Annotated in this window: 51 protein-coding genes (2 of these 51 only partly in view); 35 read left to right on the plus strand and 16 right to left on the minus strand. The window is 44.5% G+C overall.

Annotation, left to right across the window (positions count from 1 at the left end; genetic code table 11):
- Positions 1-809, minus strand: the 5' end (the start) of a protein-coding gene (priA, locus tag ACRQQK_RS15080) for a primosomal protein N' (RefSeq protein WP_457512725.1). 1,393 nt of this gene lie to the left of the window's left edge; 809 of the gene's 2,202 nt are visible here — the first part of the coding sequence; it begins with the start codon at positions 807-809; its stop codon lies off the left edge, out of view.
- A 246-nt stretch (positions 810-1,055) separates the two neighbouring features.
- Between priA and rpmE the strand changes: the two genes are divergently transcribed.
- Together rpmE and ACRQQK_RS15090 are read left to right on the plus strand one after the other, a co-directional pair.
- Positions 1,056-1,274, plus strand: a complete 219-nt coding sequence (rpmE, locus tag ACRQQK_RS15085) for a 50S ribosomal protein L31 (protein ID WP_457512727.1) — start codon at positions 1,056-1,058, stop codon at positions 1,272-1,274.
- A gap of 191 nt (positions 1,275-1,465) precedes the next feature.
- On the plus strand, positions 1,466-2,743 hold the full coding sequence (locus tag ACRQQK_RS15090; protein ID WP_457512729.1) for a malic enzyme-like NAD(P)-binding protein: 1,278 nt from the start codon (positions 1,466-1,468) through the stop codon (positions 2,741-2,743).
- Positions 2,744-2,876: 133 nt separating this feature from the next.
- On the opposite strand, the gene metJ is transcribed toward ACRQQK_RS15090, so the two are convergent.
- Positions 2,877-3,194: a met regulon transcriptional regulator MetJ gene (gene metJ, locus ACRQQK_RS15095; RefSeq protein ID WP_042484962.1), complete on the minus strand. Its 318-nt coding sequence runs from the start codon at positions 3,192-3,194 to the stop codon at positions 2,877-2,879.
- A 216-nt stretch (positions 3,195-3,410) separates the two neighbouring features.
- On the opposite strand from metJ, the gene ACRQQK_RS15100 reads away from it, so the two are divergent.
- From ACRQQK_RS15100 to metF, 3 genes are all read left to right on the plus strand, one after another.
- The gene (locus ACRQQK_RS15100; RefSeq protein ID WP_457512731.1) at positions 3,411-4,577 is read left to right on the plus strand and encodes an O-succinylhomoserine (thiol)-lyase; all 1,167 of its coding nucleotides are present in this window, start codon (positions 3,411-3,413) and stop codon (positions 4,575-4,577) included.
- Positions 4,577-6,988 carry a bifunctional aspartate kinase/homoserine dehydrogenase II gene (locus tag ACRQQK_RS15105; RefSeq protein WP_457512733.1) on the plus strand — a complete coding sequence of 804 codons (2,412 nt, stop codon included), beginning with the start codon at positions 4,577-4,579 and terminating at the stop codon, positions 6,986-6,988. Before ACRQQK_RS15100 ends, ACRQQK_RS15105 begins: the two co-directional genes overlap by 1 nt.
- 277 nt (positions 6,989-7,265) lie before the next feature.
- On the plus strand, positions 7,266-8,153 hold the full coding sequence (metF, locus tag ACRQQK_RS15110) for a methylenetetrahydrofolate reductase (RefSeq protein ID WP_457512735.1): 888 nt from the start codon (positions 7,266-7,268) through the stop codon (positions 8,151-8,153).
- 88 nt (positions 8,154-8,241) lie between these two features.
- On the opposite strand, the gene zapB is transcribed toward metF, so the two are convergent.
- Positions 8,242-8,484 carry a cell division protein ZapB gene (zapB, locus tag ACRQQK_RS15115; RefSeq protein ID WP_042484949.1) on the minus strand — a complete coding sequence of 81 codons (243 nt, stop codon included), beginning with the start codon at positions 8,482-8,484 and terminating at the stop codon, positions 8,242-8,244.
- Between the two features lie 321 nt (positions 8,485-8,805).
- Here zapB and glpX point away from each other — a divergent pair, with 321 nt between their 5' ends.
- Entirely contained in the window at positions 8,806-9,813 is a 1,008-nt protein-coding gene (glpX, locus tag ACRQQK_RS15120) for a class II fructose-bisphosphatase (RefSeq protein WP_042484947.1), read from the plus strand.
- A 68-nt stretch (positions 9,814-9,881) separates the two neighbouring features.
- Here glpX and pfkA read toward each other — a convergent pair whose 3' ends face one another.
- From pfkA to ACRQQK_RS15135, 3 genes are all read right to left on the minus strand, one after another.
- The gene (pfkA, locus tag ACRQQK_RS15125; RefSeq protein ID WP_042484945.1) at positions 9,882-10,844 is read right to left on the minus strand and encodes a 6-phosphofructokinase; all 963 of its coding nucleotides are present in this window, start codon (positions 10,842-10,844) and stop codon (positions 9,882-9,884) included.
- Between the two features lie 248 nt (positions 10,845-11,092).
- A complete protein-coding gene (fieF, locus tag ACRQQK_RS15130; protein ID WP_042484942.1) occupies positions 11,093-12,001 on the minus strand; it encodes a CDF family cation-efflux transporter FieF in 909 nt (302 codons plus the stop codon).
- Positions 12,002-12,148: 147 nt separating this feature from the next.
- Positions 12,149-12,733 (minus strand): CpxP family protein, encoded by a 585-nt coding sequence (locus tag ACRQQK_RS15135; protein WP_457512736.1) that lies wholly within the window; start codon positions 12,731-12,733, stop codon positions 12,149-12,151.
- A 245-nt stretch (positions 12,734-12,978) separates the two neighbouring features.
- Here ACRQQK_RS15135 and ACRQQK_RS15140 point away from each other — a divergent pair, with 245 nt between their 5' ends.
- From ACRQQK_RS15140 to ACRQQK_RS15150, 3 genes are all read left to right on the plus strand, one after another.
- Entirely contained in the window at positions 12,979-13,662 is a 684-nt protein-coding gene (locus ACRQQK_RS15140; protein WP_457512738.1) for a response regulator, read from the plus strand.
- Positions 13,662-15,062, plus strand: a complete 1,401-nt coding sequence (gene cpxA / locus ACRQQK_RS15145; RefSeq protein ID WP_457512740.1) for an envelope stress sensor histidine kinase CpxA — start codon at positions 13,662-13,664, stop codon at positions 15,060-15,062. Before ACRQQK_RS15140 ends, cpxA begins: the two co-directional genes overlap by 1 nt.
- Before the next feature lie 123 nt (positions 15,063-15,185).
- Positions 15,186-15,659, plus strand: coding sequence for a tRNA (cytidine(34)-2'-O)-methyltransferase (locus ACRQQK_RS15150; protein ID WP_457512742.1), 474 nt, complete (start codon positions 15,186-15,188; stop codon positions 15,657-15,659).
- 94 nt (positions 15,660-15,753) lie between these two features.
- On the opposite strand, the gene ACRQQK_RS15155 is transcribed toward ACRQQK_RS15150, so the two are convergent.
- Complete coding sequence (locus ACRQQK_RS15155) at positions 15,754-16,254, minus strand: FxsA family protein (RefSeq protein WP_102941239.1); 501 nt, start codon at positions 16,252-16,254, stop codon at positions 15,754-15,756.
- Between the two features lie 109 nt (positions 16,255-16,363).
- Here ACRQQK_RS15155 and ACRQQK_RS15160 point away from each other — a divergent pair, with 109 nt between their 5' ends.
- The 12 genes from ACRQQK_RS15160 (at position 16,364) to ACRQQK_RS15215 (ending at position 33,048) form a co-directional block, all read left to right on the plus strand.
- Complete coding sequence (locus ACRQQK_RS15160; RefSeq protein WP_457512744.1) at positions 16,364-18,274, plus strand: sensor domain-containing diguanylate cyclase; 1,911 nt, start codon at positions 16,364-16,366, stop codon at positions 18,272-18,274.
- Positions 18,275-18,452: 178 nt separating this feature from the next.
- The gene (gene aspA, locus ACRQQK_RS15165) at positions 18,453-19,904 is read left to right on the plus strand and encodes an aspartate ammonia-lyase (protein WP_457512746.1); all 1,452 of its coding nucleotides are present in this window, start codon (positions 18,453-18,455) and stop codon (positions 19,902-19,904) included.
- A 504-nt stretch (positions 19,905-20,408) separates the two neighbouring features.
- A complete protein-coding gene (locus ACRQQK_RS15170; protein WP_457512748.1) occupies positions 20,409-21,854 on the plus strand; it encodes a YfcC family protein in 1,446 nt (481 codons plus the stop codon).
- Between the two features lie 866 nt (positions 21,855-22,720).
- Complete coding sequence (gene arcA, locus ACRQQK_RS15175; RefSeq protein WP_042484918.1) at positions 22,721-23,941, plus strand: arginine deiminase; 1,221 nt, start codon at positions 22,721-22,723, stop codon at positions 23,939-23,941.
- Positions 23,942-24,004: 63 nt separating this feature from the next.
- Positions 24,005-24,916, plus strand: a complete 912-nt coding sequence (gene arcC, locus ACRQQK_RS15180; protein ID WP_042484915.1) for a carbamate kinase — start codon at positions 24,005-24,007, stop codon at positions 24,914-24,916.
- Between the two features lie 80 nt (positions 24,917-24,996).
- Complete coding sequence (locus ACRQQK_RS15185) at positions 24,997-26,007, plus strand: ornithine carbamoyltransferase (RefSeq protein WP_102987288.1); 1,011 nt, start codon at positions 24,997-24,999, stop codon at positions 26,005-26,007.
- Positions 26,008-26,416: 409 nt separating this feature from the next.
- A complete protein-coding gene (gene pyrB / locus ACRQQK_RS15190) occupies positions 26,417-27,346 on the plus strand; it encodes an aspartate carbamoyltransferase (RefSeq protein WP_457512751.1) in 930 nt (309 codons plus the stop codon).
- 16 nt (positions 27,347-27,362) lie between these two features.
- Positions 27,363-27,827 carry an aspartate carbamoyltransferase regulatory subunit gene (gene pyrI, locus ACRQQK_RS15195; protein WP_457512753.1) on the plus strand — a complete coding sequence of 155 codons (465 nt, stop codon included), beginning with the start codon at positions 27,363-27,365 and terminating at the stop codon, positions 27,825-27,827.
- Positions 27,828-28,176: 349 nt separating this feature from the next.
- On the plus strand, positions 28,177-28,671 hold the full coding sequence (locus ACRQQK_RS15200) for an arginine repressor (RefSeq protein WP_457512755.1): 495 nt from the start codon (positions 28,177-28,179) through the stop codon (positions 28,669-28,671).
- Between the two features lie 283 nt (positions 28,672-28,954).
- The gene (locus tag ACRQQK_RS15205) at positions 28,955-30,262 is read left to right on the plus strand and encodes an anaerobic C4-dicarboxylate transporter (RefSeq protein WP_457512757.1); all 1,308 of its coding nucleotides are present in this window, start codon (positions 28,955-28,957) and stop codon (positions 30,260-30,262) included.
- A 189-nt stretch (positions 30,263-30,451) separates the two neighbouring features.
- Complete coding sequence (locus ACRQQK_RS15210; RefSeq protein ID WP_457512841.1) at positions 30,452-32,242, plus strand: protein-disulfide reductase DsbD; 1,791 nt, start codon at positions 30,452-30,454, stop codon at positions 32,240-32,242.
- A 176-nt stretch (positions 32,243-32,418) separates the two neighbouring features.
- Complete coding sequence (locus ACRQQK_RS15215) at positions 32,419-33,048, plus strand: response regulator (protein ID WP_457512759.1); 630 nt, start codon at positions 32,419-32,421, stop codon at positions 33,046-33,048.
- 14 nt (positions 33,049-33,062) lie between these two features.
- On the opposite strand, the gene ACRQQK_RS15220 is transcribed toward ACRQQK_RS15215, so the two are convergent.
- Positions 33,063-34,808: a potassium/proton antiporter gene (locus ACRQQK_RS15220; protein ID WP_457512760.1), complete on the minus strand. Its 1,746-nt coding sequence runs from the start codon at positions 34,806-34,808 to the stop codon at positions 33,063-33,065.
- 387 nt (positions 34,809-35,195) lie between these two features.
- Between ACRQQK_RS15220 and ACRQQK_RS15225 the strand changes: the two genes are divergently transcribed.
- Together ACRQQK_RS15225 and ACRQQK_RS15230 are read left to right on the plus strand one after the other, a co-directional pair.
- On the plus strand, positions 35,196-35,462 hold the full coding sequence (locus tag ACRQQK_RS15225) for a DUF4212 domain-containing protein (protein ID WP_020329362.1): 267 nt from the start codon (positions 35,196-35,198) through the stop codon (positions 35,460-35,462).
- A gap of 12 nt (positions 35,463-35,474) precedes the next feature.
- Complete coding sequence (locus tag ACRQQK_RS15230) at positions 35,475-37,178, plus strand: sodium:solute symporter family protein (protein ID WP_457512763.1); 1,704 nt, start codon at positions 35,475-35,477, stop codon at positions 37,176-37,178.
- Between the two features lie 95 nt (positions 37,179-37,273).
- Here ACRQQK_RS15230 and ACRQQK_RS15235 read toward each other — a convergent pair whose 3' ends face one another.
- A complete protein-coding gene (locus tag ACRQQK_RS15235) occupies positions 37,274-37,945 on the minus strand; it encodes a 7-cyano-7-deazaguanine/7-aminomethyl-7-deazaguanine transporter (RefSeq protein WP_457512764.1) in 672 nt (223 codons plus the stop codon).
- Between the two features lie 397 nt (positions 37,946-38,342).
- Between ACRQQK_RS15235 and gmk the strand changes: the two genes are divergently transcribed.
- The 6 genes from gmk to ACRQQK_RS15265 all read left to right on the plus strand — a co-directional run bounded on the left by gmk (position 38,343) and on the right by ACRQQK_RS15265 (position 46,095).
- Positions 38,343-38,966, plus strand: coding sequence for a guanylate kinase (gene gmk / locus ACRQQK_RS15240; protein ID WP_457512765.1), 624 nt, complete (start codon positions 38,343-38,345; stop codon positions 38,964-38,966).
- A 97-nt stretch (positions 38,967-39,063) separates the two neighbouring features.
- Positions 39,064-39,336: a DNA-directed RNA polymerase subunit omega gene (gene rpoZ, locus ACRQQK_RS15245; protein ID WP_004728487.1), complete on the plus strand. Its 273-nt coding sequence runs from the start codon at positions 39,064-39,066 to the stop codon at positions 39,334-39,336.
- A 40-nt stretch (positions 39,337-39,376) separates the two neighbouring features.
- Positions 39,377-41,497, plus strand: coding sequence for a bifunctional GTP diphosphokinase/guanosine-3',5'-bis pyrophosphate 3'-pyrophosphohydrolase (gene spoT / locus ACRQQK_RS15250; RefSeq protein WP_042484881.1), 2,121 nt, complete (start codon positions 39,377-39,379; stop codon positions 41,495-41,497).
- Between the two features lie 140 nt (positions 41,498-41,637).
- The gene (gene trmH, locus ACRQQK_RS15255; RefSeq protein WP_102941250.1) at positions 41,638-42,324 is read left to right on the plus strand and encodes a tRNA (guanosine(18)-2'-O)-methyltransferase TrmH; all 687 of its coding nucleotides are present in this window, start codon (positions 41,638-41,640) and stop codon (positions 42,322-42,324) included.
- A gap of 67 nt (positions 42,325-42,391) precedes the next feature.
- On the plus strand, positions 42,392-44,470 hold the full coding sequence (gene recG / locus ACRQQK_RS15260; protein WP_457512768.1) for an ATP-dependent DNA helicase RecG: 2,079 nt from the start codon (positions 42,392-42,394) through the stop codon (positions 44,468-44,470).
- Between the two features lie 221 nt (positions 44,471-44,691).
- Positions 44,692-46,095 carry a uracil-xanthine permease family protein gene (locus ACRQQK_RS15265; RefSeq protein ID WP_457512769.1) on the plus strand — a complete coding sequence of 468 codons (1,404 nt, stop codon included), beginning with the start codon at positions 44,692-44,694 and terminating at the stop codon, positions 46,093-46,095.
- A 73-nt stretch (positions 46,096-46,168) separates the two neighbouring features.
- Here the strand turns inward: ACRQQK_RS15265 and envZ are convergent, their stop codons facing one another.
- Together envZ and ompR are read right to left on the minus strand one after the other, a co-directional pair.
- Positions 46,169-47,473, minus strand: coding sequence for a two-component system sensor histidine kinase EnvZ (gene envZ / locus ACRQQK_RS15270; RefSeq protein ID WP_457512771.1), 1,305 nt, complete (start codon positions 47,471-47,473; stop codon positions 46,169-46,171).
- Between the two features lie 211 nt (positions 47,474-47,684).
- On the minus strand, positions 47,685-48,404 hold the full coding sequence (gene ompR / locus ACRQQK_RS15275; RefSeq protein WP_042484867.1) for an osmolarity response regulator transcription factor OmpR: 720 nt from the start codon (positions 48,402-48,404) through the stop codon (positions 47,685-47,687).
- Positions 48,405-48,555: 151 nt separating this feature from the next.
- On the opposite strand from ompR, the gene greB reads away from it, so the two are divergent.
- Both greB and ACRQQK_RS15285 read left to right on the plus strand, forming a co-directional pair.
- Positions 48,556-49,032: a transcription elongation factor GreB gene (gene greB / locus ACRQQK_RS15280; RefSeq protein ID WP_457512774.1), complete on the plus strand. Its 477-nt coding sequence runs from the start codon at positions 48,556-48,558 to the stop codon at positions 49,030-49,032.
- Positions 49,033-49,132: 100 nt separating this feature from the next.
- Entirely contained in the window at positions 49,133-51,493 is a 2,361-nt protein-coding gene (locus tag ACRQQK_RS15285) for a Tex family protein (RefSeq protein ID WP_457512776.1), read from the plus strand.
- Between the two features lie 116 nt (positions 51,494-51,609).
- Here the strand turns inward: ACRQQK_RS15285 and ACRQQK_RS15290 are convergent, their stop codons facing one another.
- Positions 51,610-52,080 carry an ATP-dependent Lon protease gene (locus tag ACRQQK_RS15290; RefSeq protein WP_457512778.1) on the minus strand — a complete coding sequence of 157 codons (471 nt, stop codon included), beginning with the start codon at positions 52,078-52,080 and terminating at the stop codon, positions 51,610-51,612.
- Positions 52,081-52,228: 148 nt separating this feature from the next.
- Positions 52,229-52,996 (minus strand): pimeloyl-ACP methyl ester esterase BioH, encoded by a 768-nt coding sequence (gene bioH, locus ACRQQK_RS15295; protein WP_457512843.1) that lies wholly within the window; start codon positions 52,994-52,996, stop codon positions 52,229-52,231.
- Between the two features lie 85 nt (positions 52,997-53,081).
- Here bioH and ACRQQK_RS15300 point away from each other — a divergent pair, with 85 nt between their 5' ends.
- The 4 genes from ACRQQK_RS15300 to cysQ all read left to right on the plus strand — a co-directional run bounded on the left by ACRQQK_RS15300 (position 53,082) and on the right by cysQ (position 56,021).
- A complete protein-coding gene (locus tag ACRQQK_RS15300) occupies positions 53,082-53,813 on the plus strand; it encodes a ComF family protein (RefSeq protein WP_457512780.1) in 732 nt (243 codons plus the stop codon).
- A 101-nt stretch (positions 53,814-53,914) separates the two neighbouring features.
- The gene (nfuA, locus tag ACRQQK_RS15305; protein ID WP_457512845.1) at positions 53,915-54,499 is read left to right on the plus strand and encodes a Fe-S biogenesis protein NfuA; all 585 of its coding nucleotides are present in this window, start codon (positions 53,915-53,917) and stop codon (positions 54,497-54,499) included.
- Positions 54,500-54,630: 131 nt separating this feature from the next.
- Positions 54,631-55,173, plus strand: a complete 543-nt coding sequence (gene nudE, locus ACRQQK_RS15310) for an ADP compounds hydrolase NudE (protein WP_457512782.1) — start codon at positions 54,631-54,633, stop codon at positions 55,171-55,173.
- A gap of 26 nt (positions 55,174-55,199) precedes the next feature.
- The gene (gene cysQ / locus ACRQQK_RS15315; protein WP_457512784.1) at positions 55,200-56,021 is read left to right on the plus strand and encodes a 3'(2'),5'-bisphosphate nucleotidase CysQ; all 822 of its coding nucleotides are present in this window, start codon (positions 55,200-55,202) and stop codon (positions 56,019-56,021) included.
- 78 nt (positions 56,022-56,099) lie between these two features.
- On the opposite strand, the gene ACRQQK_RS15320 is transcribed toward cysQ, so the two are convergent.
- The 3 genes in view from ACRQQK_RS15320 to gspL are tightly spaced (at most 9 nt apart) and all read right to left on the minus strand, a layout consistent with a single transcriptional unit that may run on beyond the window.
- Positions 56,100-56,858 carry a type II secretion system protein N gene (locus tag ACRQQK_RS15320; protein ID WP_457512786.1) on the minus strand — a complete coding sequence of 253 codons (759 nt, stop codon included), beginning with the start codon at positions 56,856-56,858 and terminating at the stop codon, positions 56,100-56,102.
- Between the two features lies 1 nt (position 56,859).
- A complete protein-coding gene (locus ACRQQK_RS15325) occupies positions 56,860-57,369 on the minus strand; it encodes a type II secretion system protein M (RefSeq protein ID WP_457512788.1) in 510 nt (169 codons plus the stop codon).
- Positions 57,370-57,378: 9 nt separating this feature from the next.
- On the minus strand, positions 57,379-57,671 hold the 3' portion of the coding sequence (gspL, locus tag ACRQQK_RS15330) for a type II secretion system protein GspL (RefSeq protein ID WP_457512789.1). 919 nt of this gene lie beyond the right edge of the window; the window shows 293 of its 1,212 coding nt (coding positions 920-1,212); its start codon lies off the right edge, out of view; the stop codon is at positions 57,379-57,381.

A 57,671-nucleotide genomic window follows, 5' to 3' on the forward strand; every position in this document is an offset into this window, starting at 1 on the left:
TTAAAACGTTTTCTAAAACGATTGATAGTTTGTGGCGTTAAACCGATCTCCGGCACAAGTACTAGAGCCTGCTTCCCTTGTGCCAGTGCGGGCTTGATCAGATTGAGGTAAACCTCTGTTTTACCAGAGCCAGTAACCCCTTCCAAAAGATAACAACCGAAACCTTTGTTGCTGTTGACCGATGCAATCGCGATAGCTTGTTCTTGATTTAATTTAGGTTTTTCAACATCCGCTTCAATCTGATTAGGCCATGCTTTGAATTGTGGCTTTTTCTCACTAACCTCTATCCAACCTTTTTCTTGCAATGTTTTTAGCGTGGCTGCACTGACCTCTTCTTCCAACAGTGAAGAGTGAGACACAGGACCAGACGCTAGAAGGTTAATCACCTGAGCCTGTTTGAAGGCTCGACCAAAGCCTTGCATCATCTTGTCTCGGCCACTTGAGGTTATCTGCCACTCTTTACAACTGGCAAAATCTGCAGGCTTCCCTTTTCGCAACGCACTTGGCATTGCATTAGTAAGAGTATCGCCCAAGGGGAATTGATAGAACTGACTACACCACTTCAAAAGTGAATAGAGTTTGTCTGACCAAAGTGGTTGAGAATCTAAAACTTCTTTGATCGATTTTAGCTGTTCTACTGAAAACTGTGACTCCTGAGCAAATTCAGTCACAACCCCTACCAGCGTCTGACGACCGAAAGGCACAGATACCCGCCCGCCAATAATTGGAAACAGATGACTTGGAATGAGGTAGTCAAACTGTTTGTCTAGCGGTACAGGTAGTGCAACACGAGCTATCGTTGGGCGCATAATTACTTTAGAGGGCAAAAATCAGAGAAAATACAGTCTACTGGATGATGCCATTAAATTCGAGCAACTAAAGTGGCGAAAATAACAGCGAAAGCAGTTGATCAGTCACTCAGGATTCATTAATATATCGCGCCTTGATGAGACGCTTGTAAGAACGCTCTTCAAGTGTCAGCAATTATCTATTAATTTACGTGTGGTGTCCGGCATAGATTCGGATAGCGACACGGCCTAATTTGAGGTTATCCCATGAAAACTGGTATCCACCCAGAATACAAAGAAATTAACGCAACTTGCTCTTGTGGCAACTCTTTCGTTTTCAACTCTACTCTAGCTAAAGATTCTCTTCACCTAGACGTATGTGACAAGTGCCACCCATTCTACACTGGTAAGCAACGTAACGTTGATACTGGTGGTCGTATCGATCGCTTCAACAAGCGTTTCGGCACTCTATCAAGCAAGAAGTAATTTTACTTTACGCGAAGATTCGAAAAGGACGCTACGGCGTCCTTTTTAGTTTTTGCTTTCTCAAACCAGACACATGTCGAACTCAATAATCTGGTCTTAGGAGCTATATTTCTCACTTATCACAACTATGAAGATCCATTGACATACTCTAGAATGAGTGGCCTTAACAAAAACAATAAGGCTCCACCCCAATGTCCAATAATGATCGCCATGAACTCAACGAGGAAGAAGCTTTTCGTCAACAAGCTCTCGACTACCACGCTCTACCGACTCCTGGCAAAATTGCCATCGCCATCACAAAACCCGCAGATTCCGCAAAAGACTTAGCACTGGCATACAGCCCTGGTGTTGCAGAACCTGTTCGCGAAATCGCACAGAACGTTGATAATGTTTATAAATATACGGCTAAAGGCAATACTGTTGCGGTTATTTCTAACGGTACCGCCATTCTTGGTTTAGGTAACCTTGGACCTATGGCTTCAAAGCCGGTTATGGAAGGTAAAGCTTTACTGTTTAAGCGTTTTGCAAACCTAGATTCTATCGACATCCAAGTAAAACACCGCACTATCGATGAGTTTGTTGACACTGTAGCCAACATCGCCGATACCTTTGGCGGCATCAACCTAGAAGATATTAAGGCACCCGATTGTTTTGAAATTGAACGTCGTCTGATTGAACGTTGCGATGTGCCTGTTTTCCACGATGATCAACACGGTACTGCGATTGTGACCGCTGCAGGCATGCTTAACGCAATTGAACTGCAAGGCAAAGAGCTCAGTGAATGTACTATCGTATGTTTAGGTGCTGGCGCTGCTGCTGTCGCGTGTATGGAGCTACTGATTAAATGCGGTGCAATGCGTGAGAAAATCTACATGCTTGACCGCAAAGGTGTGATCCACACTCGTCGCGATGACATCAATGAATACAAACAGTTATTTGCGAACAATACAGACAAACGCACGCTTGAAGATGTGATTAAAGGCGCTGATCTGTTCTTAGGCGTTTCAGGTCCTAACCTGCTAACAGCCGACGAATTGAAACTAATGGCAGACAAGCCTGTAGTGTTTGCTTGTTCAAACCCAGATCCAGAAATCAAACCAGCGCTAGCTCATGCTGTGCGTGATGATTTAATCATGGGTACAGGCCGCAGCGACTATCCAAACCAAGTCAACAACGTGCTTTGTTTCCCATTTATTTTCCGTGGTGCATTAGACGTGCGCGCGAAAGTGATTAACGATGAAATGAAGTTGGCGGCGGTTGCGGCAATTCGTGAGTTAGCGAAAGAGCCAGTACCAGCAGAAGTATTGAAGGCTGCGGGCGTAGACTCACTCGCCTTCGGCAAAGAATACATCATCCCGAAACCGATGGATCCTCGTTTGCTGCCACGCGTTGCCAAAGCAGTCGCTCAGGCGGCTATTGATTCTGGTGTTGCACGTATTGAGATGCCAGAAAACTACATGGCGAATTAATATTAAGCCTAATGGTTCAATTATTCGCGAATGCAACTTGCTAACGCATAGCATCAAAAAAGCCCTGAATCGTTTCAGGGCTTTTTTATATTTATCTGCACAATTGGGCGTCAAAACAGATTATCGGCAACAATTAGTCGTCGTAAGCCTCGAATTCGATGCCCATTTCCGTCATTAACGCTTTCACTTCAGCTGGAATATCATCCGGACGGTCTTTACGTAGGTCTTCATCTGTTGGCAGCGGCTGACCAGTATACGCATGCAAAAACGCCTCACATAAAAGCTCACTGTTGGTCGCATGACGCAGGTTATTGATCTGGCGGCGAGTACGCTCATCTGTGAGAATTTTCAATACCTTAAGAGGGATTGATACGGTGATTTTTTTCACCTGCTCACTTTTTTTCCCATGCTCTGCATAGGGGCTTATATATTCACCGTTCCAGTCTGCCATTGCGCACCTTCATTGTTCGAATTCGAGTAATAATTCCAAAGGCTAGATTTTAGCGGGATTTACCGCCATAAGCAAAGACATATAGACGTCTAGAAGTGTTGACGTCTCAAGTTTAGATAAGTAAAGTATGATGCAATTCCCCCAATATAGACGAACACATGTATTCTTACTGTGAATTTGGATGTCTATTTAAGAGTCTCAGGAAAGGAAACACTCATGACCAAACGCAAACCAGCAACAATCGCAGTTCGTACCGGAATTGAATCAGATACTCAATTCCATGCCGTCGTCCCACCCATTTATTTATCGACTAACTACGGCTTTCCTGCGTTTGGTGAAGTTCCACAATACGACTATACCCGCTCTGGTAACCCTAACAGAGGTCTACTGGAAAAAGCACTCTACGAATTAGAGGGTGGTGAAGGAGCAGTAGTAACCAACTGCGGCACTTCAGCTTTAAACCTGCTTGCGTCTACGTTTCTTGGCCCAAACGACTTAATTATTGCTCCTCATGATTGCTACGGCGGAACTTACCGTTTATTCAACACCCGTTCCAATAAAGGCGATTTCAAAGTTCAGTTTGTCGATCAATCGGATCAACAAGCACTTGCTAAAGCTCTGGCTAAGAAACCAAAACTGGTGTTGTTAGAAACACCTTCTAATCCACTAGTGCGAGTGGTTGATATCGAAAAAATCTGCCAGCAAACAAAAGCGGTTGGTGCTTTAGTGGCGGTCGACAATACTTTCTTAACCCCTATATACCAACAACCTCTAACACTGGGTGCTGATTTTGTCATTCACTCAACAACTAAATTTATCAATGGTCACTCAGATGTGATTGGTGGCGTGGTGATCACCAAAACCAAAGTTCATGCTGAAGAACTCGCTTGGTGGGGGAATTGTATTGGCGCAACGGGCACGCCATTTGACAGCTATATGACGCTACGTGGTATTCGCACCCTAGGTGCACGCATGCGTGTGCATGAGGAAAGTTCTCTGCAAATTTTGGACTATTTGAAATCTCAATCATTGATCAAAACCATATATCACCCTAGCCTACCAGAGCACCCAGGGCATGAAATTGCTAAGAAGCAGCAGCTTGGTTTTGGTTCAATGCTCAGTTTTGAATTTGCGGGTAGCTACGATCAACTAAAATTCTTTGTGGGCGAATTAAAACTCTTCTCACTCGCTGAATCTCTTGGTGGTGTGGAAAGTTTAATTTGTCACCCAGCGAGTATGACTCATCGTGCTATGGGCGAGACTGCTCTTGCTGAAGCAGGTATTTCTCATCTGTTATTACGTTTATCGGTTGGCTTAGAAGATACGTCCGATCTCATCGCAGACTTGGATCAGGCCTTTACCAAAGCTAAGGAGAAATTTTAATGACGGTTTTACGCCAACTACATAAATTTGGTGGTAGTAGCTTAGCAGATCCTGAATGTTATTTACGTGTAGCGAACATTCTTAAAGAGTACTCACAGCCTGAAGATTTAGTGGTTGTCTCAGCAGCAGGCAAAACAACCAACCGCTTGATTGCATTTTTAGAAGCATTGAACAAAGACGGCCGTGTTGCCCATGAAACTTTGCAGTCACTACGTCAGTTCCAATGCAAACTGGTTGAAGACTTACTACAAGGTGAAGTCGCAGATAACTTATTGACGCAAGTGAATGGTGAATTCATTCGCTTGGGTGAATTGACCGCTCCATTGACGAAAGCGGAGCAAGCTGCTGTTCTCGGCCACGGTGAAGTATGGTCTGCTCGTCTGTTAGCAGCGTTACTCAACCAAAACAGCTTACCTGCGGTTTCTCAAGATGCACGTGAATTTCTTCGCGCAGAAACAGGTACGCAACCAGAAGTGGATCGCTCACACTCTTATCCTCTTCTTAAGAAAGTACTGGCGCAGCATGCACATCACCGTATCGTGATTACCGGTTTTATGGCACAGAATGACAATGGCGATACTGTACTGCTTGGACGTAATGGCTCTGACTACTCAGCAACCGTTATTGGTGCTTTAGCCGATGTTTCTCGTGTCACAATTTGGAGTGACGTTGCTGGTGTTTATAGCGCAGACCCTCGCATCGTCGCTAATGCTTGTCTGCTACCTCTGCTGCGTTTAGATGAAGCGAATGAACTGGCTCGCCTTGCCGCTCCAGTGCTGCATAGCCGCACACTACAACCTGTGGCTCAAAGTGCAATGGAACTTCAACTGCGCTGCAGCCACAAACCAGAATCTGGTTCAACTAAGATTGAACGTGTATTGGCTTCTGGCAGAGGTGCCAAAATCATCACCTCTTTGGATGAAGTGCTACTGATTGAACTGGAGTTTGGTCACGGACATGATTTCGCCCGCATTTACGATGAGACACTTGAGAAACTAAAACGTGAGCAACTTGAACCTCTCGCTTTTGAAGCTCAAGCAGACCAGCACAAGCTGCGCTTGGCTTACACTGCAGAGATCGCGTCGGGTGCTTTGTCATACCTGCAAGACATTGCGACTGCTGCAGACATAAAACTGAGAGAAGGCTACACCTTAGTCGGAGCTGTCGGGGCTGGCGTCACCAAAAATCCAAACCACAGTTACGGTTTCTATCAACAGTTGAAGAATGCCCCCGTTGAATTTATCTGTGAAGCCGAGTCAGAACTGAGCTTAGTTGCGGTACTTCGCCAAGCGCCTGTAGAGAAACTGGTGGTGGGTGTACATAATCAGATTTTCCAAGCTCAGAAGCGAGTAGCACTTGTTCTATGTGGTAAAGGCAACATCGGTTCTAGCTGGCTAAAGCTTTTTGCAGAACAAAAAGAAGAGCTTGAAAAGCGTCGCGGAATGAACTTCGAACTGGTCGCTGTTGTAGACAGTCAAACTTATTGGTTTGACCCACAAGGCATAGACCCAGAGACAGTACTGAATCGTTACCACGATGAGGCACTCCCGAATGAGGAAAATAGCTGGCTATACAAAGTTGGTAAACTGCAAGGCTATGACGATGCTATTGTGCTGGATGTGACTGCAAGTAAAGTACTAGCTAATCAGTACCTGGACATCGCAGAACAAGGTATGCATCTTATCTCTGCCAATAAAGTAGCGGGTTCCGCATCGACTGAATACTACAACCAAGTGAAAGATGCCTTTGCCAAAATTAGCCGTCATTGGCTGTACAACGCAACGGTAGGCGCTGGTTTACCTATCAACCACACTGTTCGTGATTTACGTGAGAGTGGTGATGACATTACAGCTCTGTCAGGTATTTTCTCTGGCACTCTGTCTTGGCTGTTTCAACAGTATGATGGCTCAATTCCGTTTAGTGAACTGGTTGATCTTGCTTGGCAGCAAGGACTGACTGAACCAGACCCTCGTAGCGACTTAGACGGCTCAGACGTCATGCGTAAGCTAGTTATCCTCGCCCGTGAGTCCGGTCTAGAAGTAGAACCTCAAAGCATTCGTGTTGAGTCTTTGGTTCCAGAAGAACTGCGCGATATCTCGTTGGATGACTTCCTCGACAACAGTCAGTTACTCAATGAACGATTGGCTGAACGTCTGGCTAAAGCGCAAAAACAGGACAAAGTGCTTCGCTATGTTGCTCGTCTAGAAAAAAACGGGAAAGCAAGCGTCGGCGTTGAAGCTCTGGAAAAAGATCACCCACTGGCGAACTTATTACCGTGTGACAACATCTTCGCTATCGAAAGCCGTTGGTACAAAGACAATCCACTGGTCATTCGAGGACCGGGGGCTGGTCGAGAGGTGACCGCAGGTGCAATCCAGTCTGACCTCAACCTACTTTCCAGCTTCTTATAACTTTATAAAACTCGCCGTAACTGGCGAGTTTTATCGTTTTATAGCTAGCAAATCCTCTCAATGCAGAATATCACTCGAAGTTGTCGACTTTTGATATGAAAAATCACCTTTTGGCGTTTAACTTAGTTGAAATAGCTTCACGATCAACATGAGAAAAATTCATAATAGTTAAGTTGACATTAAAACGTATTCAATACATTCTGTAGCCATATAGACGTCTAAACGTCAATTTAACCGAATATCAGCGTTTGTAGTGCGAGCTACAAGGAGAAGAAAGATGGGATACACACACGCAGGCCATATTGACGCTTTGAATCAGAATATTTCTGAACTTTCTAACATTAATGTGTCTTTTGAGTTTTTTCCGCCAAGTTCAGAAAAAATGGAAGAAACCTTGTGGAACTCTGTACACCGTCTAAAAACTCTTCAGCCTAAGTTTGTTTCTGTAACCTATGGTGCAAACTCTGGCGAACGTGACCGAACCCATTCGATCATCAAAGCAATCAAAGACCAAACTGGCCTTGTTTCTGCGCCGCACCTGACTTGTATTGATGCTTCTCGTGAAGAGCTGATCAACATCGCTGATGATTACTGGGCAAACGGCATTCAAAACATTGTGGCCCTGCGAGGTGACATTCCCCCTGGCGGTGGCAAACCTGAAATGTACGCATCCGATCTGGTTGAGTTACTGAAATCTCGCCACGATTTTGATATCTCAGTAGCGGCTTTTCCAGAGGTACACCCTGAAGCAAAAAGTGCTCAAGCGGATTTACTGAACCTGAAACGCAAAGTCGATGCTGGTGCGAACCGCGCCATCACTCAGTTCTTCTTCGATGTAGAAAGCTACCTGCGTTTTCGTGACCGCTGTGTTGCAGCAGGCATTGATGTGGAAATCGTACCGGGTATTCTGCCAGTGTCTAACTTTGCTCAAGCATCACGCTTTGCTGCGCAAAACAATGTGAAAGTACCAAGCTGGATGGCAAAACAATTCGAAGGTTTGGAAGAGGATCCTGTGACACGCCAGCTAGTAGGTGCAAGTCAGGCAATCGACATGGTTCGCGTTCTTTCACGCGAAGGCGTAAAAGACTTCCATTTCTATACGCTAAACCGTGCAGAAATGACTTACGCGCTTTGCCATACTTTAGGTGTTCGCCCTACTCGCTAACATCAAACAAAGCTGTTCTAACTCGATATTCGAAACATAAAAAACGCCGATAATCTTCGGCGTTTTTTTGTTTGTGAAAAGCGCAGGCTTATTCCACATCATCCATTTTGCCAAGCAGATTACGGATGCGTTCTTGCCATTGGTCGTGCTCTTGTTGAATTTGTTGTGCTTTTTGAATAGAAGCTTCGTGGTTTGCTTTTAACTCATTCGCTTCTTCAACTAGCTTTTGCTTCTCTTCTTTAAGCTCTTCAACTTCCATTTGCAGTAGAGCGATTGTGTCAACCGCAGTTTGAATTTTTGCTTCTAGTTGTTCTAGTACTTCAAAAGACATGGTACTTACCCTTTATTGATTCGGTTGCAATGGACAAAACGTCACTGATTGCCCCATTCTACTCAGCCCAGCCCAGAGAAACACTCACTATATTCGATCTTTTTCGCTATTCGCTTAAAAAAACAGCGCAATTTTACCTTACGCTAACTTTCATCTAAGAAAGTGACTACAGCTCGCTCGGAATACACCCAGTAACGTGCTAAATCTCACTATCTTTTGATCCAATACAACTCTCTGCTAGGCTAATTAGCAAACGTTTTCCTACTATTATGTTAGAATGCCGCCCAAAATTATCCCCTATCGTTCTGAGTTGGAGTGAAAATGAAACGTGATTTAGCAATGGCTTTTTCCCGAGTCACAGAAGGTGCTGCACTAGCAGGTTATAAATGGCTTGGTCGCGGCGATAAAAACGCTGCTGATGGCGCTGCCGTAGAAGTCATGCGTACACTACTGAATCAAACAGAAATCCAAGGCGAAATTGTTATTGGTGAAGGGGAAATCGACGATGCTCCTATGCTGTTCATTGGCGAGAAGGTTGGCTTAGGTGGTGATGAAGTCGATATCGCCGTTGACCCAATCGAAGGCACTCGTATGACGGCGATGGGTCAATCGAATGCACTAGCGGTACTTGCGGCTGGCGAAAAAGGCAGTTTCTTGAAAGCGCCAGATATGTACATGGAAAAACTGGTTGTTGGTCCGGGTGCGAAAGGCTGCATTGATCTGAATAAACCGCTGAAAGAAAACTTAGAAAACATTGCTCAAGCTTTAGGTAAATCACTTGATACGCTTGTTGTTACAACACTTGCAAAACCTCGTCACGACGCAGTAATAGCGGAAATGCAGCAGATGGGTGTTCGCGTATTTGCGGTGCCAGACGGCGATGTAGCAGCTTCTATTTTGACATGTATGCCAGATAGCGAAGTGGATGCAATGTACTGCATCGGCGGTGCACCTGAAGGTGTGGTTTCGGCTGCTGTTATTCGTGCTCTTGACGGCGATATGCATGGACGTCTGCTTCCTCGTCATCAAGTGAAAGGAGACACAGAAGACAACCGTATTTGGGGCGCAAGCGAACTTGAACGCTGCAAACAAATGGGTGTTGAAGCAAACGTAGTTCTGAAGATGGAAGATATGGCTCGCAGTGACAATATTATCTTCTCAGCGACAGGTATCACTAAAGGCGATTTGCTGGAAGGTATTTCGCGCAAAGGTCATATTGCAACAACCGAAACTCTGTTGGTTCGTGGTCGTTGCCGTACTATTCGTCGTATTAAATCGATTCACTACCTAGAGCGTAAAGACGCAGAAATTCGTGACATTATTCTCTAAGAATTAAGCATAAAAAAAGACCGCATTAGCGGTCTTTTTTGTGTTCAATCTTTATCTTCAAACGTTGCTTAGAATAACTCTTCAGCCACTTTGTAAAGATCTGTACGAACTGGACGACGCATGTTTTCAATCGCATCGATGATGTCATGGTGAACCAATTCTTCTTTTTGAATACCAACACAACGACCACCGTGGCCTTCCATTAATAGGTGAACTGCGTAGTTACCCATACGAGAAGCCAATACGCGGTCAAACGCTGTTGGTTTACCACCACGCTGGATGTGACCAAGAATTGTTGCGCGAGTTTCACGCTTCGTTGCTTTCTCGATCTCTTTAGCCAGTACATTTGCATCGACCATCAATTCAGTAAGAGCGATAATTGCATGCTTCTTACCTTTCTTGATGCCGTCTTGAATGTTTGAAATCAGGCTATCCATATCTAAGCCTGTTTCAGGAGTAATGATGTACTCACAGCCACCCGCAATTGCAGATGTCAGAGTTAAATCACCACAATGACGGCCCATGATTTCTACGATAGAAATACGTTGGTGAGATGAAGAAGTGTCACGTAGACGGTCAATAGATTCGATAACAGTGTTAAGCGCTGTTAAGTAACCGATAGTGTAATCAGTACCAGCGATATCGTTATCAATTGTGCCCGGAAGACCGATACATGGGTAACCCATTTCAGTCAGTTTCTTAGCACCCATATACGAACCATCACCACCGATAACAACAAGCGCTTCGATGCCGTGCTTATTCAAGTTTTCGATAGCTTTTTCACGTACTGCTACTTCTTTGAACTCGGGGAAACGAGCTGAACCTAAGAAAGTACCACCACGGTTGATTACATCAGAAACACTTGAACGGTCAAGTTTCTTAATGCGGTCTTCATATAGACCGTGGTAACCGTCGTAGATACCATAGACTTCAATGCCTGCGCTTAACGCTGTACGTACTACACCGCGAATTGCCGCGTTCATACCCGGAGCATCGCCACCACTAGTCAAAACACCGATCTTTTTAATCATGATCACCCTCAATATTTTTGAAATTTGTATAGCTATTTTTGGCGCTGCCCGAAATTGTATTCGAACAGCAGAATCTTGTAATTATGTTTGTATGTTAGAAGAACTAACTTGCTTAGCATGCGCTGCTATAAAGCTTTTTACCCAGAAACAGTATTACAGTTTTGCACTATCCCATCGTTGATTCACATCAGATTCGTGCATTTTATTCATACCGCAAAAAAATATAGTCGATCTGACAAGCTTTGTCGCTACCACGGTTGAAGTTTTTGTTTCCTCTCAGGACCAAACATTAACGAGTACGGGTCTTGGTGAATCAATACATCTGCTCCCGGAAACGCTTTACATAATTTATCATCGACAACGTCTGCAATTCTATGCGCTTCAATCAAAGGCATCTTGTCATCCAGCTCTAAGTGTAGCTGAATAAATCTCACAGGCCCTGACATGCGAGTTCTCAGATCATGAACCCCCATCACACCCTCTACAGACAGAGAAATCTGACGTATTTGCTCTCTTTCCTCTTCTGGAAGTTGTCTGTCCAATAAGGTTTGAATAGCTTCTTGCACCATTTTATAAGCACTGAATAGGATAAAACAGCCGATACCAATTGCAAACACCGCATCAGCTTGCGTCACGCCAAACCAGCTTAGGCCTAATGCAATCATAATCGCGCCGTTCATATATAGGTCTGATTGATAATGCAGTGAATCCGCAGCAATTGCCTGGCTGCCTGTCTTCTTAACCACATGACGCTGGAAAAGCACCAGACCAAAGGTCACGATGATCGCCAGTAAACTCACGTAAATACCGTACTCAGGGGTTTGCAATTCATGCGGGCGGAAAAAGCGATCGACACCATTAAGAATGAGGAAACAGGCCGAACCTGAGATAAACATAGCTTGAGCAAGTGCAGCCAACGATTCAGCTTTACCATGACCAAATGCATGTTCTCTGTCAGCAGGTTGAAGTGAATAACGCAGCACCACAAGGTTTACCACGGAAGCGGCGATATCCAACATTGAGTCGATGAGCGATGCCAGCAAACTGACCGAACCAGTTACCCACCACGCAGCCACTTTAATGATCAAAAGTAAGGTCGCAACACAAGTCGCTGTCCACGCAGCAATTGTGACTAAACGTGCGTATTCCTTTTTCATAACGTCTTACCTTAACAAACAATGCATTGATTATACCTAAAAGCTCTCAGGATGCTTGTTTGAGAATAAAATTAGTCAAAGGTTTAACCAGAAGAGAAAAGGCAGCCGAAGCTGCCTTTGAATCACTGCACGCATTCAATGCGAGACTTATTGCATCATAGGTGCCATTGATTGACCTTGAGGACCGCCACGCATCATGCCTTGGCTCCGTGGGCCTTGACCACCTTTTCCACCTTGACCGTTAGGACCGCCTCGTCCAAACAACACACATTCGTTCATACGATCTTGTTGAATTGATGCCAGTTTTGTTTTTTGATCCGCAGTTAAAACGTTCATCATCTCATTGCGATGTTGCATCATCGCCACACGTTGCTCTGCGCGAAGTTGAACCATTTGTTCTGCCAACTTTTTCGCTGCGGCTTCATCGAAGTTTGATGACATTACCAAATCACGTTCTTGCTGTTTCAAAGCACGCATTTCTAAGCGTTTGCCATTGCGCTGTGAACGCATCGCATCACGTTTGTTTAGGCGAAGCTCTGCCATTTTTGCTTTCTGCTCAGGCGTGACATTCAGTTGAGCAAACACTTCTTGGTTCATCATGCCACCACGTCCACAGTCACCACCAAAATCGCGGCCCGGACCTTTACCGCCACCAGCGGCAAATACCGCTGCTGAGCCTAAAGTAATAGGAAGAACAACAGCTGCAAGGATCATTTTTTTTGCCAGTTTCATAATCTTTTCCTTCTCGTTTGGATTTGAATCGGCTGCCTGTGCAGCGCTTAAATTTATAATACGACTTGGCATGTAAAGCAGTGTTTGAGAAGCGTAAATAATCGTAAAGGGCGAGTTTAACCATGATCCTAGAGCTCAATTCACAGTACACTATATTCAGCAGCCACCGTTTACATTGAACGGTTTATATAAAACGACGGTTGTCAGTAAACATGAATAAGCAGTCCGTAAAGTTTGAGGTAACCATGGCACACATCCTACTCATTGATGACGACACAGAACTAACCAGCTTGCTGAAAGAAGTTTTAAGCTATGAAGGGTTTGACGTATCTGAAGCCAATGATGGAGAGGCAGGACTACACGCAGTAAATGACAGTGTCGATTTAATTTTGCTCGATGTCATGATGCCTAAACTGAACGGAATGGAAACGCTAAAAAAAATACGCGAAAAATGGCAGACACCCGTACTGATGCTCACCGCCAAAGGTGAAGAGATTGACCGCGTGATAGGTTTAGAACTGGGGGCGGATGACTATTTACCAAAACCGTTCAGTGACCGAGAGCTATTAGCAAGAATCCGTGCCGTGTTGCGTCGTACCCAACAACATCAAAACAAACATTCAGACATGATTGAATGCCAAGATATTCAGGTATTTCCGGGTAAGCAAGAAGCTTACTGCCTAGGTGAATTGCTCGATCTTACCTCCACTGAGTTCGCACTATTAGCTCACTTTGTGCAAAACCCGGGCAACACCATTACCAAAGAAGATCTAAGCCTCGATGTATTAGGAAAAAGGTTAGCCGCCTTTGACCGTGCCATAGACATGCATGTCTCCAACCTTCGTAAAAAATTGCCAGAACGCGCAGATGGAAAAGCGAGAATAAAAACACTTCGAGGAAGAGGTTACCTAATGGTAATGGAGGATTAATGCGTTTACCCACATTCAACAATCTGTATGGGCGCATCTTTACCATATTCTGGCTCACCATGTTTTTGGTGTTGCTAGCCGTATTGGCAATTCCCCATTTAGACCCGCGAAAATCTCGCGACTTACCGCCAGAAATGCTCCAACGTATCATCGTACAAAAAGAGATGCTCGAAGATCGTTTTAGAAACGAAACCAATCTCACGCGTATTCTGATGTTCCTTGAGGGAAATGGGAACCGCGGTCTCAGACCAATGAAGCATAATGAAGATCGAGATGAGCGACCACGTTTCTTTGTCACTGACTCAGACGGTAACGTATTAACCGCTCGCGAACGTCCAGATTTCAAATACAAAGCACTGCAAAACTTTGCGTCCAGTATTGAATCCATCGATAAACCACAACAACGTCTGTATGGTCGATACATGATTGCTGGCCCTGTACCTGTTGTGTTCGCAAAACAAAATCTGTTGCTGTACGTCGGTTTTCGCTGGGATCAACCCCCACCTTTGTTACTTCAGTTGTTCGATAAACCAATACAACTGTTGTTAGCGGTCATGTTGGTTAGTACTCCGCTTCTGTTATGGCTTGCATGGGCACTGAGTAAACCGGCTCAACGTTTGGCGCAAGCAGCACAGCGCGTGGCGCGTGGACAGTTTGAAGCAGACCCAGATCTTGAGAAAGGAACCATGGAGTTTCGTCAAGCTGGCCGCAGCTTCAACCAAATGGTTGAAGCTGTAAATCTAATGATTTCTGGTCAGCAGCGCCTACTCTCTGATATATCCCACGAGCTGCGTTCTCCACTTACCCGCTTACGTCTGGCTAACGCATTGGCAACTCGCAAACAAGGTACCAGTAGCGAACTAGAGCGTATTGACACCGAAGCTCAGCGCTTAGAGCAGATGATTGGTGAATTGCTCGAACTGTCAAGAATGCAGACCAACAGTCACCTCAGTAATGAAGATCAACCACTGCGTAGCCTGTGGGAAGAACTGCTTAACGATGCTCAGTTTGAAGCAGAACAAATGAATAAAAAGCTGCATTTTGATGATATTCCTAATGTCACCATTTCTGGCAACCCAAAACTGTTGATGAGTGCGTTAGAAAACATCGTTCGCAATGCTATTTATTACAGTAAAAACAAGATCGTGGTTCACTTTTCTGCCACAGATAATCAGGTAACAGTATCGGTAGAAGATGACGGAGATGGCGTACCAGACGACGAGTTATCGCAAATTTTCCGCCCGTTTTATCGTGTTTCAACAGCGCGAGACAGACACAGCGGTGGTACAGGTTTAGGTTTAGCCATCACCGAAAGTGCCATTCGCCAGCACAGTGGTGTGATTGAAGCTAGCCGCAGCCCGCTCAATGGCTTAAAAGTTCAGTTTACTTTGCCAATCTAATTAAGATTCACTGTAACTTGTGAATTATGGGGCGAGAGATTTATACTCGCCCCTTATTTAAGTGTCCCACCACAAAAGATTAGGTCTTGTGACTACACAAACCTAATAAGGAAATTAACCGTTATGTTTGATATTGCCCTGTACGAGCCAGAAATCGCCCCTAACACAGGAAACATTATTCGTTTATCCGCAAACTGTGGTGCGAACCTTCACTTAATCGAACCTCTGGGCTTTGATTTAGAAGAGAAAAAAGTACGCCGTGCGGGTCTGGATTATCACGACTTAGCACGAGTGACTCGTCATAAGGACTATCAAGCCTTTCTGAACTACCTAGCTGAGCGTGGCGACTACCGCATTTTCGCCTGTACCACCAAAACAACAGGCCATCATGTGGATGCCAAGTTCCAACAAGGTGATGTGCTACTTTTCGGTCCTGAAACACGCGGACTTCCAGCCGAAGTTATTGAGAGTTTACCAATGGAACAGCGTATCCGTATTCCAATGATGCCAGATGCGCGCAGCCTGAACCTTTCGAATGCTGTTGCCATTATTGCGTTTGAGGCATGGCGACAAATGGGATTTGAAGGATCGCTGTAATTTCAGCGCACTCTACTCTATGAGTAAAAATGAATGATCAAAAAAGCTCTGGCACAGACCAGAGCTTTTTTATTCGTGATGCAATACGTAATGATTAATGAAGGCGATGATTTGAGTTCTGGTCATCATCATCGTCTTTTTTCTCGAACTCACCATCAAAGGTATGTCCCTGATGGGAATCATGCGGACGGTAAGGATCACGCTCAAAATGGCTGGAATGAAAACCACCTGACAAATTTGACACCACCACTTTGCTCATTAGGTATTTAGCAATCATTGCACGCGGTGCTGGCAATAATACCAACATTCCCATCGCATCCGTCATAAAGCCGGGAGTAAGAAGTAAAACCCCCGCGACCGCAAGCATCACACCTTCAACAATTTGCTGTGCTGGCATTTCACCACGTTGCATGCGCTGTTGAACAGTGAGCAGAGTTTGCAAACCTTGGCTTCTTACTAAAGAAGCACCAACAAACGCGGTGATCAAAACCAAGGCAATCGTCGGCCACAAGCCGAGCATACCGCCGACCTGAATAAACAAGCCAATCTCGATAATAGGCACAGCAATAAATAAAATGAGTAAAATCGGAAACACGGCTCCTCCTTATTTTGCTACACCTTAGCGTCAACAATTCTCCAGTGCAATGGAAAAGCGCCTTCGACTCAACTACCTTTTAAGTAGATTTTGAGCCAGAACATAAATAATGAAGCGAATTGTCAGCACGATCAAAACCGGTACTGTGTTGTGGCTTGTGTTGTCACTAGTTCCGCTCGCCTATTATTTTCATCTTAAAGACAAAGCCCATCAGTTTTTTATCTCTCACCTAGAAGCTCAAGGACTGCAATTTCTTTCGTACGTAGACTCTAAGGCTCGACGAACACACGCACAAATCCAACAGACCTTTTATGAATTAAGCCATTCGTCTCTGCTTAATGATTTCGCCGTAAACAGAGATCATCAATTGCGTCATTATCTCGAAAGCCAATGGTATCTAACGGCCTTTAACTCAACATTATTCTATCAGTTACGCTTTATCGATAACCACGGCTATGAGGTAATACGGGTTGATTATATGCCCAACATGTCTCACCCCTACGTGGTACCTAATGATCGGCTACAAAACAAAAGCAATCGTGACTATTTCCTTTATGCCCAGAAACTGGCAAACGGCGAGCAAGGTCACTTCGGTATTGACTTAGAGTTTGAGAACAACAAGCCTATCATTCCCTACAAACCGGGTTACCGTATCATTTACCCAATTCTTGCTAACTCCGTCAGGCAAGGATACTTCGTTGCCAATCTTGATGTGATGACCATCATCGAGCAGATCACCTCCAACACTCAAAAGCTGAATATCGATTTCATTGACAATCATGGTTACTACATTATTAGCAGCGACAAAAATAAATTGTTTGGTGATCTGATACAGACTCGAACTGAGAATAATTTGGCCTCAGAAAACGCCGAAGTATGGCAAGCAGTTCAACAGAACCAAAGTTCTGGCAATAGTTTTTTAACAGACAAAGGGTTATATATTTTCCAACGCTTCAGTAGCCCTTTATTTGGTTCACAAAATACGTTAACCATGCTCACCATGTATCCCACATCTGCCATTTCAGCTCTACTTTCTGAAAGAGCCAAACAACTTAAAATTGAAGCCTCCGTGATTTGGTTATTTCTGGGGTTACTCTCGATTATGACTGCAATGTTTATGGATGCGTTTCGACGGATAAAAGCAGACCAAACTTATGCCGAGTACGCGATAGAAAACAGCATGGCAGTAGTTGTGACCGATAAAAACATGAGAATACTGAGAGTTAACACTGGCTTTTGTAATTTGGTAAACAGAGATCTAGGCTTATTGCATGGCAGCGATATCATTGATTTTTTTCAGTCTCAAACAAAACAGAATCTGATTCAAAGACAACTTTCGATTCGCGGCATGTGGCAAGGACACATCTCATTGCACACTACCGATAATAAAGAAGTCATTTGCCAAACTGAAATACACGCAATTTTGGGTAAACTGAAAAACATTCAATATTATGTCTATTCGTTTAGTGACATTTCCGAACATCACAACACCATTATCACACTCAAGGAACGTACAGAGCGCGACCCCGCCACATCGTTGTGGAACAAAAAGAAATTCGACCAGAACCTTCAATATCAATGCCGCTTGAAACAACGCTATGCCAATCATCCGCCTTGCTGCCTTGCTGTACTGGATATTGACTCGTTCAAGCAAATTAACGACACCTTTGGTCATACCGTTGGTGATGAGGTCATTCTGTACATTGCCAACCAACTACGTATGGTGCTGCGCGATACCGATTTTATTGCACGAATTGGCGGTGATGAGTTTGCGGTACTGATCCAACATACCGATCTTGAAAAAGCGAAAGCACTCATGCAGCGTGTAGCCACGGACATCAGTAACTGGACACTTTATGATGTGACAATCAGCATTGGTTTGGCTGAAGTGACTCCTGATGCAAGTCAAACATTCTCAAACGCAGACCAAGCCATGTATCGCTCTAAACGCAAAGGGAAAAACTGTGTTTCCATCCACGGGCAAGAGACTTTGCATGTTTTAGGGTCGCATTCACCATAAACTTGATTTCTACTGACATAAAAGGTGACGAAGCTCCTATTTTTTAATTCCAACTTAAGTATTATACGTTGCTATATCAGGACGGTTTTCCAGCCAATTATTCTGATGAATGGATTCTTAATACAGATACGGCTTACTGTAATCAATATCAATAGCATTATTCTCTAAGGATCCAACTATGGCTACTCTATTTGAAGCTACACAAACAGCTCAACCAGCCAATCGCATTGAAGAAGATCTACTAGGTCAACGTCACGTTCCTGCTGATGCCTACTACGGTATCCATACACTCCGAGCAATTGAAAACTTTAACATTTCCAGTGCAACGATCTCAGATATTCCTGAGTTCATTCGTGGCATGGTAATGACCAAGAAAGCGGCCGCTCTGGCAAACAAAGAATTAGCCGTCATTCCAAAAGATGTCGCTAACTACATCATTCAAGCGTGTGATGTGATCCTTGAAACAGGTAAGTGCATGGATCAATTCCCGACAGATGTATTCCAAGGCGGCGCTGGTACTTCAGTCAACATGAATACCAACGAAGTCATTGCTAACTTAGCGCTAGAGCTAATGGGCAAAGAAAAAGGCCAATACCAGTTCATTAACCCAAATGACCACGTAAACCGCAGCCAATCAACCAACTGTGCTTACCCAACAGGTTTCCGCATTTCTGTATACAACAGCGTGCTAAAACTGATTGAAGCGATTGAGTACTTGAAAGGCGCGTTCGAACTTAAGAGCCAAGAGTTCACTACAGTAATCAAGATGGGTCGTACACAGCTGCAAGACGCTGTACCAATGACCGTTGGTCAAGAATTCCATGCTTGGGCGGTGACATTGAACGAAGAAATTCGTGCTCTGGAATACACCTCTAAGCTATTGCTTGAAATCAACCTAGGCGCAACCGCAATCGGTACTGGCTTAAACGCTGCACCGGGTTACCAGGCACTTGCAGTAAAACACTTAGCAGAAGTAACAGGTTTAGATGTTGTACCTGCTGAAGACCTTATCGAAGCGACATCAGACTGTGGTGCATACGTAATGACCCACGGCGCGCTAAAACGCCTAGCAGTGAAACTGTCTAAGATCTGTAATGACCTACGTCTGCTTTCTTCAGGTCCTCGCGCGGGTTTGAATGAGCTAAACCTTCCTGAACTTCAGGCTGGTTCTTCAATCATGCCAGCGAAAGTAAACCCTGTTGTTCCAGAAGTGGTAAACCAAGTGTGCTTTAAAGTACTTGGTAACGACAACACTGTCTCTTTTGCAGCGGAAGGCGGTCAATTACAGTTGAACGTAATGGAGCCTGTCATTGCTCAAGCGATGTTTGAGTCAATTTCACTGCTTTCAAATGCGTGTGTAAACCTTCGCGACAAATGTATTGACGGCATTACGGTCAATAAAGAAGTTTGCGAAAACTACGTGTTTAACTCTATCGGTATCGTGACTTACTTGAACCCATACATCGGTCACCATGAAGGTGACATTGTAGGAAAAATCTGTGCCGAAACAGGTAAGAGCGTACGAGAAGTGGTGTTAGAGCGTGGACTACTTACGGAAGATGAACTTGATGACATTTTCTCTGTAGAGAACTTAATGCGCCCGCAATATAAAGCTAAACGCTACGAGTAATTATCTGTTCATTGTTAGTATAAAAAGGAGCTTAGGCTCCTTTTTTCTCTTCCATAACAATTAAATTGATTCATATCAATAAAGTTACTAATAACTTGAATTACATACCCTTGAATAAAATTCCATAAAACTCTTAAAAGCAAACAATAAAAGCCAAAAGAAAAAGAGAGCAAACAAAACTAAAGAATAGAATTTCATTAAATATAACAAAATACCCCGAAACTATTTTTCAAATATTCTCTCCAAAATCCCTCCTCCATTGTTTTGTGAGGAAATGCAAAGTTAGTTATATCTAGCCAAATTAAAATCCCAATAAGAATCAAATTGAAAGCCCAACAAATAAATAAACTTATTATTTTTATAATAAAAAATAATACTTTTCTAATGCGTAGTAATTAATTCACTACTTCATAAGATTTTAATATCCAATTTATTGAAATAGGGAATAATAATTTTAGCCACTGAAAACATTGGGATTATAGGTCCAAATGTAAGGAGATAGCTATGACAACCCAAACTGTATCTACGGAACCTAAAGGTGGATTCTTTTCTAACTTTAAATTTCCTTCTGCTTATACAATCTTGTTTTTATTAATTGCTCTCGTAGCTGCCCTTACTTGGGTTGTTCCTGCCGGACAATACGAACGCACCATGAACGAAGATTTAGGTCGAGAAGTGCCTATTGCTGGTACATATCAGCCAACCGAAGGAAACCCTCAAGGAATCATTGATGTTTTGATGGCACCGATTGATGGCTTCTACAATCATAACAGCTACGAAGCAGCAGCTATTGACGTATCACTGTTCATTTTAGTTATTGGTGGCTTTCTAGGTCTTGTGACAAAGACAGGAGCTATAGATGCGGGCATTGCACGAGTAACCGCGCGCCTTGAAGGCAGAGAAGAACTGATGATTCCAATCCTAATGGCCCTATTTGCCACAGGAGGAACTGTCTATGGTATGGCTGAAGAGTCACTACCGTTTTATACCCTGTTAGTACCTGTCATGATGGCAGCACGATTTGACCCCGTTGTCGCTGCAGCAACAGTGCTACTTGGCGCGGGCATTGGCACTCTCGGTTCAACCATTAATCCATTTGCAACGGTTATTGCCGCCAATGCGGCAGGAATCCCGTTTACTGATGGTATTTTGTTAAGAGCCGCCATGCTTATCACTGGCTGGGTTGTTTGCGTGCTCTACGTTATGCGTTACGCAAAAATGGTTCGAGCTGACCAAACAAAATCCATTGTGTTTGACAAATTTGAGGAAAACAAAGCGCACTTCCTCGGGAACCAAAGCGATGAGTCTATCGAATTCACTGGCACTCGAAAGCTTATCCTAACGATATTTGCCGCTGCATTCGGTGTGATGATTTATGGTGTTTCCGTTGCAGGTTGGTGGATGGCAGAAATATCAGCCATGTTCTTAGGTGCCACTATCATCATTGGTTTGGTAGCACGCATGAGTGAAGAAGAGTTCACTAGTAGCTTTATAGACGGAGCTCGAGATTTACTAGGCGTTGCATTAATTATTGGGATTGCTCGAGGGATAGTCGTAGTAATGGATCAGGGAATGATTACCGATACTATCCTAAACTCTGCTGAACAAGCAGTGACTGGGCTTTCTTCAGTAATTTTCATCAACGTAATGTATTTATTAGAAATTCTACTCTCTTTCCTTGTCCCGTCATCATCAGGCTTAGCGGTGCTAACCATGCCTATCATGGCTCCACTAGCCGATTTTGCTGGAGTAGGAAGAGAGTTGGTAGTCACCGCTTACCAATCAGCATCGGGGATTGTGAACCTCATCACTCCAACCTCAGCTGTTGTTATGGGTGGTTTAGCAATCGCGCGTGTTCCTTATGTTCGTTGGATAAAATGGGTTGCACCTTTATTGGGTATTCTGTGTATTTTAATTATGGCTACACTAAGCATTGGTGTTTTCCTGTAGAGCTTTCCTGCCCCATCAGCCGCGCTAAGCGCGGCTTTTTTATTGCCGAATGTAGAGACTTCACGTCAATGCGTTAGCGCCCTCCAACACTCCCACTTATATTTATTGCCGCAATTTCTCTTAAACAAGGCGGCTCAAATAAATACGACTCCTGTCATTCAGATATCAAGCATGCTGATAGCCCCTTTGCCAGCGAGGCAACTTGCATCTGTCCTACAACGTCGTTCATTCACTTCCATCCTTTTTTAAAAGACAATTTGATATTCGGGATAATTAGCACACATATCGGAAATATTATTCTAAATATATTTATCACAATAATTGTGAGATTACTTTTTATAATTAATAGAATACAAAAAGTAATCCGAAGATAAAAACCACTCTAACACACACCTAAAAAACAACTTGCTTTAGATCAAATTTCATCAATTTATTTTGTTAACAAACAAAAAATAAAGACTAAAGAAGTAACTAGCTACTCTGATTTCCTGCATATAAAAATAAAAAAACCATGCAAAAGACGTCTAGAACAGTGAATAAAATTCCCATTGATTCACCGCACGCATATACACAATAGATAAATACATGTGTTCGCCAATGAGTAAATCGACTTATTTTTCATTAAATCACTTCATTTACCCAAACAAAAATAGAAAAACAAAATGAATAATTTTTGTTAAAAACACTTTTCAACCACAATAAATCCATAAATAACAATTTGTGATTAATATCCAAGAAAGGTAGAAAGCCCACCGTAATATAAATATCAGAACAAAGAAAAAACTAATTATAAACACCCTATAAACGCTATTAAATAATTATGTATTTAATAGGATTGGAAACAAAGAATATAGAGAGATACGATTATGAGTAAGTTATATGTAGGTTCAGAAATCGGTCAGCTACGTCGTGTATTAATTCATCGCCCAAGACGTGCGCTCTGTCATTTAACTCCATCAAACTGCCATGATTTACTGTTTGATGATGTATTGGATATCGAACGTGCGGGTAAAGAACACGATATTTTTGCCAATACTCTACGTAACGAAGGTGTTGAAGTACTGCTACTCACTAATTTGCTCGCTGAAACATTGGACGTTCCTGAAGCCAAAGAATGGCTACTCAACACGCAAATTTCTGACTATCGCTTCGGTCCAACGTTTGCCAACGACCTTCGCTGTTATCTAAATGATCTTCCAACTATCGAATTAGCCAAAATACTCACGGGTGGACTTTCATTCGGTGAGATGCCTATGAAGTCATCTTCCTTTATTCAGCAAATGAATAAAACCAATGACTTCATTATTAAGCCATTGCCAAATCACTTGTTTACCCGTGATACCTCTTGCTGGGTTTATGGCGGTGTTTCAATCAACCCGATGGCTAAAGTCGCTCGTCAAAGAGAAACGAATCACTTACGCGCAATTTATCGCTGGCATCCAACTTTCGCAGGTCAAGATTTTGTTAAGTACTTCGGTGATGAAGAACATAGCTACGACAAATCTACAATTGAAGGCGGTGATGTTCTCGTTATTGGTCGTGGCGCTGTTTTGATTGGTATGTCAGAACGCACGACACCTCAAGGGGTTGAACAACTAGCATCATCCCTATTTAAACACGGACAAGCGAAAGAAGTGATTGCTCTAGAACTGCCAAAAGATCGCTCATGCATGCACTTGGATACGGTAATGACACACATGCGTGAAGATACATTCTCTGTGTATCCCAATGTAATTCCTGATGATGTGAATTGCTGGAGCTTAACAGGCGATGAATCAGGAAGAGTAAAAGCAACTCAGAAAGACTCCTACATTCACACCATTGAAATTGCATTAGGCATCGACAAGTTAAACATGATCACTACAGGTGGAGACAGTTTTGAAGCAGAACGCGAACAGTGGAACGATGCGAACAATGTTCTAACCGTGCGTCCTGGTGTTGTGATTGGTTACGAACGAAATACCTATACCAATGAGAAATACGATAAAGCAGGTATCACAGTGTTGCCTATTCCTGGAGATGAGTTAGGCCGTGGTCGTGGCGGCGCTCGCTGTATGAGCTGCCCAATTGAACGTGACGATATCTAATCATTAAATTCGGGTTGTGGGGCGTTTATCCCTACCACAACCTAAGCACAAGGATAATAACTCATGACTAAACAAACAGTCGTCGTCGCTTTAGGTGGCAATGCCTTACTCCGTCGGGGTGAGCCTTTAGAAGCAGACATTCAACGCCACAATATTGAAATCGCCGTCAAAACGATTTCTGAAATAGCTCAGGAATATAACGTGGTATTAGTGCATGGCAATGGCCCTCAGGTTGGGCTCCTAGCGCTACAGGGACTGGAATACAAGAAAGTAAACCCTTATCCACTTGATGTTTTAGGTAGTGAAACACAAGGCATGATTGGCTACATGCTAATGCAGGAGTTCAAAAATCGGTTACCAGAGAGAAATGTCACTTGCATGCTTACTCAGATGACAGTTGATCCCAAAGATCCTGCATTTATTAACCCAACGAAGCCTATTGGCCCTATTTACCAAGAAGCGGAAGCCCGTGAATTAGCAGAAAAATACTGTTGGACAGTGAAACCTGATGGTAGCCACTTTCGCAGAGTGGTTCCAAGTCCAAAACCAACTGGAATCATTGAACATGAAGCCATCACTCAGTTAATTAACCAAGGACACTTAGTAATCTGCACTGGCGGCGGCGGTATTCCGGTCAAACGAGAGAACGGAAAGCTGATAGGAGTAGAGGCCGTCATTGATAAAGATATGTCTGCTGCATTCCTTGCGAAACAGATTGGAGCTGATGCGCTGTTAATTCTGACCGATGCAGATGCTGTCTATTTGAATTGGGGGACGCCAACTCAAACAGCCTTACGCAGCACAACACCAAGTGAACTATCTCATTACCAATTTGATGAAGGTTCAATGGGTCCCAAAATTGAAGCCTCTTGTGAATTCATCAAACAAGGCGGCACCGTCGTAGGTATTGGCGCTTTAGAAGATGGCCTTCGAATTTTACAAGGTGAAGCGGGAACCAATATTACTCGTGACTAAAAACAAATTAACAAAATAACTTAATGATTATTCGAGCTGTTACTTCAATCAAGTAACAGCTCGAATAAGAGGATAACATCATGGCTTTTAACCTACGCAATCGTAACTTCCTAAAATTACTAGACTTCACTCCACGCGAAATTCAACACATGTTGGATTTAGCCGTGGAACTCAAAAAAGCCAAATATAACGGCTATGAACAACCGCGTTTAAAAGGAAAAAACATCGCTCTGATCTTTGAAAAAACCTCAACCAGAACACGATGTGCATTCGAAGTCGCGGCTTTCGATCAAGGAGCTCAAGTCTCTTACCTTGGTCCTTCTGGCTCACAAATTGGTCACAAAGAATCAATGAAAGACACAGCTCGAGTACTGGGCCGTATGTACGACGGTATTGAATACAGAGGCTTTGGCCAAAGTATTGTAGAAGAACTTGGCAAATACGCTGGTGTTCCAGTGTGGAACGGGCTAACTGATGAATTCCATCCAACCCAAATTCTTGCTGATTTTATGACCATGCTAGAACATGGACGCGGTAAACAGCTTCATGAAATTAAGTTCGCTTATCTTGGTGATGCTAGAAACAACATGGGTAATTCTCTCATGGTTGGTGCGGCGAAAATGGGCATGGATATTCGCCTTGTCGCACCAAAACAGTTCTGGCCAACAGAAGAACTTGTTGAAACCTGCCGATCTATTGCGAAAGATACCGGTGCAAAAATCACATTAACAGACGATGTTAATGAAGGCGTTATGGGATGTGATTTCCTTTACACAGATGTGTGGGTCTCTATGGGTGAAGCCAAAGAAGCATGGGCTGAACGTATTGACCTGATGCTGCCTTATCAGGTCAATATGGGAATGCTTAAAGCAACAGGTAACCCACATGTGAAATTTATGCATTGTTTACCAGCATTTCACGGTGAAGACACAACGGTCGGCAAAGAACTAGCGCGTGAATACCCTGTTTTAAAAGATGGTGTTGAAGTCACCAACGAGGTCATTGAATCTGATCATTCTATTGTGTTTGACGAAGCAGAAAACCGCATGCACACCATAAAAGCCGTAATGGTTTCAACTTTGGGCGATTAGTCCCCAAGTGAGCTATTTCACTTACCCCAATGCGAGCTGAATAAAGCTCGCATTATTTTCCAAAGCCTAAACGCAAGTTGTCACCCGGGAGAATAGTAGCACCAATGTGCTGCCATATGTTTCAAACATGAAGGCATTTTCGCATAAAAATCCATTTTCTGGATATTTTTGCCAAATCATTGAAAGCGCTATTTTTGTCCGTATAATCCTCAAAAATTTTTAATCGGAGGCATGACATGAGCAATTTTTTCTTACTATCGTGTTGCAACTCTCGTCTGAATCAGACGGGATATCCTGTTTTGTTTTTCCGTTTTTATCCAATTTCTAGCCTCCTATTTTAGGGGGCTTTTTTTTACTTAAATTTCGCTCTCATGATGAAGCGTATAAAACTCAAAAAGGAACAAACGTTATGGCGCATTCGTTATTTAACCGACACATCATCTCGATTCCAGAGCTTACTCGAAGTGAACTAGAACTCATCGTGGACACGGCAGCAAGATTAAAAGCTGACCCCAATCCTACATTGTTAAAGAATAAAGTCGTCGCGAGCTGTTTTTTTGAGCCATCAACTCGTACACGCCTCTCTTTTGAGACAGCCGTTGAGCGCTTGGGAGGAAGTGTGATTGGTTTCGACAATGGTGGAAATACTTCGTTGGCCAAGAAAGGGGAAACGCTTGCAGATTCAGTTCGAGTCATTTCTTCTTATGTGGACGCATTTGTTATGCGTCATCCCCAAGAGGGTGCTGCACGCTTAGCTGCAGAGTTTTCTAACGGTGTGCCAATCGTAAATGGTGGTGATGGAGCAAACCAACATCCCACTCAAACACTGTTAGACCTGTTTTCAATTTATGAAACCCAAGGGCATCTGGACAACTTAAATATCGCTCTTGTTGGAGATCTAAAGTACGGACGTACCGTTCACTCTCTAACCCAAGCTCTAGCGAAGTTTAATAACGTAAGATTCTTCTTCATCGCGCCAGAAGTACTTGCGATGCCTGAATACATCTGTCAAGAGTTGGAAGAACAAGGAATACAGTTCAGCTTGCATAACAGTATTGAAGACGTCGTTCCCGAGTTAGACATCTTATATATGACTCGCGTGCAAAAAGAGCGTTTTGACGAATCTGAATACGCACACATCAAGTCCGCGTTTATTTTGACGGCTGATACGTTAGCAGAAGCTCGCGAAAATTTGAAAATTCTGCATCCACTTCCACGCGTCGACGAAATTACGACCGATGTCGATAGAACACCTTATGCCTACTACTTTCAGCAAGCAGAAAATGGGGTCTACGCTCGCGAAGCCCTTTTAGCTCTAGTTCTCAACGAAACGATTTAAATGCAGGAGACACATCATGACTAAGAAACATCAATTGCAAGTTGAAGCCATTCGTAACGGTTCTGTCATCGACCACATCCCTGCAAATCTGGGGGTCAAAATATTATCTCTGTTCAAGCTCAATGAAACAAATCAACGTATTACCATTGGTTTGAACTTACCTTCATCAGAACTCGCACAAAAAGATCTGATAAAAATTGAAAATGTTTACCTTAGCAAAAATCAGGCAAATCAATTGGCTTTGTATGCCCCTAATGCCACCGTCAATCAAATTGAGAACTATATGGTGGTCAATAAACTGAAATTGACTCTACCTGAACAGATTACGGGAATATTTAGCTGCCCAAACAGTAACTGTATCTCGCATGGAGAGCCGGTCGATAGTCAATTTAACGTCTTTAAAAAAGGAAAAAATGTGCAGTTAAAATGCCATTATTGTGAAAAAGTATTCTCTCGGGAAATAATGACTGAATCAAAATAGAACCCACAACCACACAGTGTTCAGACCAACACTAAACACTGTGTGTTTTTACACGTCTTCCTCATATGCATAATCTTTCAAAATCAACATAATTATCCAAATTATCATTAAATTAATAGTTTTTTATTTGGTGATCTTATTCAAAAACCCAATTATTCATCGATGCTACTCTGCTCATCGATAAGTTTTCAAAATAATATGCGTAAGCAATTTTCTTTGAATAAGGATACATCTGGACCTAATGATTTGCTCATTAGATACCATAGTCACTCTAAGGATCTGAGTGTGTAGCAGAAAAGGGATGACCACTATTTTCCACGCGAGAGCGTAGTTAGATGAGGAGTTACCCGTGAATAGACACATTCCATTAGTTACATTTGAATCCGAAGATGACTCATTAGCTAATGCTTGTAAGCGTTTATTACATCAACAAAGCTTCACCAACCAGAATGAGTTACGTGAGAAGCTTGTCGAAATCGGTTACATAGGTATCAGCCAATCTACAGTATCTCGCCTGTTATCACAGTTAGGTGTTGTAAAAGTACAAAACGCCTGCGGTAAAAAGGTCTACTGTATTACCGTTGAAACCGCTCCTGTTCGCATCGAATCATCTATCTCCTCGCAAATCGAGTTAATTACACATAATCAATCTAATGTCATTGTCAAAACGCATCCCGGCAGTGCTCAACTGGTCGCTCGTCTTGTTGATATAGACCCTCATAGCGAAATACTAGGCACAATAGGTGGGAACGATACGGTACTGATTATTCCTAGAGACGTAACACAAATAGAGAAATGCGAAACGGTTGTTAGAGAACGTTTGGGATTACTTTCCGCTTCTTAGCAACAAGAGTGTTGTAGGAAAAGTCTGCGCCGAAACAGGTAAGATCGCCCGATAAGTTGTACTCGATCGCGGATTACTGACAGCAGAAGAGCTAGATAACATTTTCTCAGTTGAAAACCTCATGCGTCCGCAGTATAAAGCGGAACGCTACGAATAAGTGATTCAAACAAAGGGTTCTGATAAGGAACCTTTTCTAGTAAAAACTGTAAAAATAGTTGATAAAAATAACTGCAACGGACTGCAAACCAATATTTCTTTTTCATTTACTAAACGAGGTATCACTATGGTTTGGGTCGAGCTATTAGTCGTTCTTCTCTTCATCTTTCTAGGTGCACGCATTGGCGGCATTGGTATTGGCTTAGCAGGTGGTGCAGGTGTTATTGCGCTTTCTCTGGGTCTTGGTGTACCAACTAGCCAAGCATTCATCCCGGTTGACGTTATTCTTATCATCATGTCAGTGATCACAGCAATTGCTGCGATGCAGGTGGCTGGTGGTATGGATTGGCTAGTACAAATTGCAGAAAACTTCCTGCGCAAAAATCCACAACGCATTACGTTTTATGCGCCGATCGTAACTTTCATCATGACGTTGATGGCAGGTACCGGTCATACCGCATTCTCAACTCTTCCAGTGATCGCTGAAGTTGCAAAAGGACAAGGGGTTCGTCCATCCCGCCCTCTTTCTATTGCTGTTGTTGCATCACAAATCGCTATCACGGCTTCTCCAATTTCTGCGGCGGTTGTTGCTTTTGCAGCAATGCTTACTCCGTTTGGCGTTGATTACTTAACGCTTTTAGCTGTGTGTATTCCAACAACGTTTGCGGCTTGTATGGTGGGTGCACTTGTATCTAACTTCATGGGCGGTGAGTTGAAAAATGATCCTGTTTATCAAGACCGTTTAGAGAAAGGCTTGATTAAACTTGCCGACAAACAGCAACGTACTATTTTGCCAACAGCAAAAACAGCGACTTACATTTTCTTGGCGGCTATCGGTTTCGTTGTTTGTTATGCAGCAGCGATCTCTAAATCTGTTGGTTTGATTGAAAACCCAGCTTTAGGCCGGAACGAAGCGATCATGACAGTAATGCTGGCAGCAGCAGCACTGATCGTATTAGTTACTAAGATTGACGCAGCGAAAATTTCAAGTGCACCAACATTCCGTTCAGGTATGACTGCATGTGTGTGTGTACTGGGTGTGGCTTGGTTAGGTTCAACCTTCGTTAATGCTCACGTTGCAGACATTAAAGATGTCGCTGGCGCACTATTGGCTGACAACCCTTGGATGCTGGCTATCGTATTGTTCTTTGCTTCTATGCTGCTTTACTCGCAAGGTGCAACTACAGTGGCGCTAATGCCTGCGGCTCTTGCTATTGGTGTGGCTCCTCTTACAGCAGTTGCGTCTTTCGCTGCGGTCAGTGCTTTGTTCGTATTGCCAACTTACCCAACGCTACTTGCTGCGGTTGAGATGGATGACACAGGTTCAACGCGCATTGGTAAGTATGTGTTCAACCACCCATTCTTCATTCCAGGTGTGGCAACAATTGCTTCAGCAGTAACATTCGGCTTCCTATTTGGCGGACTGTTCATCTAGTTCTTACTAGTCTGTTAAAAGCCAGAAAAGAAAACCCGCGATATTCGCACAACCTTGCGTTGGATGAATTCGCGGGTTTTGTATTACTTCGATGAAACTTATTCGCTCTCATCTCGGTCTGATTGAGTTAATATGGCACAATAAGTTGTCGCCTGTGCCATTCACTCTCAACCAGAAATTGATTAGATGATACGTAAATTTTTCTATTTTTTGCTACTGACACTGTCTGTATTTAGCCATTCAGCCTTTGCTGTATTCGGTAACAACAATACGCTTTCGGTGAGTAATGACGGCAATAAGTTTGTTCCTGTCGATCAGGCTTTCCCGTTTAATACCTTCCAGCAAGGCGATCGCCTTTTCGTTGACTGGCAAGTAAAAGATGGCTACTACTTATATCAAGATCGCATCACAATCAGTGCTGAAAACGTCATATTAGGTGACTATGAACTGGTTGATGGCGAACCTTACCATGATGAATTCTTCGGTGATGTCACCATCTACACCACACCACTTTCTATTGTTCTACCATTGAGTAACTACCAGCTCGGTGCTCGTATTATCATTCAATATCAGGGATGTGCTAAAGCAGGATTCTGCTATCCACCAGAGACACGAGTAGTGGAGATCAGTAAGTTCGACTTTTCACAATCGGTTGGTTCTGAGAATACTGCCACCGAGCAAAATAACAATCCTCAATCTGTAGGTATTAGCAACGCACCAGTTTCAGAACAAGACTCGTTAGCAGGCAAACTGGCGCAAAACTGGTGGACGCCTTTGCTGTTCTTAGCGTTAGGTGTTGGCTTGGCTTTTACACCATGTGTGTTGCCTATGTATCCTATTTTGACAGGCATCGTTTTAGGTAATGGACAGCTAACTCATAAACGAACCTTGTTATTGAGCGTGGTTTACGTTCAAGGTATGGCGCTGACCTACACTCTGTTAGGTTTGATTGTTGCTTCTGCTGGTTTGCAGTTCCAAGCTGCTCTGCAACACCCTTATGTTTTGATTGGTCTGAGCGCAATGTTTGTGTTGCTGGCACTGTCAATGTTTGGCTTGTACACACTGCAATTGCCAAGCTCAGTGCAGACTTGGCTAAGCAATCTGAGTAATCAGCAACAGGGAGGCCGCCTCGCTGGCGTTTTTGCTATGGGGGCAATTTCTGGCTTAGTGTGTTCACCGTGCACAACCGCACCACTTTCAGGAGCCCTGCTCTATGTGGCGCAAAGTGGTGATTTACTCACAGGTGGCATAACACTTTATGCTCTGGCTATCGGCATGGGTATTCCGTTGATTCTAGTTGCTGTCTTTGGTAACCGCTTATTGCCGAAAGCGGGAGCTTGGATGGGCAAAGTAAAAACCGCCTTTGGTTTCATTCTTCTTGCGGCACCTATCTTTCTGCTGGAACGATTACTGCCAGAAATCTGGGCTACGGCGCTTTGGTCTGCTCTGGGCTTCACTGCATTTGCTTGGCTCTATCATGTTAAAAACAGCTTACCTTTTGGTGGCTGGAAACAAAGTACGCTAGGTATCATTGCGATTCTTGGATTACTGGCCTCAGCTCAGCCTGCTTTGAATTACTGGTTTAATGGCTCTCACACAGAGCAGCAGCAATCAACCATAAGCTTCAAGCGCATTGCGAATGTGGATGAACTTAACGCTGAACTGGATAAAGCCCAATTAATGGGTAAGCCAGTGATGCTCGACTTCTACGCCGATTGGTGTGTGGCGTGTAAAGAGTTCGAGAAATACACCTTCCACCAGCCAGATGTTGAACAGAAACTGAAAGGCATCGTACTGCTACAGGCCGATGTAACACGTAATCAACCACAAGACATTGAATTGCTTAAACAGATGGACGTCCTTGGGCTTCCTACCATTGAATTTTGGAACAGTCAGGGCGAAAGAGTACCAAGTGCGCGGATAACAGGTTTCATGCAAGCAGAGCGGTTTTTACAACACCTAAAAGACCATCAGATCTAAGTTTTCAATTCCCTCGCGCGACAAGGTTTGGCCTTATACGTCAAACCTTGTAGTGGTATTCATCTTCATGCAGATAAAAACTGGATATAGTTCAGACTTTTAGTCTATGGGCATTGTTCCAAACCTCAAACCAGACAATAATTTATTTAACGTAATTGTTAAAAGTGTTTAACGTCATGGATTCGACATACACCATCATCATCGCTGATGATCACCCGCTGTTTCGAAACGCATTGTTTCAATCCGTCCATATGGCGATAAGCGGTGCAAATTTGCTTGAAGCAGACTCTCTAGATGCTTTATTAAAACTACTTGAAAAAGATCCTGAACCGGACTTGCTGCTGCTGGACCTTAAAATGCCCGGCGCTAATGGCATGTCTGGCCTTATTCAATTACGTGCGGAATATCCAGATTTACCGATTGTAGTGATCTCTGCCAGCGAAGAGTCTTCTGTGGTATCACAGGTGAAGAGCCATGGTGCGTTCGGTTTTATTCCTAAATCCAGTGACATGCGCGCTTTGATCAGCGCTTTAAATCAAGTGCTTAACGGTGAACCTTACTTTCCTGAAGGTTTGATCACTAACAACGCAGCTTGTGATGATCTAGCGGGTAAAATCGCAACGCTAACACCACAGCAATATAAGGTGCTGGGTATGCTTTCGGACGGTTTGCTAAATAAGCAGATTGCTTATGAGTTGAATGTTTCGGAAGCAACTATCAAAGCACATATGACAGCGATCTTCCGAAAGCTTGGTGTGAAAAGTAGAACCCAGGCGGTTATCTTGCTCAAAGAGCTAAACAGTTAATATTGCTTCCAACGTTACTCACTCGGCTCCAAAACATCTTCCTCGGCTGGCAAACGCAAACCCACTTTAGTTACTTGCCAGTCGACAACATCCGCAACCACCCAATGCAATCCATACCACTCAAATTGATCACCCAGCACAGGCGTTGCGCCCAAGTGTTCGGTAACTAAGTCTTTTAGCGTCATATCTGTGCGAAATGGTCCTAATTCCAGACCGTATATCATCGCAACATCAACCAGTTTCGATTCAACATCTAAGAAGAAATCACCAAAGAAGCGAGCAAGAGACTCTTTCACTGGCGCTTCGCTAAACAACTGGCTCAGCGCCGCCAAATCTTTCTCTTGGGCAACCACACAAAGAATATCGCCAGATTCTAATCGGGTACTTCCTGAAGGATGAAGCAACGTTTTGTCTCGAAACAAAGCTGCAATACGTGTTCCCTCAGGCATAAAGAGATTACGAATTGGCTCGCCGATACACCATTTATCTTTCTTTAATTGATAAACAAACAGCTCCCACTCACTGGTTGGGAAAATCTCAAGCCCAGAGCGCGAAATAGGTTCAGGCTTCGAAGGCAGTTCGACTTTCGCCAGGCTCATTGCCTTAGTCAAAGAGCCACCTTGAACAATCAGCGACACCATCACCACGAAGAAAGCCAGATTGAAATAGAGCTGAGCGTCAGGCAAACCTGCCATCATAGGGAACACCGCCAGAATGATCGGTACGGCACCGCGCAACCCTACCCATGAAATGAACCATTTCTCTCTTGAAGTGAAGCTCTTAAACGGCAGCAAACTGATCCAGACCGAAATCGGTCGAGCAAACAGAATCATACCAAACGCTAATGCGAGGCCCGGTAATGCAATGGTTAACAAGTTTGTCGGAGTAACCAACAAACCCAGCACAAGGAACATGCCGATTTGTGCTAGCCATGTCATGCCATCCAATACGTTTAAAATTGAATGACGGCTGCGAGTTGGACGGTTACCTAACAGTAAACCCACCAAGTAAATGGATAGAATCCCACTGCCACCAAGTGCATTCGCCAGAGCAAAAATGATCAGTCCACCGCTCACGGTAAGAATGGAATACAGACCTTCTGGAAGCTTAGTCGTGTTGATAACTTTCCACAGTAGCCAGCCACCGGATAGTCCTAATAGAGCCCCCACACCAAACTGCTGAACGAAATTAAGCGCTAAGAAACTAACACTGAAGTCACCGCTGGCACTGCCAAGAATGGCAATCATAGTCACGGTTAAAAACACGGCCATCGGGTCGTTGGTTCCCGATTCTATCTCTAAAGTCGCCCCAACACGTTCATTGAGGCTGCGTCCTTTGAGCAAGGAGAATACAGCTGCGGCATCGGTCGAACCGACGATAGCACCAACCAGAATGCCCTGCATCAGCGACAGATCAAACAACCAAGTGGCCAACGCACCAGTAATCAAAGTGGTCAATGCGACACCGAATGTTGCTAACGACACTGAGGGCCAAAAGGCAACTTTAAAACTCGCTACTCGCGTTCTCATACCACCATCAAGGAGGATAATGGCAAGAGCTAAGTTGCTAACCAAATACGCTAACGGATAATTATCAAACAGAATTCCGCCCGGTCCGTCTTCACCCGCTAACATTCCAACGGCAAGAAACACCAACAAAATCGGAATACCCAATTTTGAAGATACTGGGCTGAGCAGCACACTCAATGCAATCAGCAGTGCACCAACCAGAAAAAAGCCGTTTATCGTTATCGCATCCAATCTTTCACCTTTCCAACTGACTCAAATATTTATAGATACATCTTTATTATGCTCACCATTGTGCACATTTTTATTACCTACGTCAGAAAAGTCTGTGTAAATAATTGCAACGTTTTCTCCCCCATAGCGAAAAAAATTCATTAGTAGTCAATGCCTGTTACTTACACAGTTATTTCCCCACTTCAGCACTCCGACCTTATACTTTCGGCTAATTTAACAGTTAATTAACATTCGAAAATAAATAAAAATAATTTAAATTCAATTAAATTCAGATAGTTATAAATAAAAACTCACAGACTAAAGTTGCACAGATCTCTTACCTTAACACTGCTAATGTATAAATCGTAACATTACGTTAACACAACATTTAACAGGAAGGAGAAGGCCATGGCGTTCGAATCTACAGAACATGCTCAAGCCTACTGGAAAGAAAACTTGGGGATTATGGGATCACTGCTCGCAGTGTGGTTCTTAGTGTCTTATGGCGCAGGCGTTTTATTCGTTGATGCGCTAAACAGCATTCATTTAGGCGGCTTTAAGCTTGGATTCTGGTTTGCACAACAGGGCTCAATCTACACATTCGTCGCTTTAATCTTTATTTACGTTGCGCGCATGAACTCGCTCGACAAGAAATATAACGTACATGAAGACTAAGAGGTTTTAGAAATGGATATTCAAACTTGGACGTTTATTCTTGTTGGTCTCTCCTTTGCTCTCTACATTGGCATCGCCATTTGGGCTCGAGCGGGATCAACCAGTGAATTCTATGTCGCTGGCGGTGGTGTACACCCAGTAGCGAACGGTATGGCGACAGCCGCAGACTGGATGTCTGCAGCATCTTTCATCTCAATGGCAGGTATCATCTCATTCATCGGTTATGATGGTGCGGTTTATCTAATGGGTTGGACTGGTGGTTACGTTCTGCTTGCTCTTTGTTTAGCACCTTACCTACGTAAATTTGGTCAGTTTACTGTGCCAGATTTCATCGGTGAACGTTACTACTCGAAAACGGCTCGTATGGTAGCGGTATTCTGTGCAATCTTTATCTCCTTTACTTACGTTGCAGGCCAAATGCGCGGTGTAGGCGTAGTGTTCTCTCGCTTCCTAGAAGTAGACATTAACGTTGGTATCGTTATCGGTATGGCGATAGTGTTCTTCTACGCTGTACTTGGTGGTATGAAAGGCATCACTTATACGCAGGTAGCTCAGTTCTGTGTTCTCATTTTCGCTTTCCTTGTACCAGCAATCTTTACGTCAATCATGATGACTGGCAATCCACTACCACAAATTGGTATGGGTTCAACCATCGCAGGTTCTGATGTTTACCTACTAGATAAGCTTGATGGTCTAACGCAAGAACTTGGCTTTACTCAGTACACTGAAGGTAGCAAGAGCATGGTGGATGTATTCTTCATCTGTGCTGCACTGATGGTGGGTACTGCAGGTCTTCCACACGTAATCATTCGCTTCTTCACAGTACCAAAAGTACGTGATGCGCGTATCTCTGCGGGTTGGGCACTACTGTTTATCTCGCTACTTTATACCACTGCACCGGGTGTTGCTGCGTTTGCTCGCGTAAACCTAATCGAAACGATTAACGGTCCTGATATGCAAGGTGTTCCAGCTGAACAAGCACCAAGCTGGTATAAAAACTGGGAAAGCACTGGTCTAGTTAAATGGGAAGATAAGAACGCCGATGGTCGTATGTTCTACTCTGGTGATGCTCGTAACGAAATGAACATCAACCGCGACATCATCGTACTGGCTTCTCCTGAGTTGGCTAAACTTCCTAACTGGGTTGTTGGTCTACTAGCAGCTGGTGGCTTAGCTGCAGCATTATCTACAGCAGCAGGTCTACTACTAGTAATCTCTACATCTATCTCTCATGATTTGTTGAAGAAAGGCTTCAAGCCAAACATGACCGATAAACAAGAATTGCTCGCTGCTCGTCTGGCTGCAATTGTGGCTATCGTTGGTGCTGGTTACTTGGGTATCAACCCTCCGGGCTTCGTAGCACAGGTGGTCGCCTTCGCCTTCGGCTTGGCCGCAGCATCCTTCTTCCCTGCCATCATCTTGGGTATTTTCTACAAGAAGATGAACAAAGAAGGTGCTATCGCGGGTATGGTTTCAGGTATCGCGTTCACTGCAGCGTACATTATCTACTTCAAGTTCATTAACCCAGCAGCAAGTACACCTGATAACTGGTTCTTCGGTATTAGCCCAGAAGGTATCGGTACTCTAGGTATGTGTTTGAACTTTGTGGTCTCTATCGTAGTGAATAAATTTACTGCTGAAGTACCAACTGAAGTACAAGATATGGTTGAGTCAATCCGCTTCCCTAAAGGTGCAGGCACAGCTCACGACCATTAATACGCAAAAAGGTTGGGCGAAAGCGTCTCAACTCTAGCGGTAATAAAAAAGCCCAAAGCATTGCTTTGGGCTTTCTCTTTTTCGTTCGGTACAAATTAAGCGTTAGCATCCACCACAGTAAAGCTTGGATTTACTGTGGTTAGTTTGCGGATCAGGTAATTCAGCAAGACACCATACATAGGCACAAACAAACCAAGGCTGATTACCAGTTTAAAGCCGTAATCGACTAAAGCGATTTCCGTCCAGTGTTGCGCCATAAATGGATCCGGGCTTTGGTAGAATGCAATACCGAAGAAAGCGACAGTATCTAACGCATTACCAAATAGCGTTGATGCGGTCGGTGCTACCCACCACTGCTTCATTTGACGCAGGCGGTTAAACACATGCACGTCCATAATCTGACCAAGTAGGTAAGCCATGAAACTTGCAATCGCGATACGCGCGACAAACATGTTTAACTCGCTTAATGGTGCCAAACCTTGGAACTGACCTTCATAGAACACTACTGAAAGCAGATACGAGACCACAAGTGAAGGCAGCATTACGTAAAAAATGATTTTACGTGCAAGGCCAGCACCAAAAATACGTACCGTTAAGTCTGTCGCTAAGAAGATAAATGGAAAGGTGAAAGCACCCCAAGTGGTATGCAAACCGAATACGGTAAACGGAATTTGTACCAGATAATTGCTTGATGCAATGATCACTAAGTGGAACAGAACCAGAAATGTCAGGGCTTTGCGCTGCTGCGCAGGGGTAAAGTTACTCATATTGTACCTTTTTAGTTTGATTTGGGGGCGAGGGAACCCAAATGAAGCTCGCGCTTCTCACTGATTGTCATTCGGAAGATTTGCTTCTCCCGAGCTAAGGGCGGCGATTATACATTAATCAATTTTGCCTGCAATAGTTCACAAAATAGCAAACGTTTTCCAGCCAACGTTAAATATAGAAGCTTGGTTTGCTTAGAAATAATGACGTTGAGGGGTCAAAAATTGCGCCACTTTTGACCTTTTCCTTGAGAAGATCCTCAAGATCATGCTAATCTTCCGCTCCATTTTTCTAGCCTAAATTTCGTCAATTCGATGAAATAATTAAGCTAGTGCTATCTTTAAGAGTGTCGGAGCACAATCCGATCACGCAATCCCAAACCAAAGTGGAACCAAATAAATGGGCAAAGGTACTCTGTATATTGTCTCTGCACCAAGCGGCGCAGGTAAATCAAGCTTGATCGCAGAAATGTTGGAACACAACCCAGCCTATGCGATGAAGGTATCCGTGTCGCACACTACTCGTGGTATGCGTCCGGGTGAGCAAGATGGTGTTCACTACCATTTTGTGCAGAAGGAACACTTTGAAGCGTTGATCGAAAAAGGCGAATTTCTGGAATACGCAGAAGTCTTTGGTAACTACTACGGTACTTCACGTGTCTGGATTGAAGAGACCCTTAATAAAGGTATCGATGTCTTCTTAGATATCGACTGGCAAGGTGCTCGCCAAATCCGTGAGCAAATGCCAAAAGCGAAGAGTGTGTTTATTCTTCCTCCTTCAAACGGTGAGTTAGAACGTCGTTTGAATGCACGTGGCCAAGACAGCGAAGCTGTTATTGCTAAGCGTATGGCGGAAGCTAAATCTGAAATTTCTCACTACCACGAATACGACTACGTCATCATTAATGATGACTTCGATACCGCCCTAACAGATTTTAGAGCGATCATTCGTGCAGAACGATTAAAGCAAGATAAGCAAGCTGAAAAATACAAAGGTATGCTTAAAGCACTACTCGCAGAGTAATTAAACGTATTATTAACAACCCTACTAGCTAGAAACCGCTACCGTAAGGTTGTATACTTTCTCGTCATTCAACATTTTTGTTTATATTGGAGTTCTCATGGCACGCGTAACTGTTCAAGACGCTGTTGAAAAAGTTGGCAACCGTTTCGACCTAGTTCTGATTGCGGCTCGCCGCGCTCGTCAAATGCAAACTGGTGGTAAAGATTCACTTGTGCCTGAAGAGAACGATAAGCCAACGGTTATCGCTCTTCGTGAAATCGAAGAAGGTCTTATCACTAAAGACGTACTTGACGCACGTGAGCGTCAAGAGCAGCAAGAGCAAGAAGCAGCTGAATTAGCAGCAGTGAGCAGCATTGTTCACAACCGTTAATCCCTGCAAGTAAAAAATAGACAACTCTCGGGCCTATAATTTGTATCTATTCGATAGCCTCAAAGACGTTGCCCAGGAATATCTCACAGAGCCTCAACTTGAGGCTCTGCGCCAATCTTATATAGTGGCAAGAGATGCCCACGAAGGGCAAACCCGCTCAAGCGGCGAACCTTATATTATCCACCCAGTGGCAGTAGCTCGAATTCTGGCTGAAATGCGCTTGGATTTGGAAACACTGCAAGCAGCCCTCCTTCACGACGTTATCGAAGATTGTGATGTCACCAAAGAAGATTTAGAAGCTCAATTTGGTCAAGCCGTGGCTGAACTGGTTGACGGTGTTTCTAAGCTCGACAAACTAAAATTCCGTGATCGCAAAGAAGCTCAAGCTGAGAACTTCCGTAAAATGGTTCTTGCTATGGTGCAAGACATCCGCGTGATTCTTATTAAGCTCTCTGACCGCACGCATAACATGCGCACGCTAGGCGCTCTTCGTCCGGATAAAAAACGTCGAATTGCCCGAGAAACCCTAGAGATTTACGCACCACTCGCCCACCGTTTAGGTATTCACAACATCAAAACTGAGTTAGAAGAACTGGGTTTTGAAGCATTATATCCAAACCGTTATCGGGTTCTGAAAGAAGTCGTGAAAGCAGCGCGTGGTAACCGTAAAGAGATGATCCAACGCATTCACAGTGAGATCGAAGGCCGCTTACAAGAGGTTGGCTTACCGGCTCGTGTGTTTGGTCGTGAGAAAAACCTCTTCTCCATCTACAACAAGATGAAGACCAAAGAGCAGCGTTTCCACACCATTATGGATATCTATGCGTTTCGTGTTGTGGTTGATAGCGCTGACACCTGTTACCGAGCTCTCGGTCAAGTACACAGCTTGTATAAACCACGTCCGGGTCGCATGAAAGACTATATTGCGGTTCCAAAAGCGAACGGCTATCAGTCTCTGCATACCTCGATGGTAGGTCCACACGGCGTTCCGGTTGAAGTTCAGATTCGAACCGAAGACATGGATCAAATGGCAGACAAAGGTGTGGCAGCACACTGGTCATATAAAGCCAACGGTGACCGCACGGGCACCACTGCACAGATTAAAGCTCAGCGCTGGATGCAAAGCTTACTTGAACTGCAACAAAGTGCAGGTAACTCGTTCGAATTTATCGAAAACGTTAAGTCTGATCTGTTCCCTGATGAGATTTATGTCTTCACGCCGAAAGGCCGTATCGTTGAACTGCCTGTTGGCGCAACCGCTGTAGATTTTGCGTATGCCGTACATACCGACGTGGGTAACACCTGTGTGGGTACTCGTGTTGATCGCAACCCGTACCCATTAAGTAAGCCTCTGAAAAACGGTCAGACCGTTGAAATTATCAGTGCTCCGGGTGCTCGTCCAAACGCAGCATGGCTCAACTACGTAGTGACTTCACGTGCTCGTACTAAGATCCGTCAGGTTCTGAAGACCATGCGTCGTGAAGAATCGGTCAGCTTGGGTCGTCGTCTGCTTAATCATGCCTTGGGTGAAGAGTCGATCACTACTATCAGCCAAGAGAGCATTCAGCATGTTCTCAGCGATCTGAAACTTTCCAGCGTTGATGATTTGTTAGCCGCGATTGGTCTTGGCGAATTGATGAGTATCGTGATTGCCCGTCGTCTACTAGGCAATGCTGATGAATTAACAGAAGTAGAAAGCAAAGACGGTCAACCTAAGAAGAAACTGCCGATCCGTGGTGCAGAAGGTATTCTGTTAACCTTTGCGAACTGTTGTCACCCAATTCCGGATGACCACATTATTGCACACGTTTCTCCGGGTCGTGGCCTTGTCGTGCACCGTGAAACCTGTCCTAACGTACGCGGGCATCAGAAAGAGCCTGATAAGTACATGGCAGTGGAATGGACCAAAGATTACGATCAGGACTTTATCACTGAACTGAAAGTCGATATGCAAAACCGCCAAGGCGCGCTAGCTGAGTTGACTAATGTGATTTCCAAGACAGGCTCCAATATTCATGGTCTGTCGACAGAAGAACGTGATGGTCGCTTGTACACCGTGACCGTAGTACTGACCACTAAAGATCGAGTTCATCTTGCTGGTATCATGAAGAAGATTCGTGCTATGCCAAATGCACCGAAGGTGAGACGCAGAAGGCACTAATAGCGCCTATGCTCAAGTAACCTAACGATGTAGCCCTTGATATGGCCTATCAAGGGCTTTTTTATTTAATGTGGTAAGCCTTTCCCAGCCACAGACTATACCCAAATTACTTGAAGGGTATAAAGCATAGAAAATTTATTATGAACTTAGAACGTTACACTCGAATTCAAGAGGTGCTGAAAGCACGCCAACCTGATCTGACAGTATGTTTAGAAGAAGTACACAAGCCGAATAACGTCTCTGCGGTCATTCGTACTGCGGATGCAATTGGATTACACAAAATCCATGCGGTTTGGCCGAGTAAGCAAATGCGAACACTTGGACATACCTCAGCTGGCGCTCGTAACTGGGTCGAAGTGGACACTCACGACAATATTCAAGATGCGGTAAAAGCACTAAAAGCGCAGAACATGCAGGTATTAGTGACCAACCTTTCAGAAACTGCGGTGGATTTTCGTGAAATCGACTACACCAAACCGACAGCAATTATCGTGGGTAGCGAAAAAGTTGGCATCTCAAAGCAAGCTCTTGAGCTGGCCGATCAAGACATCGTTATCCCTATGGTCGGAATGGTGCAATCACTCAACGTTTCTGTTGCTAGCGCACTGATTCTGTATGAAGCACAACGTCAACGCCAAGCAGCGGGCATGTATCAGCAAGAAAAAAGCCCGCTTCCTGAAGAAACCATTCACCGAATTCTGTTTGAACGTGGTCATCCTGTATTAGCCAAAGTGGCTAAACGCAAGAAGCTTCCTTACCCACCTCTGGATGATGAAGGCCAAATTGTGGCGGATGAATCTTGGTGGAAAGCGATGCAGAGCAAATAATTCCCCTGTACAAAAACACAGCTTAATGTTTGAATAACCCTTATTTCAAACAGCTAAATGGTTGATTATGTCTCAGCTTTTATCAGCAATTCCATTAACCTCACTTTCCGGAGTGGGTGCAAAAGTGGCCGAAAAACTGGAGAAAGTTGGGCTTATAACCGTACAGGATTTGCTGTTCCACCTGCCGTTGCGTTATGAAGACCGCACTCGAATCTACCCGATTGTAAAGCTGCATCCTGGCCTTTGGGCGGCGGTGCAAGGTAAAGTGATGGCGGTCGATATTACCTTTGGCCGTCGTAAAATGCTGACAGTAAAAATCAGCGACGGAAACGGCACGTTGACTCTGCGCTTCTTCAACTTTACCGCAGGGATTAAAAACAACTTTACCGAAGGTAAGTTAGTACACGCTTACGGCGAAATTAAGCGTGGCAATACAGGGTTGGAAATCATCCACCCTGAATACAAGTTCTATTTCCCAGAGCAAAAACCCGATGTTGAAGCAAACCTGACGCCAGTCTACCCAACCACTGAAGGTCTGCGTCAGCTCACTCTACGTAGCCTGACTGATCAGGCGCTATCTCTACTTGATAAAGCAGCAGTGCAAGAACTGCTTCCATCCGGTTTATACGATCATCAAATCACCCTGTCTCAGGCGCTGCATACCATTCATCGCCCACCATCTGATATTGATTTAAGCTTGTTTGATGATGGTCGCCATCCAGCGCAAATCCGTTTAATTATGGAAGAACTACTAGCACAGAACCTTTCAATGCTAGCGGTTCGCAGTAAAGGACAGCAAGATGTTGCCCTTCCTCTTAAAGCCTCAGACACGCTGAAAAATCAATTGTTGGCTCAATTACCTTTTTCACCAACCAATGCCCAAACTCGCGTGGTTAACGAAATCGAAGCTGATCTTGCGAAACCTCACCCTATGATGCGTTTAGTCCAAGGGGATGTAGGTTCAGGTAAAACACTGGTTGCGGCACTGGCAGCAGCCAGAGCGATTGAAAATGGCTACCAAGTTGCCTTGATGGCACCAACAGAATTGTTAGCAGAACAGCACTCCATTAACTTCAGCCAGTGGTTTGAAGCAATGGGTATCAAGGTTGGCTGGTTAGCGGGCAAACTCAAAGGCAAAGCCAAGGAAACCGAGCTCGCGCGTATTGCCAGTGGCGAAGTAAAAATGGTAGTGGGTACTCACGCACTGTTTCAAGAACACGTGGTATTCGATCATTTAGCCTTAGTCATCATTGATGAACAACACCGTTTTGGTGTCCACCAGCGTTTGGAACTACGCGAAAAAGGCGCCAAGCAAGGTGCGTATCCGCATCAATTGATCATGACAGCAACCCCTATTCCTCGAACGCTGGCGATGACTGCGTATGCGGATTTGGAAACCTCAATTATCGATGAATTACCACCGGGCAGAACGCCAATTCAAACCGTCGCAATTCCGGATACCAAACGCGATGACATCGTTGAGCGCGTGCGTAATGCTTGTCTGAATGAGGGCAAGCAAGCTTATTGGGTATGTACTCTGATTGATGAATCAGAAGTCTTGGAAGCGCAAGCCGCAGCAGACACTGCGGAAGAACTGCAACGCAAACTGCCTGATGTCAAAATCGGTTTAGTTCACGGCAGAATGAAACCGGCCGAGAAACAACAAGTCATGCAGGCATTCAAAAATAATGAGCTACATCTTCTAGTCGCCACCACAGTTATTGAAGTGGGTGTCGATGTTCCCAATTCAAGCTTGATGATCATCGAAAACCCAGAGAGACTTGGTTTAGCCCAGCTCCATCAGCTGCGTGGTCGTGTTGGCCGAGGCTCTGTTGCCAGTCATTGTGTACTTCTGTACCACGCGCCGCTTTCAAAAACAGCGCAAAAACGCTTAGGAGTGCTACGCGAAAGTAACGATGGATTTGTTATCGCGCAACGAGATTTGGAAATTCGTGGTCCCGGAGAGCTACTCGGTACCAAGCAAACTGGTTTGGCGGACTTCAAAATTGCAGACTTAGTGCGAGATCAACGCTTAATTCCTGAAGTTCAACGCATAGCTCGTCATATTCACGATAACTACCCGAAAAATGCAACCGCGATTATTGATCGTTGGCTTGGCGAACGAGACGTTTACGCGAAAGCTTAAACCTTGAATTGATTCGTTATATTTTCCTTTGCACCAACTTAAAGCAAACGTTTGCCTTTTGCATTAATTACTCTATAATCGCCGCAAAATTTAGCCTTATATTTTTTAAGACTAATTTCCAGAGCGGAATCTGATTAACAGCAATCACAGACAACCATTCTGCTCCACAAGCAATGCCCATTCAGCGCATTTTTGTGTACGACTCAATTAGGAAAATAAAAATGACAACCGAAAACGCGGCTCGTAAGTCCGATCTTGTCTATCAACTCAATGACAGACCACCTTTGCCACACACTTTATTCGCTGCTCTTCAGCACCTGCTCGCTATGTTTGTAGCTGTTATCACGCCATCCCTTATTATTTGCCAAAGTTTGGGCGTGCCTGCTGCAGAAACTAACACCATCATCAGCATGTCACTGTTTGCCTCAGGTGTATCTTCTTTCATTCAAATTCGAACCATTGGTCCTATCGGCTCTGGCTTGTTATCCATTCAAGGCACCAGCTTTAACTTCTTAGGTCCAATCATTGGTGCAGGCTTAGCGCTTAAAGCTGGCGGCGCAGATATTCAAACTATGATGGCCGCTATTTTCGGTACCATCCTTGTTGCTTCCTCTGCTGAAATTCTGCTTTCTCGTGTATTGGAATTCGCTCAGCGCGTTATCACTCCGCTGGTATCAGGCATTGTGGTTACATTGATCGGTTTGACTCTGATTCAAGTAGGCTTAGTCTCAATGGGTGGTGGTTACGCAGCGATGGGTGACGGCACTTTTGGTAGCCTAGATAAGCTTGCACTAGCGGGAACGGTTCTTGCAATCATCGTTCTGCTTAACCGCGCTCGCAACCCATACATTCGCGTAGCGTCTATTGTGATTGCGATGATTGTTGGCCTAGCATTGGCTTATTTCATGGGTATGGTCGATGCCAGCAAAGTCAGTGAAACAGCACTTATCGCTCTGCCTGTACCAATGCAATATGGCTTAAGTTTCGACTGGTCGCTGTTTATTCCATTGATGCTGATTTTCCTAATCACGGCATTGGAAGCGATCGGTGATATTACCGCTACATCTGAAGTTTCTGGTGAACCAGTGAAAGGTCCGGTTTACATGAAGCGTATCAAAGGTGGCGTATTGGCAGATGGTCTCAACTCTGCAATTGCTGCGGTCTTCAACAGCTTCCCGAACTCAACCTTTAGTCAGAACAATGGTGTGATTCTACTGACTGGCGTAGCTAGCCGTTACGTAGGGTACTTTATTGCTGGTATGTTAGTGCTGTTAGGTTTGTTCCCAGGTGTGGCGAGCTTTGTACAGCTGATTCCAGAACCGGTATTAGGCGGAGCAACCATCGTGATGTTCGGTACTATCGCAGCTGCGGGTATTCGCATCATCGCTCGTGTAGATTTAGATCGCCGAGCCATTCTGATCATGGCTCTGTCATTTTCTATGGGGCTTGGCATTGCTCAGAAGCCAGAAATTCTGCAATTTATGCCTGATTTTGTGAAAAGCATTTTCTCGACAGGTGTTGCCGCTGGCGGTATCACAGCAATTCTGTTGAATCTTCTGCTGCCAGAAACGAAACAAGCAAGAAAAGAGCAGCCAGAACAAGAGCTAGAACAAGCTTTAGATTAGTAGTCTGTAATCTTGAAAAAAGAGAAAGGCTCGTGTTCATGCGAGCCTTTTTCTTTCATATTCAGTTAATTCGTTACTTAGTTGGAAAACTGATCTGAGCGCGTAAGCCGCCTTCACTGCGATTACTCACTGCAACTGAGCCACTGTGCTGACTGATAATACGTTTAACAATGGCTAACCCCAAACCAGTGCCTTCACTACCTCGAGCGGTATCACCACGAGTAAAAGGTTCAAACACCTTATTGACCTGACTTGGTTCAATACCGGGACCATTGTCCTCGACGCACACCCACACCATACTGTTGTCCGCAGTAACCCCCGAGCTCACTCTCACCCAACCATTGCCGTAACGAACTGCATTCACCACAAGGTTGCTTATAGCACGCTTAATTGCAATGGGGTTACCAAACGCATTTGCTTTGCCTTTGTGCAGTTCAACTTCGATTTGAACTTCGTATCCGCCTTCAGAGCTAGCCACGTCCTGCGCAATATCATTCACGTTGACGACTTCGAAGGTCTGCTTATTCACTGGTTTTAAATAATCCATAAACTGGCTGATGATCTCATTGCACTCTTCGGTGTCACTGATGATCCCTTCTGCCAGATAGCTGTCTTCTGGTGACATCATTTCAGTGGCAAGACGAATACGAGTTAGCGGTGTACGTAAGTCATGACTAATACCCGCCATCAACAAGGCTCTGTCTTCTTCTAAAGCCTGAATGCCTTTTGACATCTGATTGAATGCTCGCGTTACTGAGCGAATTTCAGAAGCGCCTCTTTCAGGTAATGGCGGAGGAACTTCTCCGCGACCAACAGATTGCGCCACTTTTTCCAAAGCGATTAGCGGCCTGTTCTGCATACGGATAAACAACCAGCCGCCAAAAATAATCATCAAAGCCATGATAATGCTGTTGCGAAAAAGAGGCGAAAAATCCTTTTCACGTAATTCCGATAGAGGAATGCGAAGTAATTGTCCCGGTATCGCCTCGATTTTCATCCACAAAATATAGCTCTCTGCACCGGACATCATACGCACTTCTGTTGGCGAGCCGAGTTCCGAACTCATATCTTCGCTCATCAGATCAATACTCACTGCATGCTCAAATTCACTGGCAATCGGGCTGTCTTCAGGATGAATCGTCACACCAAGCTGTTCGAGAACACGGCGACGTAAAAGTGCATCCATTGGCACGCCCGTATCTTGATTGACGGTATCATCAAGCATCAGGTTGATTTCATGACTGAGGATTTTGTTGAACTGCTTTAAGCTTGGCATCAACGCGTAATTAAAAACGGCGTAATAAGAATAAACCTGACTAGCAATAAGCAAGCTTAAAAAGAGAAGAATAGATTGAGTAAACGAGCTACGAATACGCATATATTGCCTATGTTTTTATCGACGAGTTATTCAAACTGCTTTGACAGACCAGTGGTGACATATTGCCAGAAGTCACATACTGATTGTTGCAGACAGAGGTTTACCGTCAATGAAAATTACAGATAAGGCGCGCGTAGAGAATAGAAGCAGCACGCGCCATTGAGTTTAGTCAGCCGACGCGTGCATAAAACAACATAAGTTAAACTTACGCTTAGTTTAGTTTACCGTCGGGAACGAATACATAACCTAAGCCCCACACTGTTTGAATGTAGCGTGGTTTGCTTGGGTCAACTTCCAGCATACGACGTAAACGAGAAATTTGTACGTCGATTGAGCGTTCCATTGCTGAATATTCACGACCACGAGCCATGTTCATCAACTTATCGCGAGATAACGGCTCACGCGCATTCATTACCAGCGCTTTCAGTACGGCGAATTCACCTGAGGTCAAAGGCATTGGCTCTTCGCCTCGGAACATTTCACGAGTACCTAGGTTCAGGCGGAATTCACCGAACTCGACCAACGACTCTTCAGAGCTTGGCGCTCCCGGCGCTTCAATGGTCTGACGACGCAATACCGCTTTAAGGCGCGCTAATAGCTCACGCGGGTTAAAAGGCTTGGTTAGGTAATCATCTGCGCCGATTTCTAAGCCAACGATACGATCGATCTCATCGCCTTTCGCTGTCAGCATCAGAATTGGAATCATATTGTTTGAATTGCGCAGACGACGACAGATAGATAATCCATCTTCCCCAGGCAACATCAAATCCAGCACCATGATATGGAAGGTTTCACGAGTTAATAGGCGGTCCATTTGCTCACTGTTCGCAACACTTCTAACTTGGAAGCCTTGCTCAGATAAGTAACGTTCCAACAGCGCACGCAGACGTGCATCGTCATCGACCACTAAGACTTTAAAGTTTTCTTGCATTTACGCCCTACCTATTCGTTATTCAACCCCATACACTTCTGGGATAGTGAAATGTAACACCGTTCTGACGAAAGTAATTCAAAGAATTGTTAACGTTTATTTCTTTTTTAGCTAATGTAGCAGCCAGTTGCAATTACCATAAGTCAGGAACATGAAGACAAACCTTATTACACGTGAAGGCTTTGATCGTCTAAAAAAAGAACTGGATACATTATGGCGCGAAGAACGCCCTGAAGTAACAAAAAAAGTGACTTGGGCAGCCAGCCTAGGTGACCGCAGCGAGAATGCTGACTACCAGTACAACAAGAAACGATTACGTGAAATAGACCGCCGTGTTCGTTACCTTCGCAAGCGTTTAGAGCAGGTAAAAGTAGTAGACTACTCACCTCAACAGGAAGGCAAAGTGTTCTTTGGCGCTTGGGTAGAGATTGAAAACGAGAATGGCGATTCAAAAGCTTTTCGCATAGTCGGCCCTGATGAAATCTACGGCGGTGCAAAAGGCTATATTTCCATTGATTCGCCCATGGCTCGCGCACTGCTGAAAAAAGAGGTGGACGATGAGTTTGTTGTTCACACACCTGAAGGACCGAAAGAGTGGTTCGTCAACGCTATCCGCTACGAAGCGTAATGCCTGAAAAGAGTGAAGCTGTGTATGACTCAGACTGGAAATGTCTGCTTCACATCCCCATATAGCCCTATTAGTACCAATGAATTAAAGAGATCTACGGATGAGCCAAGCTATCTGCAAATTGATTGCCAATGAACTAAACGTTCGCTCAGAGCAAGTCATCGCCGCCGTCAACCTAATTGATGATGGCAACACAGTTCCTTTTATCGCTCGTTACCGTAAGGAAGTGACTGGTGGTCTGGATGATACCCAACTGCGTACACTGGATAGCCGACTGTCTTATTTGCGTGAACTTGAAGACCGCCGTCAAACCATTCTGAAATCGATTCAGGAACAGGGCAAACTGACACCTGAATTAGAGAAAGCCATTTCTGAAACTGACAGTAAAACCCGCCTTGAAGACCTATATCTGCCATACAAACCAAAACGTCGAACCAAAGGTCAGATAGCGATCGAAGCAGGGTTAGAACCATTAGCAGACAAGCTTTGGAATGAACCACAAACAGACCCAGAATCTGAAGCTGCGCTCTATATTGCCATAGACAAAGGTATCGAAGACACCAAAGCCGCTCTGGACGGTGCTCGCGCGATCATCATGGAACGCATTGCTGAAGATGCAGACTTGCTCGAGAAAATCCGCCGTCATCTGACTCGTAATGCCGAACTGGTTTCTCGTGTCGTCGCAGGTAAAGAGCAACAAGGTGAAAAATTCAAAGATTACTTTGAACATCAAGAACCGGTGAGCAAAGTACCGTCTCACCGAGCATTGGCAATGCTTCGGGGACGCAACGAAGGTTTCTTAACCCTGACTCTAAATGCCGACCCTGAGCTTGAGGAAACCGCTCGTCAGTCTCACTGTGAAACCATTATTACTGAACATTACGGTATTCATTTGAGCCAAGCACCAGCAGACGCTTGGCGCAAACAAGTCATTAGCTGGGCATGGCGTATCAAGGTTTCTATGCATATGGAAACCGAACTAATGGGCACGATGAAAGAACGTGCTGAAATCGAAGCCATCAACGTCTTCGCAACTAACCTGAAAGACCTACTTATGGCGGCACCTGCTGGTCCTCGTGCTACGTTAGGTTTAGACCCAGGTTTGCGTACCGGTTGTAAAGTGGCAGTGGTTGATTCAACCGGTAAAGTGCTTGCTACCGACACGATTTATCCGCATCAACCACAAAACCAATATGACCGCGCAATGCAGACTGTATCGGCATTAGTCAAAAAGCATAATGTAGATTTGATTGCCATTGGTAACGGTACCGCTTCTCGTGAAACCGATGCCTTTGCCGCTGAGATGATCAAACGAGATGGTCTGAAAGTGCAAAAAATCATGGTTAGCGAAGCGGGAGCTTCGGTTTATTCTGCATCTGAGTTGGCAGCAAAAGAATTTCCGAATATGGATGTGTCTTTGCGTGGTGCAGTATCGATTGCTCGTCGTCTACAAGACCCTCTGGCTGAATTAGTGAAAATTGACCCGAAATCAATCGGTGTGGGTCAATATCAACACGATGTGAGTCAATCTCTGTTGGCAAAACGTCTGGATGCGGTTGTAGAAGACTGTGTAAACGCCGTCGGCGTTGATGTGAATACCGCATCTCCAGCGCTGTTAACTCGTGTTGCCGGCCTTTCAACTGTACTAGCGCAGAACATTGTTGACTACCGTGACGAAAATGGTCGTTTCAATGCTCGTACTGATCTTAAGAAGGTTGCTCGTTTAGGGCCTAAAGCTTTTGAGCAGTGTGCAGGCTTCCTGCGCATTATGAATGGCAAGAACCCACTGGATGCATCAGCTGTTCACCCTGAAGCCTATCCTGTGGTGAAAAACATTGCTGAGAAAAACAAGCAAGACATTAAAACTTTGATTGGTAACAGTGATTTCCTCAGTCATTTACGTGCCGTGGATTACACCGATGAAAACTTTGGTGTGCCAACCGTTAGCGACATCATTAAAGAGCTTGATAAGCCGGGTCGAGACCCTCGTCCTGAGTTTAAAACAGCCACCTTTGCCGCTGGTGTTACCGAAGTTTCTGATCTTGAGCCGGGTATGGTGCTTGAAGGCGTCGTTTCTAACGTTGCGAACTTTGGCGCCTTTGTAGATATTGGTGTTCACCAAGATGGTTTGGTACATATCTCTGCGCTGACCGATCGTTATGTGTCCGATCCTCGAGAAGTGGTGAAAGCTGGGGACATCGTTAAAGTCAAAGTGATGGAAGTAGATGTCCAGCGTAAACGTATCGCGCTTTCTATGCGCCTTAATGATGAGCCGGGGCAAGACAGCCGTACAGCACGTTCTGACAACGCTCAACCAAGGAGCGATCAACCTAGAGGCAATCAACCACGTGGAAACAACCGTTCTTCCCAAGGGAATGGATCTGCTCGTGGTCGCAATGAATCTCAAAGTGGCGGCTTCAACAGTGCCTTTGCGGACGCATTTGCTAAAGCAAAACGCTAATACTCCAAGGCGAACCTATAGCAAAATTCGAAACAACAGAATTTAGCGCTACAAATAAAAACCCCCATCGCATTTGCTATGGGGATTTTACTTTGCCTGCTGAGAAATGACGATATTCATAATATCGCAATCACTTCTGACGGAACATTTGGCGCTACAGCGTGACCATAGTGGTACTTAATTACAGTACGCCTTCGAGCCATTTTTCCAGCAGTTACCGCATCATCAATGACACGTTTCGGTAAACGAAACCGCATTGCATAGCCTTTACCCTGCTCTTCACTATATGTGGCGAGTGCTAACAGCTCAAATAGCCTATCTAGTTCGCTGTGTCGCTCTTCTTGATAAGAGGATTGTGCTTCATGTTCAGTCACCACATCATAATCTGGATGTTCTGACGGATCCCATGACGCCCGCTTTCGCCTTTTATCATCAGCTCTTACATTACGTTCCGAGTTGGTTTTAACCAGCTCAACGGTCGGCATCACAGGCTCTCGAACTTTATTGTCTCGTGCAACCTGTTCAGTCTGAACGTTCACTGATGGGGCGATAAGTGGCACACTAACGTTAGTCGGTGACACAATCATAGCCGAAACCTCCTCAGTATCGCCCAGCCCTATAAAACAGAGTTTTCCTTTGCCTCATCGGGTTAGCTTATTTATCGACCAATCTGTGTAAATATTTAGCACAAAAAGAAAACATATTCATATCAGATAGCTAGCTTCTTTTTAACTATTAACTACGGGCAAATGTGATCAACTGCTGACAGAAAGCATCCAGCTCGGTCATAAATGGTGCGTGGGAAGATTCGGTGAAAATGTACTGCTCACTGTGTGGCACAACTTGCTGCAAATCTTGCGCGACTTTAATCGGTACAAGACCATCTAAACGCCCGTATAAGCGCAGCATAGGAACAGAAATATGAGGCAGTTGTTCACGAAAATCGACATCAGCCAGCATTTTCAGCCCAGCCAACAGAGCTTTAGGATTCGGTGTTGGACGTGACAAAACAGCTTGCTTTAAGGTTTTCACATCTTGTCTTGCGGAAGGGCTACCCATTGCCTGCAAAGCCATAAAGCGCTCAATGGTGAGTTGGAAATCTTCAACCAACTGATCCGTAAATGCCGCAAGCACATTGGGTTGAATGCCACGCCATGGTTTGTCTGCTGCAAACTTTGGTGAAGAGGCAACGGTCACCAGCTTGCTAACGTAATCGCTATGATGTAACGCCATATGGGTGGCGACGAGTCCACCAAGTGACCAACCGATCCAAATCGCACTTTTAGGTGCCTGAACCATCAGAGCCTGAGCGATCTCTTCAAGGTTTTCAGCATGACAATTTGCACTGTGACCATATCCCGGTAGATCGACAACGTGAACACGAAACTGAGTCTCAAGAATATCTACTGTTTGTTGCCAAACTGCGCCATTCATTCCCCAGCCATGCACCAATACGATGTCTGGCCCACTACCACTGACTTGCCAATACAACTCTGAAGTCATAGTCACACTCACTCCTACTTTATTCATTCAATCCATTTTACAGAAGGCACAAGGTATTTATCCCTTCTTTTTTTAGGCAAAAAGCATGTTATCCGATTGGTTCCCAAAAGCTACGCTGTTGAAATTCAAGAGTAATACCGCCCATTGGCTATCCCCGCAATGCCCCATTTGTAAGTTGCCATTAAATAACGAAGATCCTTACGGTGTCTGTTCTGCCTGTGAGGTTTGGTATGCCTCGACACCTCGCTGCCAACGTTGCGGTTTAGCGACGCTGACACCCGTAGACATGTGTGGTCAATGCCTTTCAAAACCACCGCCTTGGCACAAATTGTATTGTATCGGTGATTATCAGTTCCCGTTAAGCAATAGTATCCACCAGCTCAAATATCAGCGTCAGTTCTGGCAAGCGAAACCGCTCGCGAAACGTCTCTCAGAATGTATTGAGACTCCAGCTCCCGTGATAACCAGTGTCCCCCTGCATTGGCAGCGATATCTGCACAGAGGGTTTAATCAAAGTGATCTGATTGCTAAACACTTGGCAGCATATCTGGGTGTTAAACATCAAACGAAGCTATTTTGCCGAGAACTCAACACCAAAGCACAACAAGGACTAAGTAAGGCTCAACGCAAACGCAATTTAGCCAAAGCTTTTCGTCTCAGTACTCCCCCCAACAGTTTTCATGTTGCCATCGTAGACGATGTTGTCACCACAGGGAGTACTGTGCAGCATTTATGTCGACTGCTACTTGAAGTAGGCGTCGAAAGGATTGATATTTACTGCATATGCCGCACTCCAGAACCAGAAGATCATACGTAAAGCCTTCGCTTGAAATCAAAAGGGCTGGATTCTTCCAATCACTGGAGTAGAATGGTGACCAAATAACCTACAAATGCACTCAGGTATTCGTCGTGTCAAATATTAACACTATAACTATCACTGAATCAGCTCAGTCTCACTTTGCAAAACTGCTTTCTCAGCAACCTGAAGGCACAAACATTCGTGTTTTTGTCGTAAACCCAGGAACACAAAACGCTGAATGTGGCGTTTCTTACTGCCCACCAGAAGCGGTTGAAGCGACTGATACTGAGATTCCATTTAGCGACTTCTCTGCCTATGTTGACGAGCTAAGCCTACCTTTCCTTGAAGATGCGCTGATTGATTTTGTTACCGACAAAATGGGATCACAGCTAACGCTTAAAGCACCAAACGCGAAAATGCGTAAAGTGTCTGACGATGCAAGTCTGATTGAGCGTGTTGAATACGCTATCCAAACTCAAGTAAACCCACAACTTGCAGGTCACGGCGGCCACGTTAGCCTAGTTGAAATCACAGATGAAGGCGTTGCAATTGTTGCCTTTGGTGGTGGCTGTAACGGTTGTTCAATGGTTGATGTCACTTTGAAAGAAGGCATTGAGAAAGAGCTACTGGCTCAGTTTGAAGGTGAACTTACTGCAGTTCGCGATGCAACAGAGCATGACCGTGGTGATCACTCATACTACTAATGAGTCACGACAGAAAAGCTGATGCCAACAAGCATCAGCTTTTTTTATTTGTATTACCGATGAAAGTGATATTTTAAGTTGAGAGATTTTCTCATATAGTAAGAAAACTAATGCAGTGGAGGAGTAAGTGAATGTCATCCAAATTACCGGAGATTCTCGCCAAGAACGTAGTGGCTAAGTCAAAGCTATTTTCTATCGAAGCACTCGATCTTCGTTTTTCAAATGGAGAGCAACGCACTTACGAACGAATGAAGCCCAGCGGCCGTAATGCCGTGATGATGGTTCCTGTAACCGAGCAAGGTGACCTGCTATTAGTCCGCGAATACTGTGCCGGAACGGAGCGCTATGAATTAGGCTTTCCAAAAGGTTTGATTGATCCGGGAGAAACTGCCGAAGCTGCAGCAAACCGTGAATTGAAAGAAGAAGTTGGCGTCGGCGCACACAAACTTAGCGCGCTAAAAGAAGTGGTACTGGCTCCCTCTTATTTTTCGAGCAAAATGACGCTCTTTATTGCACAAGATCTATACTCTGAACAATTGGAAGGTGATGAACCCGAGCCTCTGCAAGTGGTTCGCTGGCCTTTAGCCCAAGCTGAAGAGCTGCTTACTCATTTAGATTTCTGTGAAGCTCGCAGTATCACCGCCCTGATGCTTACTCTGCGCTACTTACAATAATTACCGCCAGAGTTATAGGAAAGATTATGCCAACAGCCAAAGATCTCTCTCATCTATTACCAGACGTCATCGAAATTGCTCGCTCTGCTGGTCAACTGATCCTCGATATCTACGAAAAAAAATCTTACCAAGCGTTTACGAAGAAAGACGAAACCCCTGTCACCAGTGCAGACCTCGCTGCACACAAACTGGTGATGGAACGTTTGAAAGAGTTAACACCGGATATTCCAGTTCTCTCTGAAGAAGACGCAGACATCAGTTTGCAAACCCGTGAGACTTGGCAGAGATACTGGTTGGTGGACCCCTTAGATGGTACTCAAGAGTTCATCGCTCGCAGCGGTGATTTCGCTACGATTATTGCTTTGGTAGAACACAACAAACCCGTGATGGGCGTGGTCTATGGCCCGGTTTCAGGCGTGACTTATTACGCTTATGCTGGCAAAGGGGCTTGGAAAATCCCTGATATGTCGGAGAGTCTGCGCATCCGTACTCATACCCATGAACTGCCTAACCAGTCGATTGCGATTGCTATCAGTCGTCGTCAGGACATCAACCGTATTACCAGCAAACTCAGCAGTGCTTGGAACTATGATTTAGTGCCTTTAGGTTCTGCTGCGCTAAAAGCGTGCTTAGTGGCGGAAGGTGCGGTGGACTGCTATTTACGCTTGGGGCCAACCGGTGAGTGGGATACCGCTGCGACACAATGTATTGTCGAAGAAGCTGGCGGACGTATTTTGAATACCAACCTAGAGCCGCTTTCATACAATGAGAGAGAAACCTTGGAGAATCCGAACTTCATCGTGTTAGGCGATGCGGACCTTCCTTGGGATAAAATATTGAAATGCTAATCAAGCGAGTTTGAAGTTAAAAAGGCGAGAACCCAGTTCTCGCTTTTTGCACATTTGCCACAACACATTTTAGGGTAGCTATAAGCGACCTTGACGCTTAAACGCATATCGACCTTGTGCGTCAGGCTTAGGCAACCATTTGAGTTGCTGTGCTAACTGCTGAGGAAATTCTGCTCCCACCTTAAACCAGCTATCAGCCTGATAAGTTCGGTCAGGATTCAACTGAGCGGAAAATTGGCTGCTCACTTGAGCACTCTCTTGGCTGCCCTTGAGCTTTAACGTATTCCCGCTGCACTCTAAATCCGCAATCACTTGTGCCAACTGTAACGAGCCTAATGGCGACTCGACATTTGCGGAACTCCACGCGATTGTGCCCTGAGCAGTTGAACAAAATGGCGCTTGATAAAGGTACTCTTTGATCGACAGTTCCAATTGGCCTTGAGCGACAATAGGGACAGCGATCGGCATTTGTTGAAGAGCCACATCCGCAGGAATTGAAACCAGAGTATTCTCAGCATAAAAACCCGTTAAACCATAACCAATCGTACCTTTGCCACGTAAGCTCAGTTCACTGCCGCGACCAAAGCGGACCTCCGCTTCAGCTTTTGCCCCAAGCAAAGCCGAAGGTTTAAACTGCCAACTCACCTCACCAAAGTTGCGATTCTGCCAGCGGATTTGCTCCGCTCGACCTTGCCAGATAGAACCTTGAACTCCAGTTACCTGCAATTGCGAAGGTAATGGTAGGTTCTTAAACACAAACTGTGCAGGAAGGTGAACCAAAGCACTGGTGACGAATACCGTAACAAACACCATCCCGTAGCCAACAACTTTTTTCAACTTAACCGCCTCGTTTTAACTGTAAGCGTTGCACTTCAACCACTCCGGCTTGTTTGCCGCGTTTGATATCCATAAAGTCCACATCCACACCTTGCTGCTCTTTAAGGTAAGCAACCCAAGCAACCAACTGAGAAAACGGAACAGGTTGTATCCACACCTGCATCATCTCTCCTCGAGGTTGCATGCGAATTAGTTCAATCTTAAATTGACGAGTCGAGGTTGTGATCACTTGGTTCAGCGGCGTAGAGGTTCGCACCACACCACCTTGTTTACGCAAAGCCGTTATTTTATCTGCACTGTCAGTAACCCAAGTCAGCAGTTGCTTCTCAGTTTGGATTCGGTTTTGGGCTTGTACGCTTCGCTCGTTGAGCGGCTGCAGTACTCCCCAAAAAACAATGGCGACCAACACTAAGACTGCACAGATCGATACCATCACTTTTTCACGCTGATTAATGCTTTGCCACCAGTGTTGAAGTGGCGCTATTACTTTATTCGCTATTTGCTCACTCATTGCCAACACCTACTTCTGCTTCAACACAAATGAACCCGCAACCACATCGCCATTTTTGTTCACTTGACCTTGTTCTACAACAAACTGCTCAGCAAGCTTCAATCTCGCCTGCTCAAAGCTTTGGAAGTCCTTGCTTGTGCTTTCTAAGCGTACTTCACCTCGATTGCTATCAAACTTAATACTTTGCAGTTCCATGCCTTGAATACTTCTCAGCGTTGCTGGCAGTGGTGTCAACCATTGCAAAACAGCCCCCTGAGCGCTTCCACCTTGCAGAGCATTCAGCTCATCATTCATAAGGCGCT

The organism is Vibrio sp. C8, assembly GCF_054051265.1.

Coding starts and splice junctions, on each gene's coding strand:
- glpX (WP_042484947.1), top strand. CDS start 8,806: ATGAAACGTGATTTAGCAATGGCTTTTTCCCGAGTCACAGAAGGTGCT.
- aspA (WP_457512746.1), top strand. CDS start 18,453: ATGGCTACTCTATTTGAAGCTACACAAACAGCTCAACCAGCCAATCGC.
- pyrI (WP_457512753.1), top strand. CDS start 27,363: ATGACTAAGAAACATCAATTGCAAGTTGAAGCCATTCGTAACGGTTCT.
- ACRQQK_RS15090 (WP_457512729.1), top strand. CDS start 1,466: ATGTCCAATAATGATCGCCATGAACTCAACGAGGAAGAAGCTTTTCGT.
- cpxA (WP_457512740.1), top strand. CDS start 13,662: ATGCGTTTACCCACATTCAACAATCTGTATGGGCGCATCTTTACCATA.
- arcC (WP_042484915.1), top strand. CDS start 24,005: ATGACTAAACAAACAGTCGTCGTCGCTTTAGGTGGCAATGCCTTACTC.
- ACRQQK_RS15215 (WP_457512759.1), top strand. CDS start 32,419: ATGGATTCGACATACACCATCATCATCGCTGATGATCACCCGCTGTTT.
- ACRQQK_RS15235 (WP_457512764.1), bottom strand. CDS start 37,945: ATGAGTAACTTTACCCCTGCGCAGCAGCGCAAAGCCCTGACATTTCTG.
- ACRQQK_RS15185 (WP_102987288.1), top strand. CDS start 24,997: ATGGCTTTTAACCTACGCAATCGTAACTTCCTAAAATTACTAGACTTC.
- ACRQQK_RS15170 (WP_457512748.1), top strand. CDS start 20,409: ATGACAACCCAAACTGTATCTACGGAACCTAAAGGTGGATTCTTTTCT.
- metJ (WP_042484962.1), bottom strand. CDS start 3,194: ATGGCAGACTGGAACGGTGAATATATAAGCCCCTATGCAGAGCATGGG.
- ACRQQK_RS15300 (WP_457512780.1), top strand. CDS start 53,082: ATGTTATCCGATTGGTTCCCAAAAGCTACGCTGTTGAAATTCAAGAGT.
- nudE (WP_457512782.1), top strand. CDS start 54,631: ATGTCATCCAAATTACCGGAGATTCTCGCCAAGAACGTAGTGGCTAAG.
- ACRQQK_RS15230 (WP_457512763.1), top strand. CDS start 35,475: ATGGATATTCAAACTTGGACGTTTATTCTTGTTGGTCTCTCCTTTGCT.
- bioH (WP_457512843.1), bottom strand. CDS start 52,996: ATGACTTCAGAGTTGTATTGGCAAGTCAGTGGTAGTGGGCCAGACATC.
- gmk (WP_457512765.1), top strand. CDS start 38,343: ATGGGCAAAGGTACTCTGTATATTGTCTCTGCACCAAGCGGCGCAGGT.
- ACRQQK_RS15140 (WP_457512738.1), top strand. CDS start 12,979: ATGGCACACATCCTACTCATTGATGACGACACAGAACTAACCAGCTTG.
- ACRQQK_RS15105 (WP_457512733.1), top strand. CDS start 4,577: ATGACGGTTTTACGCCAACTACATAAATTTGGTGGTAGTAGCTTAGCA.
- trmH (WP_102941250.1), top strand. CDS start 41,638: ATGAACTTAGAACGTTACACTCGAATTCAAGAGGTGCTGAAAGCACGC.
- ACRQQK_RS15150 (WP_457512742.1), top strand. CDS start 15,186: ATGTTTGATATTGCCCTGTACGAGCCAGAAATCGCCCCTAACACAGGA.
- envZ (WP_457512771.1), bottom strand. CDS start 47,473: ATGCGTATTCGTAGCTCGTTTACTCAATCTATTCTTCTCTTTTTAAGC.
- ACRQQK_RS15290 (WP_457512778.1), bottom strand. CDS start 52,080: ATGATTGTGTCACCGACTAACGTTAGTGTGCCACTTATCGCCCCATCA.
- cysQ (WP_457512784.1), top strand. CDS start 55,200: ATGCCAACAGCCAAAGATCTCTCTCATCTATTACCAGACGTCATCGAA.
- ACRQQK_RS15160 (WP_457512744.1), top strand. CDS start 16,364: ATGAAGCGAATTGTCAGCACGATCAAAACCGGTACTGTGTTGTGGCTT.
- rpmE (WP_457512727.1), top strand. CDS start 1,056: ATGAAAACTGGTATCCACCCAGAATACAAAGAAATTAACGCAACTTGC.
- zapB (WP_042484949.1), bottom strand. CDS start 8,484: ATGTCTTTTGAAGTACTAGAACAACTAGAAGCAAAAATTCAAACTGCG.
- metF (WP_457512735.1), top strand. CDS start 7,266: ATGGGATACACACACGCAGGCCATATTGACGCTTTGAATCAGAATATT.
- ACRQQK_RS15225 (WP_020329362.1), top strand. CDS start 35,196: ATGGCGTTCGAATCTACAGAACATGCTCAAGCCTACTGGAAAGAAAAC.
- ACRQQK_RS15325 (WP_457512788.1), bottom strand. CDS start 57,369: ATGAGTGAGCAAATAGCGAATAAAGTAATAGCGCCACTTCAACACTGG.
- pfkA (WP_042484945.1), bottom strand. CDS start 10,844: ATGATTAAAAAGATCGGTGTTTTGACTAGTGGTGGCGATGCTCCGGGT.
- ACRQQK_RS15265 (WP_457512769.1), top strand. CDS start 44,692: ATGACAACCGAAAACGCGGCTCGTAAGTCCGATCTTGTCTATCAACTC.
- ACRQQK_RS15100 (WP_457512731.1), top strand. CDS start 3,411: ATGACCAAACGCAAACCAGCAACAATCGCAGTTCGTACCGGAATTGAA.
- rpoZ (WP_004728487.1), top strand. CDS start 39,064: ATGGCACGCGTAACTGTTCAAGACGCTGTTGAAAAAGTTGGCAACCGT.
- ACRQQK_RS15205 (WP_457512757.1), top strand. CDS start 28,955: ATGGTTTGGGTCGAGCTATTAGTCGTTCTTCTCTTCATCTTTCTAGGT.
- fieF (WP_042484942.1), bottom strand. CDS start 12,001: ATGAAAAAGGAATACGCACGTTTAGTCACAATTGCTGCGTGGACAGCG.
- ACRQQK_RS15135 (WP_457512736.1), bottom strand. CDS start 12,733: ATGAAACTGGCAAAAAAAATGATCCTTGCAGCTGTTGTTCTTCCTATT.
- arcA (WP_042484918.1), top strand. CDS start 22,721: ATGAGTAAGTTATATGTAGGTTCAGAAATCGGTCAGCTACGTCGTGTA.
- pyrB (WP_457512751.1), top strand. CDS start 26,417: ATGGCGCATTCGTTATTTAACCGACACATCATCTCGATTCCAGAGCTT.
- ompR (WP_042484867.1), bottom strand. CDS start 48,404: ATGCAAGAAAACTTTAAAGTCTTAGTGGTCGATGACGATGCACGTCTG.
- greB (WP_457512774.1), top strand. CDS start 48,556: ATGAAGACAAACCTTATTACACGTGAAGGCTTTGATCGTCTAAAAAAA.
- recG (WP_457512768.1), top strand. CDS start 42,392: ATGTCTCAGCTTTTATCAGCAATTCCATTAACCTCACTTTCCGGAGTG.
- ACRQQK_RS15285 (WP_457512776.1), top strand. CDS start 49,133: ATGAGCCAAGCTATCTGCAAATTGATTGCCAATGAACTAAACGTTCGC.